Here is a 57,450-nt window from a genome sequence, read left to right on the forward strand (position 1 = left end):
TCAACGTGCCCACGTCCGAAATTGTTGATGACGAGCGACTGGCTCGACTCATCGGCCACCAAACCCCGCGAAAATCCGGCCATTTACCGTTGCGATTCACAGCTTTCGGTGCCGGAAAACAGTGACCGCCAAGAAACTGGTGAATCTGCTCCGCAGGGCATGCGCCTTCGACATGGAGATCACCGGACGATTGGTCCAATCGGTTCCGTGCTGCATTCTGTCAGCGGGAACCCATTGCCGGGTGCAGGTCGCGGAACCTGTTGACGGACCCGCGGTCTGCACCCGGAAGTCTTGCTGCCGTGCCGGCTAGTAGAGCTTGTTCGCCCCGCCGTCGGCCATGAGGGTTTGGCCCGTCATGTAGCGCGAGTCATCCGAGACCAGGAACGCCACGATGGGCGCGACGTCTTCCTCCGGATCCCCGAAGCGCCCCAGCGGGACCTTGGCCAGCGAGTCCTGGTACATCTGCGGGTATGCCTCGCTCCAGGCCTTGACCCCCTCGGTCAACGCCATGGGGGAGACGACGTTGACGCGGATCTTGTCCTTGGCCCACTCGTTGGCGGTCACGCGCGAAAGCCCGCGGATGGCTTCCTTGGCGGAGGCGTAGGCCGCCTGGGTCATCTGGCCGACCATCGCCGAACCCGAGCCGAAGTTCACGACCGAGCCGCCGTTGACCGCCAGCAGCGGGTAGGCCGCGGCCATGAACTGGCGGGTGGCGCGGAAGCCGGTGTTGAAGGAGAGCTCCCACTGCTCCTCGGTCAGGTCGTTGAACATGGCCTGGCGCGAGGCATGGGCGTTGTTCACCAGTGCGTCCAGCCCGCCGTAGGTTTCGCTCGCCACTTCCACCGCGGCTGCGGCCACGGCTTTGTCGCTGACATCGCCCAACAGGAATTGCACGTCACCGCCGAGATCCCCCTTGAGCGCGGCGCCGGCCTCGCCGTTGACGTCGACGGCGACGACCTTGGCGCCGCGGGCCACCAACACCCGGGAGATGGCGCCCCCGATGCCCGATGCTCCGCCGGTGACGATGGCTACCTTGTTGGCAAGCTGCATTCCCATTCCCCTTTTCGCGTTTACGTGGCTGGGCGGTCCACTGGGGCGGACCGCCGGTCTACAGGATCACGCCAGCTGGCGCGTTGAAGGACGCCGCGTCTTGGCGGATCCGACGAAATCGTGTCGCGACGACAGTATCCCATTGGGCGCCCTTGCCACAATGACTTCATTCGCCACCCGCCCCTGGGCTCTGTCGTCGACGCCCCGAGCGCCCCTGTCACAAAGGCTTCACAATGGAAGCCAAAAGTAACGCTCAAGCGGAAAGTGACCGGGAAATCGGGCAAAGTCGGCTCGGCGCGCTCTTAACAATGGCTCGGGCGACGTTGCCAAAGATGACAAAAAATCGTCATGTGAAGTGTTTTTGCCCCGCGTGACGCGGGACGCGGCCGGCGCCTTGCACCGTCCTTGAAGCGTGGAACATGATGAATGCATCAACCATCAAGAGCGGCTGAGAGATCTGGCTCGTTGACGCCGCAGCAACCATCACACGATGGATTCCCCCGTGCGGGGACTCCGTTGTTGAGGGTGCTAAGGCCAGAAGCGATGGAGCCGCTTCAAAACCTGCTCACCATCGCCGCAGTCATCCGTACGGATCGCTGGGGCTTTTGTGGCGTACCTTGGGGCCTCCCTCGTTTAGACGAGGAGTCACACATGAGCATTACACCGTCCGCGGCCCCGCCGTCACTGTCCTATGAGCTGTACCCGCCGGTGAACCGCGACGCGACCGAGGGCGTTTTCAACAGCATCGAGGCGCTTCAGGCCACGAACCCCGACTACGTGTCGGTCACCTACTCGGGAACCCACGCACGCCGCCGGGCCTCGCTGGAATTGATCGAACACCTCATCCAGAACACCAGGCTGCGCCCGCTGGCGCACCTGACCTGTGTGGGGGAGAGTCGCCAGTCCCTCGAGAACCTGATCCGCCACTTCATCTCGCTCGGTGTCCGCGGTGTCCTCGCGCTTCGCGGCGACCTGCCCACCGATCCGGATGGCTGGCGCGGGGAATTCCCCTTCGCCCGCTACCTGATCGAACTCATCCGCGAGGTCGAAACCGAGCACTCGGCGGCACTGGCCGGCGGGCGGCTGGGGGTAGGCGTGGCCGCCTACCCGATCCAGCACCCCGAATCCCCGTCGTTCGATCACGACGTGGAGGTGCTGCTGGCCAAGGAACGCTCGGGGGCAAACTACGCAATCACCCAGGTGTACTTCCGGCCCGAGGAATACACCAACCTGGTTGATGCGGCCCGCCGAGCAGGGGTGTCCATCCCGATCATTCCGGGGGTCATCCCGCTGAATTCGCTCAAGCGTCTCAACCGGCTGGCCTCCATGACAGGCGTCGAACCGGACCCGATCCTGGCGCACGCGCTGGAAACGGCGAGCACCGACGCGGAACGCCACTACATCGGAGTCACCGCCGCGGTCACCCTGGCGCGGCGCGCCTTCGACGACGGGGCCCCGGGCGTCCATCTCTACACCTTCAACGACCACCGCGGCTCACTCGATGTCATCGAAAGGCTCGAACTGCCCCGCACCCGGGCCCAGGTCGTCAATTCCTGGGCCGCCCGCGCCGCCGTCTAGGCGCCCGGGCACTTCAAAACCTTTACCCATCAAATCACTAACTCTTCCCCCCACGTTCAACACCCAAGGAGCTACCCCATGACCAAGTCGACCTTCCCCGCAGCCTCCATCCTCGGCTACCCGCGCATCGGCCCGAACCGCGAACTCAAGAAGGCCCTCGAAGCCCACTGGGCAAACCGCACCGACGAGGCCACCCTGCACGCCGCAGCCCTTGAGCTGCAGCAGGCGAACCTGGCCAAGCTGACCACCCTGGGCCTGGGCGCCACCGACGCCTCGCTGCCCGGCGACTTCGCCTACTACGACCAGGTCCTCGACGCGACGGTCGCGCTTTCCGCACTGCCGACCCGCTTCGCCGACCTGGCAGCAGCCGACGGCACCATCAACACCGCCGCCTCGTTCGTGCTGGCCCGCGGCGACGAGTCCCGCGCCCCGCTGGAAATGACCAAGTGGTTCGACACCAACTACCACTACCTGGTTCCTGAGATCGGCGAGAACACCCCGATCGCCGCCAACGCCAAGCCGCTGGTCGAGTCCTTCAAGGCCCACGCGGCCAACGGAAACACCATCCGCCCGACGCTGGTCGGCCCGATCACCTACCTGCTGCTGGCCAAGGCCGAGGACGGCGCCGCAGAGGGCTTCGACCCGCTGACCCGCATCGACGAGGTCGTCGCCGCCTACGCACAGATCCTGACCGAGCTTGCCGCCGCCGGCGCCCCGTGGGTCCAGCTCGACGAGCCGGCACTCGTCACCGACCGCGGCGCCGCGCTCGCCGTTCCCGGCGCGCTGGCCGAGTCCGTCTACGCCAAGATCGCAGCCGCCACCGAACGCCCGGCCCTCTTTGTCACCTTCGGCTACGGCACCGCCGGCGACGTGACCCGCCCGGGTGCGACCCAGGGCCTGCTGGCACGTGCCGGCGTCGAGGCAGTGCACGCTGACCTGGTCCGCGGCCTGGCCCCGAAGGCCGAGTTCCTCGGCGATCTCGCAGGCTCCACCCTGGTGGCCGGCATCGTGAACTCGCGCAACATCTGGCGCAACAATCTGACCGAATCGCTGGAGATCCTGAAGAACCTGCGCACCGAGGTCGAGCAGTCCAACGGCACCATCGCCGTGGGCACCGCGACCTCCCTGCAGCACGTCCCGCACGACGTCGCCCTGGAAAACAACCTGCCGGCGCACCTGCCGGAATGGCTGGCCTTCGCCAACCAGAAGGTCGCCGAGGTCATCACCCTGGCCAAGGGCCTGGCGCAGGGCGAATCGGCGATCGCCGCCGAGCTGTCCGCCGCCGAGACCGCCATCAACCACCGCGCGGCGTTCGCCGGAACCACCGTTGCCGCCGTCCGCGAGCGCCTCGCCGCGCTCACCGACGCCGACTTCTCCCGCTCGGCCTCCGACGTCCGCGAGGCAGCCCAGGACGCCGCACTGAACCTGCCGGTGCTGCCGACCACCACCATCGGCTCCTTCCCGCAGACCGGCGAGGTACGCACGGCCCGCGCCGCGCACCGCAACGGCAGCATCGACGACGCCGCCTACGAGGGCTTCCTCAAGGCCGAGATCGCCCGCGTCGTGGAGCTGCAGGAACGCCTGGGCCTGGACGTGCTGGTGCACGGCGAGCCCGAGCGCAACGACATGGTCCAGTACTTCGCCGAGAACTTCGACGGCTTCTCCGAGACCGCCAACGGCTGGGTGCAGTCCTACGGCTCGCGCGCCACCCGCCCGTCGATCCTCTGGGGCGACGTGTCCCGCCCGGCCGCCTTCACCGTCCCGTGGATCTCCTACGCCGCGTCGCTGACCAACAAGCCTTTCAAGGGCATGCTCACCGGCCCGGTCACCATCCTGGCCTGGAGCTTCATCCGCGACGACCAGCCGCTGGCGGTTTCCGCCAACCAGGTTGCCCTGGCGCTGCGCGACGAGATCGAGGACCTGCAGGACGCCGGCATCTCCATCATCCAGGTCGACGAGCCGGCGCTGCGCGAACTGCTGCCTCTGCGCAAGGCCGACCAGGCCGACTACCTGCAGTGGTCCGTCGACTCCTTCCGCCTGTCCACCGCCGGCGCCGTGGATGCCACCCAGATCCACACCCACCTGTGCTACTCGGAGTTCGGCGAGATCATCGACGCGATCGACGCGCTGGATGCCGACGTCACCTCGATCGAGGCCGCCCGCTCCCGCATGGAGGTCACCGCGGACCTGACCGAGTTCGGCTACAGCCGCGGCATCGGCCCGGGCGTCTACGACATCCACTCCCCGCGCGTGCCGTCCACCGAAGAGGTCGCCGAGCTCATCGAGATCGCCCTGGCCTCGCTGCCGGCCAAGCAGCTGTGGATCAACCCGGACTGCGGCCTGAAGACCCGCGGCTACGCGGAGACCGAGGCCTCGCTGGCCAACCTGGTGGAGGCCACCCTCGCGGCCCGCGCCACCATCGGCGCAAACGCCGGCGCAAACGCCTAACACGTTTTCGCCCCCCATGCCCGCCGCAGGGCCCGCACCCGAGTCCCTATCTTGACCGGGCCCCGCGGCGGCACAGGGGACTGACGTGCGGGGCTGCGCCGACCCGCAATCCGGTGCGACCCCGCACGTCCCTCCCCGAAATTTTCCCCAGCACCAGGCCCCGAAAGGCACGATCATGGCCACCAGCAACTGGCAGAACGCCACCACCGAAATCCACGCCGGATACAGCCCGGCGGGCCCGCACCGACCCATGACCGTGCCGATCTACAACTCCGCGGCGTTCGAGTTCACCGACTACGCCACCGCCGCCGAGCTCTTCTCGCTGAAGAAGGCCGGCTTCACCTACTCGCGCACCGGCAACCCCACGGTCTCCGTGCTGGAGGCACGCGCCGCGGCGCTGGAGGGCGGCATCGGCGCGCTGGCCACCGCCACGGGCCAGGCCGCCGTCGCCGTTTCCCTGCTGGCCCTGCTGCAGGGACCCAACCACCTGGTGGCCTCCAACAAGCTCTACGGCGGCACGGTCGACCTGCTCACCGACACCTTCGCCGACTTCGGGATCACCGTCACCTTCGTCGACCCGGAGGACCCCGCCAACTGGGCGGCGGCCATCACCGAGAAGACCCGCGGCTTCCTGCTCGAGTCCGTCTCCAACCCGCTGATCACCCTGGTGGACCTGCGCGCCATCACCGACGTCGCCCACGCGGCAGGCATCCCGGTGGTCGTCGACAACACCCTGGCCACCCCGGCCGCCTACCGCCCCATCGAGTTCGGCGCGGACATCGTGGTCCATTCGGCCACCAAGGCGCTGGCCGGCCACGGATCGGTGCTCGGGGGACTGATCGTCGACGCCGGCACCTTCGACTTCTCCGATGCGGCCCGCTGGCCGCAGATCGCCGCGCCCAAGGCCCGCTACTACGGGGACTCCCTGCTGGAACGCTACGGAGCCAACGCCTACCTGATGCTTGCCCGCTCCAAGTTCCTGCACGACCTGGGTCCCACGCTCACCGCGGCCTCCGCCTCTGCGATCCTCACGGGAATCGAGACCCTCACGCTGCGCGTGGCCAAGGCGCAGGCCAACGTGCTGGACCTGGTGGCGGCGCTCAACGAGCACCCGGCCGTGGCCAGGGTCCACCACCCGTCGCTCGCCAATCACCAGGACCACGTGCTGGCGCACCGGGACTTCCCGGCCGGGACCGGCTGCGTGTTCTCCTTCGACCTCCACGACGCCGCCGGCGTCCCGCAGGTCGTCGACTCGGTCGAACTCTTTGCCCTGGCCGCCAACATCGGCGACGCACGGTCGCTGATCGTGCACCCCGCCGCCATGACCCACTGTCGGCTCTCCGACGCGCAGCTTGCCGCAGCCGGGATCTCCGCCGGGACCCTGCGCGTCTCGGTGGGCCTGGAAGACTCGGCGGACCTGATCGCGGACCTGACCCGTGCGCTTGACGCGCTGACCCAAGAAACCACATCACCGACCCGCGAATCCGTCGGCGTCTAGGAAGGAACGACCATGAGCAACCACGAGGGCACGGCCCATTCCTCCGCCGCCCACTCCTTCAACACGCTGGCCATCCACGCAGGCCAGGCCCCTGACCCGCTGACCGGCGCGGTCATCCCGCCGATCTACCAGACCAGCACCTTTGTGCAGGACGGCATCAACGTCCTGCGAAACGGCCACGAGTACTCCCGAGGCTCCAACCCGACCCGCGGCGGGTTCGAAACCCAGCTCACCGCCCTGGAAGCGGGCCACGCGGGCTTCGCCTTCGCCTCCGGCATCGCCGCCGAGGACGCGCTGCTGCGCGCGGTGCTGGAACCCGGGGACCACATCGTCCTCGGCGCCGACGGCTACGGCGGCACCAACCGGCTGATCAACCGCCTGCACGGCAAGTGGGGAATCACCAACACCCCGGTGGACATCACCGACCTCGTCGCGGTGGCCGCCGCGGTGCAGCCCGGGAAGACCGCGCTGCTCTGGGTGGAAACCCCGTCGAACCCGCTGCTGGGCATCGCCGACGTTGCCGGCTGGGCGCGGATCGCGCGGGAGGCCGGTGCGTTGCTGGTCGTGGACAACACCTTTGCCACGCCGTTCCTGCAGCAGCCGCTCACGCTCGGCGCGGACGTCGTGGTTCATTCGACCACCAAGTACATCGGCGGCCACTCGGACGTGCTCGGCGGTGCCGTGATCGTGGCGGAGCGGATCTTCCGCGGCCAGTCGCTGGCCGAGGCCGTCGGGTTCCAGCAGTTCGCCGGGGGAGCCGTGGCCGGCCCGCAGGACTGTTTCCTGGCCGCCCGCGGGCTCAAGACCCTGGGGCTGCGCATGGAGCGCCACTGCTCGAATGCCGCACGCATCGCCGAATGGCTGACCACCCGCGAGGAGGTGGCCACGGTGCTGTACCCGGGGCTCGAATCCCACCCGGGGCACGAGCTGGCCAAGACCCAGTCCCGCGGCTTCGGCGGCATCGTCTCGCTGCAGTTCGCCGGCGGTGAGGCCGCGGCGCGCGCCTTCGCCGAATCGACCGAGCTGTTTGCGCTCTCGGTGTCCCTCGGCGGGGTCGAGTCGTTGGTTTGCTACTCCTCGGAAATGACGCACGCCTCGGTGATCGGAACCCCGCTGGCGGTGCCCAAGAACCTGGTGCGGCTCAGCGTCGGCGTCGAACAGGTGGAGGACCTGATTGCCGACCTCGAACTCGGCCTAGCCGCCGCGCGCCGCGCCTCCCTGGTGGCGGCCACGGCCTGACATGGGATTCCCGGCCCGAGGGCCGGGCCATCAAGTGTGCGTTGGCCGTGCATGGGGGTCTGAGGGGGCCGAAGGCCGGCCAACGCATTAACCGCCGAAGAACCGCCGGGCAGCTTCCCGGCGGTTCTTTGCGTTCCGGCGGCCCGGTGTGGACGATGGGGACATGGACTTCGAATTGCGCATCATTGCCGACTGCCCGAACGGCTCCCCGGCCGGCGAGCTGTATCTTCGCGCGCTGGAGGCCGAGGGGCTGGATGCGGGGGAGCTGCGCATCCGGGAACTGGCCAGCGAAGAGGAAGCCCTCGACCTGGAGTTCCACGGGTCGCCGACGTTCGTTGCGTCGGGCCGGGACCTGTTCGCTTCCGGGGCCGAGCCCGCACTCAGCTGCCGGGTCTACCCCACGCAGGAGGGGTTGGCCGGGTTGCCGTCGTTCGACGATCTGCGTGCGGCACTGCGCAATGCGGGAGAGGCCGAACCGGCGGCCAAGTAGCCCCGCGCGGGACATGGCAAAGGTGGCGCTTGCCGATGATCCCTCATCGGCAAGCGCCACCTTCGTAGGTGCAGGAGCCAGGGCCCGTCTTGGCCCTAGCTGGTGCGCGCCAGGTCGTTGGGGTAGCGGATCCCCAGCTGGTGGCGGATGCCATCGAAGATGGCCATGGTGTTGACCGAGTGTTCCCACGGCATGGTGGGGGACTCGTTCAGGCCCTGCTGGATGCATCGCGTGGCTTCGCGGAACTGGTACGTGTAGTTGTTGCCCACCGGCTCAAAGACCTCGGTGCGGCTGAGCCCCTTGGCCGGGTGGATGAACAGCTTGGTGGGGTTGTGCAGCGGTGCGTTGGTGCTGAGCCAGCCGTTGCTGCAGGCCACCCGCGCCTCGCGCGGGGGAGTGGCGGTCAGGGTGGTCATCAGCTGCGCGTGGCGCACGCCCGGGTAGGCGAGCGTGATGGCGTTCTGGATGTCCACGCCGTCCTCGTTGAGGTCTGCGCTTGCCTGCACCGACGTGGGGAACCCCATCGCGCCGATGGCCCAGGTGAGCGGGTAGATGGACATGTCCAGCAATGCCCCGCCACCGTCCGCCGGGTTGAAGAGGCGCCAGTTCGGATCGTACTCGGCCTTGAAGCCGAGGTCCGCCTGGACCCAGGAGACCTCGCCGAGCTCGCCGGATTCGAGAATTTCCAGGGCGCGCGCGAACACCGGGGTGAAGCGCGACCAGACGGCTTCCATCAGGAAAAGGTCGCGTTCCCGGGCCTCGGCGACCAATGCGCGGGCCTCGTGCGCGTTGATGGTTAGCGACTTTTCGCAGACGACGTGCTTGCCTGACTTCAGAGCCGCCATTGCGATCTCGAAGTGCTGGCCGTGCGGGGTCGCGATGTAGACGGCCTCGACCTCCGGCTCGTCGAACATCGCCTGGTAGGATCCGAATGCCCACTCGATGTCGTGTTCCTCGGCGAAGATGCGGGCACGTTCCTCGCTGCGCGAGGACACGGCGATGACGTTGGCGTCACCGAGCGACTGCAGGTCCGCAATCACGTGGGCGACGATCCTGCCGGTGGAAACCACGCCCCAGTTCAGGGTGCGGCCCGTGGCGTGCACCGGTGAGGGTGCTCCGGGGTGTGCAGTGGGTGGTGCCTGAATGTAACTGGCCATCGCTTTGTACTCCCCTGTGGGTATCTACCGTGCCGCGTTGGCGTCACGGTGCTTGGCTGCCAGCACCAAATAGTGGGCAGCGTTTTCCTTCAGGCCCTCGACTTCTTCATCGGTCAGTTCGCGCCTGACCTTGGCCGGTACCCCTGCAACCAGTGAACGCGGGGGAACGACGGTTCCCTCGAGCACCAGGGCGCCCGCCGCCACCAGGGAGTTCTCCCCGATGACCGACCCGTTCATGATGGTTGCGCTCATGCCGATCAAGCAGTCGTTTCCCACGGTGGCCCCGTGGACGACGGCCGAATGGCCCACCGAAACGCGGTCCCCGATGGTGCAGGGAACATCCGTGTCGGCATGCAGCACCACATTGTCCTGCAGGTTGGTTCCTTCGCCGACCTTGATCGCGGCAGAGTCGCCGCGTACCGAGACACCGTAGAAGGCACTGGCCTGCGCCCCCAAGGTGACGTCGCCGGACAGGGTCGCGGTCGGTGCCACGAAGCAGGTCTGGTCGACGGAGGGGGTCTTGGAGTCAATGGTGATGATGTGAGCCATGGCACCACTCTAGCGTGTGCCCTTCACTGACTGTGGCACCGAGACACGACGTGGTCCGATGCGTTTTTCCAGACCTGGTTTCCGGTCCGGGCACGTGCCTCGCTGAAGGGGGCCGCGGCCGTCCCGGGACGGTACTGCTGCAGGGAGCCCGGGCTCCGGGTGGCCATGGTCCGGGGCCACCGGATAGTCTTGGGGATCGACTCCGTGCCTTGGAGCGGCAGGAATTGAATCGGCGTCTGGGCGCCGAAGAACGGGAGCAGCTGGGACGATGTGGCCGCAGCACAAGGTCGAGGTTTACGAGCAGATGGTCGCCGCGTTGCGGTCCACACTGGGGGAGCGGGCCGCGAACATTCCGCCGCGGATCCTGGCCGAGCTGGAAGGCATCATCCAGGCTGCCGCGCACACCATCGACAACGGCGCAGAGATCGTGGCGATCGGGCTTCCGGAGCTCGAGCCCGAAGCGGCCGTCGAGCCCGCCCCCGTGACCGTCGAACCCGCCGCCGCGCCGACGCCAGTGAAACCCGCCATCGATCCGTTCCGACACGGCAGCAAGGCCGAGGCCAACAGGCTGCAGAAGGCCAAGGAACTGGCCCGCTGGCTCTGGGACAGGAACATCGGCGGCGAGCAGGTGCTGGGCTTCACCAACAAATGGCGCAACAAGATTGCCCGTGCTGCCGGGGTCAACCCGCCCTCGACCCTGGAGACCTGGACCGTCGCGGCCGAACTCATGGAGCGCATGGCGCAGCTTGCCGATTCGGGAACCCAGCCAGGGGCCAGCGAGCGGCACCACCTGGACGAACACGAGCAGTGGGCCACCGAACGCTAGCCACCGTTGCGCCCGGTGCCGGCGTATTGCCGCACCTGGCAGCGAACCAGTCCGCTGGTGGCATGATGGTCCCATGAGCGAAAACGAAGACCCCACGCTGCGTTCCGTCGAGCTGACCCGCACGGCAACGGCCCGTTACACGGTGCGCAATGCCGCGGGCGCAGAAATCGAGTTCGGCCAGGGCGAAGGGCTGCTGAGCCCGGTGGAGCTGCTGTTGGCGGCGATTGCCGGCTGTTCGTCGATCGACGTCGACACGGTGACCGCACGCAGCGCCGAGCCCACGGACTTCCGTGTATCGGCAACCGGCCACAAGGTGGTCGAGGACGGTGCCAGTCGCGTGGACGGGCTGCACATGTCCTTCAACGTGGCTTTCCCCGACACGGCGGAAGGCCAGAAGGCAGCCGGCATGGTCGAACGCCTGGTGGAACTTTCGCATGAGAAGTACTGCACGGTGTCACGGACGGTGGAGCTCGGCACACCCGTCTCGAATGAAGTCCACGTGGCGCTCGGTGGCACCGAGGGCTGACGGGAGCGCCGGACGAAATCCCGGCACCCTTATCGAGCGTCGGCCACAGACCGGTGTTCGTCGCAGGCTCGAGTCCCAATGCAGGCATGTCATTATCCTTTGAGACGACTGCACCGTCCAAAGTCGTCCGCACTGCGTTTGGTCCCGAAACGGGAAGACTTGCCGCGCACTGCCAGTTGTGTGTTCGAGTACCAAACACGGACGCCCGGACAAGGCAGCACCGCCAGAGGACTGCCGAGTGCCGACAACGATTCACACGGGACCCCCGACGTGGTTATCGCCCAGCCGTAACGGTCGGCTGGGTGGAACAGGGGCCACGCTTCTCAGTGGCCCCTGGATCAGCCTCCGCTCTCGTTCATAAAGCGGTCTCTAACGAGTCTGGGTGAGTGGGGGCTCCGCAGCCAGGAGATCAGGGCAACCGCCGGCTTCTGGGAATAAGCACAACCGCAAAGGCACAGAGAACTGGCCGGGAATCGCCAACGGCAACTCCCGGCCAGTTTCAGGTCCGCAGAAAAGCGGTACCACCTATGTGGAACACCCGCACCAACTCGGGCTATTCGCCAGCGTCTCAACAACTTTTCACATGAGTCGTCGGCCACCAAGCCAACGCTGTGATAAACCAAACTCCAGACACGACAGAGTGACAAACGGGAATATCCTGGCCGTGCCTCCGCAACCATCCCGTGGACCGTTGTTGTCCCGAGAAAAACGGTCGGCAGGGAGTCGATCTTCCGGGTTTGAGATGGGTCACTGACTTCAGTGCTGGGCGGGGGAAATCCCGGTTACCCCCTGCGCTTCGTAGATGGCGGTGGATACCTTGTCCCGGAGACGGACAAATTCGGGTGCGGATCTCAGCTCTGCGCCAAGCGGGGAACCGTTCTCATCACTGATGTTGATTGGCTCGTCGAGGATGATACGTCCTGGACGTGCACTCATCACAAGTACCCGCGTCCCGAGGAAAATTGCCTCCTCGACACTGTGCGTAATGAAGAAGACGGTCTTCTTTCTTTTCCGCCAGATTTCCAGCAGTTCAACCTGCATGCGCTCACGTGTCAGCGCGTCCAGGGCTCCGAACGGCTCATCCATGAGGATGATCTCGGGGTCGTTGGCGAGAACGCGCGCAATCTGGCAGCGTTGCTGCATGCCGCCGGAGAGCTCATAGGGCTTGCGGTCCATGAACTGCTCCAGCCCTACCATTTTCAGGTAGCGCTTCGCTTCGTCTTGGCGAACGGAGGCCGGAACTTTCCGGAGCTTTAACCCAAGTTCCACGTTCTTTCGGACGCTGAGCCAGGGATACAGGTTTGGCTGTTGGAAGACGACGCCGCGATCCTGCCCGGGCCCCAAGACTTTCTCCCCGCCGATGGTGACGGAGCCCTGGGTAGGGGTGAGAAACCCTGCAAGCATGTCCATGAGAGTGCTTTTGCCACAGCCGGACGGACCAACAATGCATACAAACTCGCCGGACTCGACAGTGATGGAGGTGTCCGAGACCGCGTGCACCGTATCCCCGCTGTCGGTTGTGTAGCGTTGGGAGATATTGTCGAGGACCACCCGGCGTCCGGCGGGTACAGAGCCCGCAATGGGCCTGTCATTCACCGCTGTCATTTGGTGCCTACCTTGGAAATCGACGCGCCGTAGAGCCCGTCGGTGTAGTCCTGTTCGTCGCCCACGGCCGAGATTTCTCCTTCGCCGTGGAGGAATCCAGCTGTTTTATGGAAGTCCGCTGCGAGCTTACCGCCGAAGTACTCGGCCCCGCTTTGCTCTTTAGCCGTCAAATATTTGTATCCGGTGAACTGCTTTTCGACCTCTTCGGGGGCGATCCCCAACTCGACTGCCACGGAGACCGCGGCTGCCTTCGGATCCTCGTTGATAAGTTCCACAGCGTAGTTCTGGCTCTTGGTCCACACGTCCATGAAGCCAGGATTCGCTGTGATGAAAGCATTGGTGGCTCCCGCTGCATCGAACGTCGGGAACCCGGCTTCGGCAGTCTCACCGCTGCCTGTTACGACGGATCCTTCCGCCTTGAGCTGAGTCAGCGTCGGATCCCAGACCCAGGCGGCATCAACCTCTCCGCTTTGCCACGCGCCGATCACCTTGTCGGGCGACAAATTGATGACTTTGACGTCCTTGGCGGCGTCCAGTCCCGCTTCCCTCAAAGCGTTGAGCAGACTGTAGTGGGCTGTGGAGCTAAAGGGAACAGCGATCGTCCGGCCTTTTAGATCCGCAATTGATTTGACGGAGGTGTCCTTGGCGATGAGGGACTCTGCGGCTCCAATGACATCATGGAGCCAAACCACTTTCATATCGATGTTCAACGGAGCAGAGAGTGCCTTCGTAGCGGGGCTGGAGCCGATCAGCCCCAAATCCGCGGAGTTGGAACCGAAAGCCTGCACCACGTCTCCGCCCGAGTCGTACTTGCTCCACGTAATTTTCGCATTGGGCATGCATGCTTCGAGCAGACCCTGGTCCTTGACGATCAGATCCCCGTTTGGAATGTGCTGGTAGGCAATGCGTGCTGTGGAAGTAATGGATTCATCGGGTGCAAACGGGCAGGTTGAGGTTTCGGTGGTGCGCTCCGACGCGCTGGCGCAGCCGGACAGAGTCATGGCCAGTAGGGCGACAACGGCGGCGGCGCTACGTGTTCCGGAAGGAAGCTTCGTCATGATGAGTCTTTCTCTTTGAGGTGCGGATGGTTCAAGTGCGGAATGGGGCGGTCAGGCCTTGCCGTGCCACGGAACGAGGACGCGCCCGAGGTTCTTGATGAGGGCGTCCAGCGCGATGGCAGAGATGCCAATGACGATGATGCACGCGATGGTCAGAGGTGTCTGCAGCTGGGTGCCGGAAATGTAGGCCAGACCGCCGATACCGGGGATGCCGTTGTTTAGCTCGGCTGCCACTACGGTGGTCCAGGCAAAGCCGACGGCGATACGGATGCCGCTGAAAATTTCCGACAGGCTGGAAGGGAGGATGACGTTTGTCATGACTTGCCACCGGGTCGCGCCGAGGGACTGGGCTGCGTGAATCCGGGCCTGCCGGATTCCGCTCACTCCGGAAATGGTGGCCATCGCAATCGGCGGGAACGCGGCGAGGAACAACAGCCAGATTTTCGAAACGTCTCCAATGCCGAACCAGACGATCAGCAGGCCAATGTAGCCCAGCGGTGGCAGCGAGCGAAGGAAGTTCAGGTACGGCTCAATGACCGTGTTGATGGGTTTTATCGTGCCCATGATGAAGCCCAGGGCCACGCCAAACACGATGGCCATGCCCACTCCGGCGCCGATCCGCTGCAGGCTGGCGAACAAGTGCTCCCACATGAAGTAGTTCTGCTCGCCGCAGACGAGGCGGTCGACTCCAGCGGCTACGGGACGGCACGAGTTCGCCTGGACGGCGGCATTCCAGACGGCCCCGGGTGAAGGCAGGAACAATGGTTTTACCAGGCCTGCAGCCGTTACGCCCCACCACAGCAGCAGGAAGGCTGCAAAGACCGCGAGGCGGATTGCCGTCTGTCGCCTCCGTGTGGTCCGTGCATGATTCTTCGGCTTCTTGCCGGAGGTGGAAATGCGCTGCTGATTATCGGATGCGGTGATAGTGGCGGTGGCCATGGGAACCCTTCCAAGTCTGACGTCTCGAGCGGCACAACAGAAGTGGAAGAGATCTCCACACCGCATCGAATGTGAACAAGCTCACGTTTCGGTGGTTTGGATAAACGTAGCCAGTGCTTCGAAGCGTTCCTAGACCCAGATTGCAGGCAAAAAAAGGGGTCCAGCCCGCTGGCCGCGTTTAGCACTGCAAGTGCTAGCTGCACAGGCGCCAGACCTGAAAGCGGTATGGGGCGAGAGCTCTCGTGGCTCCTTGGGTTCTGTTTTTGGCCGAGTGCGAGGCCTGCACCCGCCAGGCGGGCGGTGCGTTCCTGCGCGGGCAGGGGTTATATTCCTTGCAGATGAACGAGCGGCGCAAACTGCGCGATGCAAGGGTCTTGGCCGGCAAGAAACCCGGAGAATCCAGCGGGAAAATCGCTGCTGAGCAGGCCGAGATCGCACGGTTGCGCCGTCGGCTGGAGGTGAGCGGGAGCCGCTTGAAACTATCCGAGGCAGCCCTTGGTGTGATGGGAAGACTGCACGAGCTCTTGGAGTCTCTCTCCGAGAACACGAACGACGATCCGGCGCCCGGGAAGCGCTGATGGGCGCCTCCGGGCAGCTGGTTGGCTTGGACGTACAGACCCGGCGGGCCACTGCTTGCCCCGGCCCTCGCGCGCCGTGATCTACCGCAACGTACCCGCGCCTCCACGCTCGCATTCGACGCCTAAAAACGCTGGCGCCCTTGCAACGGCCATGGAGAGGGGGCCGCTCATTGGATAGCCCTATTCGGGAATACGGCAGACAGCATACAAACCCGAGTGCGGTACTAGGAGAAAGTCGGTATTAGGAGAACACTACGGTGCGGTGGCCGTCGAGCATCACGCGGCGCTCGGCGTGCCAGCCCACGGCGCGGGTGAGCGTGCGGCCCTCGACGTTGCGTCCCATGGCCACGAACTGGTTGGCGGTGCGCGCGTGGTCCACGCGGATGACCTCTTGCTCGATGATCGGCCCCTCGTCCAGATCCGCCGTCACGTAGTGGGCGGTGGCGCCGATGAGCTTCACGCCGCGGGCGTGTGCCTGGTGGTACGGCTTGGCGCCCTTGAAGGAGGGCAGGAACGAGTGGTGGATGTTGATGGCCTTGCCGTTCAGCGCGCGGCAGAGGTCGTCGGAGAGGATCTGCATGTAGCGGGCCAGCACCACCAGATCGATGTCGTGTTTGGCGACGAGTTCCAGCAGCTGCGCCTCGGCATCGGCCTTGGTGGCCGCGGTGACCGGGATGTGCACGAACTCGATGCCGTAGAAGTCGGCCATGGGCTTGAGATCCAGGTGGTTGGAGACGATCACCGGGACCTCGATCGGCAGCGTTCCGGCGCGCTGCGCGAAGAGCAGGTCGTTCAGGGCATGGCCCTCGGTGGAGCACATGATCAGGGTGCGCAGCGGTGCGCCCTCGGCGCTGATGTCCAGGTTCATGGAGAACGCGGCTTCAATCGGTTCCAGCGCCGCACGCAGGCTTGCGATGGGCTGTTCTGTGGCCACCGCGATGCGCATGAAGAAGTTGTGTGTTTCGGGGCTCTCGAACTGCTGTGACTCGGTGATGTTGCAACCGGCCTGCAGCAGGGCGCCTGACACTGCATGGACGATGCCCGGGCGGTCGGGGCAGGACAAGGACACGATGAATTCGTTGGTGCTCACCTCGAAGAGGTTACCCCCGCTGCCGGGCCCGATGCAGCATGTGAAGCCTGTGTTGCGGAATGCCGCGGGGCTGCGGGACTACCGCGCCGCCACCGGCCGGCGTTCGGCAAGGTTGGGTTCGGCCAGCAGGCGCGCGGCACCCACCGCGGCGGCGCGCCCGGCACGGGTCGCACCGATGGTCGAGGCGGAGGCCCCGTAGCCGACCAGGAACATGCCCGGCACCTTCACCACCGACACGGAGTCGTCGTCCATGAGGATGCCACCGCCCGGTTCCCGAATGCCGAGCGGGGCCAGGTGGTCAAGCGAGGCGCGGAATCCGGTGGCCCAGAGGACAATGTCGATCTCCTCTTCGCTGCCGTCGGCGAAGCGCACCGAGCGCTCGCCGAATCCCGCGATGCCACCGCGGGAAACCAGCACGCCGGATTCGATGCCCGCGGTGTAGAAGTCGGTCAGCGGCAGGCCGGTCACCGAGACCACGCTGCGCGGCGGCAACCCGGAGTGCGTGCGGTCGTTGACCTCGGCCTCCACCCCGATGCCCCAGGACTTGTCCTTCGGCGCCGTCCTCCATTGAGGTTCGCGGCGCGTTGACCACAGGGTGTCGATGCCCAGGTCCGCGAGTTGCAGCAGGAACTGGGCGGCGCTGGTTCCCCCGCCGACCACCAGCACTCGCCGGCCCAGAAACTCCTCGGGTGCGACGAAGTCCCGGGTGTGCAATTGCCGCCCGGTGAAATCGCGCTGGCCGGGATATGACGGCCAGTGGGGCTTGTTCCAGGTCCCCGTCGCGTTGATGAGCGTCCGGGCAGTGAGGGTCCGTCCGTCGGTAGCGGTGACGGTGAACCCGTCCTCGATCGACCCCGTGACCTTCCTGGCCTTGAACGGCCTGATGACGGGGACGTCGAAGTGGTCCTCGTAGCTTCCGTAGTAGCGGGCGACCACCGCGGAGGCGGGTTCCTTCGGGTCGGGTGTGTCCAACGCCATTCCGGGCAGGGGATGCAGGCCGTGGGCCCTGTCGAAGGTCAGGGTGTCCCAGCGGTGGCGCCAAGCGCCGCCGGGGCCGTCGTTGGAATCGAGCACCACGAAGTCCTCGAAGGGCTTCAATCCCTTGCGGAGCAGGTGGTGGGCAGCCGAGAGCCCGGCCTGCCCGGCCCCGATGACGATGGTGTCCAACACCGAGTTCGAATCCTGCACGTTCGCTGCACTCCCGACCATATCTGTTGAAGTTTCAACTGTCATGGGATGTAACAGTCTCCGCCACCGCGCTATTCCGACTAAGATTGGAACCGTCGCAACTGGCGTTAGGTGGGATGAACCACCGGGGAGCGGCACATGAGCTGACCACGGACCGCGCGCCTGGGCCCGGGGGTTGAATTATTCGCAAGTAGAAGTCTGCCCGAAAACCAACCCTCACCCCGATGGAGTTCATCATGAGCAACAACACCGTGACCAACCAGTCCCTTGCCGAACTTGACCCGGAAATCGCCGAGGTCTTGAAGCTTGAGCTGGGTCGCCAACGCGACACCCTGGAAATGATCGCCTCCGAGAACTTTGCGCCCCGCGCCGTGCTCGAGGCCCAGGGCTCCGTGCTCACCAACAAGTACGCCGAGGGCTACCCGGGACGCCGCTACTACGGCGGCTGCGAGCACGTCGACGTGGCCGAGAACCTGGCCATCGAGCGCGTCAAATCCCTCTTCGGCTCCAAGTTCGCCAACGTCCAGCCGCACTCCGGCGCCTCGGCCAACGCCGCCGCGCTTTCCGCGCTGATCCAGCCGGGCGACAAGATCCTCGGTCTGTCCCTGGCCCACGGCGGACACCTGACCCACGGCATGAAGCTGAACTTCTCCGGCAAGCTCTACAAGGTTGCCGCCTACGAGGTCGAGTCGGACACCTTCCGCGTGGACATGGACAAGCTGCGCGCCCAGGCCATCGCCGAGCAGCCGCAGGTCATCATCGCCGGCTGGTCCGCCTACCCGCGCCAGCTGGACTTCGCAGCCTTCCGCGCCATCGCCGACGAGGTCGGCGCCAAGCTCTGGGTCGACATGGCACACTTCGCAGGACTGGTCGCGGCCGGCCTGCACCCGAACCCGGTTCCGTACGCCGACGTCGTCACCTCCACGGTCCACAAGACCCTGGCCGGCCCGCGCTCGGGACTGATCCTGACCAACGACGCCGACCTGGCCAAGAAGATCAACTCCAACGTCTTCCCCGGCCACCAGGGCGGACCGCTGATGCACGCCATCGCCGGCAAGGCCGTCGCCTTCAAGATCGCAGCCGGCGAGGAATTCGCGCAGCGCCAGGCCCGAACCCTGGAAGGCGCCAAGCTGCTGGCCGAGCGCCTCACCGCAGAGGACGTCACCGCAGCGGGTGTCTCCGTGCTGACCGGCGGCACCGACGTGCACCTGGTGCTCGTGGACCTGCGCAACTCGGAGCTCGACGGCCAGCAGGCCGAGGACCTCCTGCACGAAATCGGCATCACGGTGAACCGCAACTCCGTGCCGTTCGACCCGCGCCCGCCGATGGTCACCTCCGGCCTGCGCATCGGCACCCCGGCCCTGGCCACCCGCGGCTTCGATGCCGCTGCCTTCACCGAGGTCGCCGACATCATCGGCATCGCCCTGCGCGACGGCCAGAACGCGGACAAGGCCGCCCTGGCGGCCCGCGTCGAGACCCTGACCGCGGCCTTCCCGCTGTACCCGGGCCTCGAAGAGTGGCACGCCTAACCCCAAGACAGATGCCCTCCACGGGGCATTGACCGCATCAAGGTGAATGGGATGCGGTGCACGGCCCGCGATCCGGGCCGGCGCCGCGTCCCATGAACACGCAACATTTTTTGAAACGGAGCATCTCCTTATGACCGCACAGATCCTCGACGGCAAGGCCACCGCCGCGGCCATCAAAGCCGAACTCACCGAACGCGTCGCGGTGCTGAAGACCAAGGGCATCACCCCCGGCCTCGGCACCATCCTCGTCGGCTCCGACCCCGGATCGACCTGGTACGTCGGCGGCAAGCACAAGGACTGCGCCGAGGTCGGCATCCAGTCGATCCGCGTCGACCTGCCGGAGGACACCACGCAGGAAGACCTGCTGGCCAAGGTCCGCGAACTGAACGAGAACCCGGAATGCACCGGCTACATCGTCCAGCTGCCGCTACCCAAGCACATCGACCAGGACGTCATCCTCGAGGCCATGGACCCGGCCAAGGACGCCGACGGCCTGCACCCGATGAACCTGGGCCGCCTGGTCGCCAACGTGAACCGCCCGATGACCTCCCCGCTGCCCTGCACCCCCAAGGGCTGCGTCGTGCTCCTGGAACGCCACGGCATCGACCTCAACGGCAAGCGCGTGCTCGTCGTGGGTCGCGGCGTGACCATCGGCCGCCCGATCGGCCTGCTGCTCACCCGCCGCGACATCAACGCCACCGTGGTCCTGGCTCACACCGGCACCAAGGACCTGGCCGCCGAGCTGGCCACCGCCGACGTGGTCATCGCCGCGGCCGGTTCCGCGCACATGATCAAGGCCAAGGACCTGAAGCCGGGCGCCATCGTGCTCGACGTTGGCGTCTCGCGCGTCAACGACGAAAACGGCAAGGCCGTTGTCACCGGCGACGTGGAGCCCGCGGCCTACGAGGTCGCCTCGTGGATCTCCCCGAACCCGGGCGGCGTGGGCCCGATGACCCGCGCCATGCTGCTGGCAAACGTGGTCGAGTCCGCCGAGCGCGCGGCCGGCCTGTAACACCCCGTTTCACGCCCGCGGGCGGTCACGCTTCCGGAAAACCTTGCCCAAGGATTCCCGGAGGCCGTGGCCGCCCGTTTGCGTTGCCTGGGCTTTTGCCGCCGTGTACTCCCGGGGGAGTAGGCGGGCCTACACCCGGTGCCCGACGATGGCACGGGGCGCTCGGGCGTATTCTCGAACCATGACCGCCCGCCGCCGCCCGCCATTTGCCGTGTTGAGTGTGTTTGTGGCATCGGTGCAGGTGGTCGGCACATTCTTTGCGGCACACCGTTTCGGGACCGCCCCGACGTGGCAGGCGGTCGCCCTGTTGCTGGCCGGCCCCGGTTTGCTGCTGTTGCGCCGCAGGGCTCCCGGCCCCATGGTGGCGGGCATCGGGGCAGTGACGGCGCTGTATGTGCTTGCCGGGTTCCCCTGGGGGCCGTTCCCGTTCTCCCTGGCGGTCGGCTTGGTCCTGGCTCTCGCCGCGGGGAAACGCTGGTGGGCCTGGGGGACCGGCGCCGGGATCGCGTTGCTGTTCTTCATGCTGGCGACCCGGCAGGAGTTCATGACCAGGGCGTGGTTCGTCATCATTTGGCTCATTGTCGTCCTGCTGGTCGGCGAGCTTGCGCGCATGGCCAAGGACCGCCGCATCGAGTTCCGCCGCGCCGCCGTGGAACGCGCCAAACACCACCGGGACGAGGAGCGGCTAGTCCTGGCCCGGGACATCCACGACGTGGTGGCCCATTCGCTGTCGATGATCAATGTCCAGGCCTCCGTCGCCCTGCACCTCTCACGAAAGGACGGCGACACGACGGCCCTCGTGGAAGCCATGGAAAACATCAAGGCAGGATCCAAGGAAGCCCTTGACGAGGTGCGCGAGGTGCTTGCGGTGCTGCGGCAGGATGCCCCGCGCGTCCCCAGCCAGCGCCTTGAACAGCTCGCCGAGCTGGTTCAGCGGGTGCGTGGCGCGAACCTTGAGATCGGCTTCCAGCCGCCGAGGCTTCCGCCGCCGGTCTGGGTCGACGGGCGCATCGAGAACACCATCTACCGGGTGGTCCAGGAGTCCCTGACGAACGCGGTGCGCCATGCCAAGGCCGGACGGGTGGGTGTGCTTGTCGACCTCACCGAGCAAGGAGCACGCGTCACCGTCCAGGACGACGGGATCGGCATCGGCGCCAGCGACGAGGGCAACGGACTCGGCGGCATGCGCGAGAGGGTCGCTTCCCGGGGCGGCACCCTGGAGATCACAACCGCCAGTGCCCCAACTGGATCCCCGGGGCGGCCTGGAACCAAGATCAACGTGTGGATTCCCGCGCCACCGCAGCAACCTGAACCCAAGGAACGGGGAAAACCATGATCGGCATTCTCATCGTCGATGACCAGTCCCTCATCAGAGCCGGATTTTCGGCGCTGCTGGACGCAGAGGAGGACATGCGCGTGCTGGGGCAGGCCTCGAACGGCGTCCAGGCCGTTGCCCAGGCCCGGGCCCTGAAACCCGACATCGTGCTCATGGACATCCGGATGCCGCAGGGCGACGGGATCACCGCGGCGGAGGCCATCGCGGCAGACGAGAGCCTCGGGCACACGCGCATCATCATGCTCACGACCTTTGAGCTCGACGACTACATCCTGGCATCCATCCGGGCCGGGGCCTCGGGCTTCCTGGTCAAGGACACCGAACCTGAGGAACTTATCGCGGCGGTGCGCATCGTCGCGGCGGGAGAATCGTTGCTGTCGCCCTCGGTGACGCGGAAGCTGCTGGCACAGGTTGCTGCCACCAAGCCGGCACTGGCGCCCGAACGGCCCGCGGCCCTGGAATCGCTGACCGAACGGGAACGCGAAGTGCTGATGCTCATCGGAACTGGCAAGAGCAACGCGGAGATCGCCGAACAGCTCTTCATCACCCCGCTGACGGCCAAGACCCACGTCTCGCGCATCATCGGGAAAATGGGCGTCCGCGACCGAACCGGGCTTGTGGTCATCGCCTATGAAAGCGGACTGATCACGCCCGGTGCCGTGCCCGCCCCGCAGGCACGCCGACGGAGCCTGGACTAATCCAGGCACCATCGGCGGCTGCACCAAATGGAGTACGTGCGGCAAGCCGAGGTGGCTCCACCGGGCCGATGCGGGGTGAAGCCCTCAAGGACGAAAGTGGATGCATGAGGCGAAGGGCCTCGAAATCCGCCATCCACGCTTTGAGGAGCGACCCATCATGACAACGACGATCCTTCCCGTCCTGGACGCAATGCCGACCCATCCATGGGGACCGGGATACGGACCTGGCTGGTTCATCCTGATCCCGATCTTCTGGATCCTGCTCATTGGCTTTTTCATCTTCTTCAGCCGCCGCATGTACTGGCGCCACCGGATCCAGGGCGATCCCATGAGTGCCGAAGGCGTACTTCGTGAGCGCTATGCCCGCGGTGAAATCGATGAAACCGAATACCGGCAGCGGCTGGAGGTGCTGCGTTCGGGCAAGAAATAGCAGGCTTGTTCAGGTGCGGGCGCCGGGTTGTTTTCCGTCTTCCCGCAACCCGGAAGCCACGCACGTCCGAAACCAATTTCCGGGCCTGAATATGCCATATGGCGTATATGTCGTGTCGGTGGCCGTTGGGAAAAATTGCCGGAAATCCGTGGTGAAAGCCTGTTTTGATGCGGAACTGCGCGGAACCCATGCCGAAAGCAGAATTCGGGAAAGTAGTCTCATTGTGCAACGATCAGGTGCTACACATGCGATGCCCGTATGCTCAGAGTTATAGGAACCGAGACTTTCAGTTCTTTCGACTGATTTGTCGCCCTCCTCGCTCCCGGGAGTGAACCTTGAGCAGTATGAGTTCCACACTTTCCCCTTCGGTTCCAGAGCAGCGCAGCACGCGTGGAAACGCCGGCTCCAACAACTACCGCCACCTGAAAATTCGTGTGCGCGATGCGGGTCTGTTGGGTCGTCGCAAGGGACATTACCTCGGAACGACCATCGTTTTGCTGGTCCTGCTTGGTGGCGCGGTTACGGGCTTCGTCCTTTTGGGGGATAGCTGGTTCCAGCTGTTGATCGCCGCAGCGGTCGGCATCTTGCTGACCCAGTTCGCGTTCCTGACCCACGAGGCCTCGCACCGCCAGATCCTGACTTCGGGTCCGGCCAATGACAGGATCGGCCGATTCCTGGCCAACGTCGTTGTCGGCATCAGCTACCAGTGGTGGATGAACAAGCACAGCAAGCACCATGCCATGCCAAACACCATCGGCAAGGACCCGGACATTGAATGGGACACGATCTCATTCCAGACCGAGGACGCGCAGAGGCAAAAGGGGATCCTCAAGTGGATCACCGAGCGCCAGGGCTACCTGTTCTTCCCGTTGTTGACGCTCGAAGGCGTCAACCTGCATTTCCGTTCGATGATGTACCTGTTCACGGGTGACAAGGTAAAGGGCCGCGGCAAGGAAATCACTTCGATCGCGATCCGACTCACCGTCTACGTGGCGATCCTCTTTATCTTCCTGGAGCCGGGCATTGCTGCCGCATTCCTGGGTGTTCAGCTGGCAGTCTTTGGCGTTTACATGGGCGCCTCCTTTGCCCCCAACCACAAGGGCATGCCGATGATTCCCAAGGAATCGCGCATCGACTTCTTCTCCCGCCAGGTGCTCACCAGCCGTAACGTCATGGCTCGCTCCGACTTCGGAAACCGGATCCTGTCGCATGTATTCGGCGGCCTGAATTACCAGGTCGAGCACCACCTCTTCCCCTCGATGCCCCGCGCCAACCTTGCTCCGGTTGCCAAGATCGTCCGCGACTACTGCCAGGAGCTCAAGGTGCCGTACACGGTCACCTCGGTCACCCAGTCCTACGCCCAGGTCATTACGTACCTGAACAAGGTCGGACTCTCCGCGCGTGATCCGTTTGACTGCCCGATGGTCAGCGAGTATCGCCCGCACTAAGCTTCGCGCCCGTTGAGGGCTACGCACTACCGAGGTGATCCCCGAATCACCTCACGTTGCCTCCGGCGCCATTTCCATGGCTCCGGAGGCAACGTGTTTAACCAGTGGTTCGCGGCGGCCAAGTGCCTTTTGGTGGAAACATTCGGCCTTGATGTGACGAGAGACACGTATGGCCCGGCTTATCCGAAGGATGGGGGTTCCCGGGTCTGCAAATGGTCACAAAAGGTCGCTTTGACTAGGCGAAATTCTCCGGGTCGAATCTTGTCAAAATACAATTCATCGTAAAGTTTTTGTATTTGGGTTACTAAAGGATGACCTAATGGGCTGAAATTTTACGCTTTTGCGCAGCTTGGATGGATATTTAGGTAAGACGTACCTAAGCTAATCGAGCGGGTTCACATCGATTGGCTTGTGACTGTCGCCCTTTTCTCCTCACCACAGAAGGTTTTGCCCCATGAAGATTCGCAAAAACATGCTGGCCGGCATCGCACTGGCGGCCACCGCCGTGATGGGCCTGACCGCGTGCTCCACCGGTGCTCCGACCCCAGCGGCTTCCGGAGCGGGCGAGATCACCGTTTACAACGCCCAGCACGAGAGCCTCGCCCAGGAATGGGTCGACGCGTTCACCAAGGAAACCGGAATCAAGGTCACCGTGCGCCACGGTTCCGACACCGAGATGTCCAACCAGATCATCCAGGAAGGCAAGGCTTCACCGGCCGACGTATTCCTGACCGAAAATTCTCCCGCAATGGCGCAGGTTGAGAATGCCGGACTGTTTGCCGATGTCGACAAGGCCACCATCGACCAGGTTCCTGCCGAATTCCGTCCGTCGACCAACAAGTGGACCGGCATTGCCGCACGCTCCACAGTGTTCGTCTACGACCCGGCCAAGATCAGCAAGGACCAGCTTCCCAAGTCCATGCTGGATCTGGCCAAGCCTGAGTGGAAGGGCAAGTGGGCAGCCTCGCCGACCGGCGCCGACTTCCAGGCCATCGTCGCGGCCCTGCTCGAGCTCAAGGGCGAGGAAGCCACCACCGCGTGGCTGGCGGGCATGAAGGAAAACTTCACCGCCTACAAGGGCAACTCCACCGCGATGAAGGCCGTCAACGCCGGCGAAATCGATGCGGCATTGATCTACCACTACTACTACTACGGTGACCAGGCCAAGACCGGCGAGAACTCCAAGAACGTTCAGCCGTTCTACTTCAAGAACCAGGACCCGGGAGCATTCGTTTCCGTCTCCGGCGGCGGCGTGCTTGCCTCCTCCAAGAACGCGGACGCTGCACAGAAGTTCCTGACGTTCGTCACCGGCAAGACCGGCCAGGAAATCCTGAAGAACGGCACCTCGTTTGAATACGCCGTCGGTTCGGGCGTCGCGTCCAACGACAAGCTCGTTCCGCTGAAGGACCTCCAGGCTCCGACCGTTGACCCGGCCAAGCTGAACTCGGCCAAGGTCACCGAGCTGATGACCAAGGCAGGACTGCTGTAACTCATATGAGTAAGACTCGAACGGCTCCCGACAACAAACGGGAACCGAGCATGGCGGGCGGGGGCAAAAGCCCCCGCCCGCCATTGGGCGTTTCCAGCCTTTCCCTGTTGGCGATCCTTATCGCCCTGTTTTCGCTCATCCCGCTGGGCTATGTCATCTACATGACGGCTTCCACCGGGTGGGACACTGTGGTGGAACTTGTCATCCGGCCGCGCGTGGGTGAACTCCTGCTCAACACCATCCTGCTGGTGTTGGTCACCGTGCCGTTGTGCCTGGTCCTGGGCGTGGGTGGCGCCTGGCTGGTGGAACGCACCAACCTGCGCGGCTACCGGTGGTGGGCGCTGGCGTTGGCCGCCCCGCTGGCCATTCCCGCGTTCGTGAACAGCTATGCCTGGGCCTCGACGATTCCGTCGCTCGCCGGGCTGGGGGCGGGCGCGCTCATCGCAACACTTTCCTACTTCCCGCTGGTCTACATCCCGGTGGCGGCGACGCTCGGGAGGCTTGATCCGGCCATCGAGCAGTCGGCCGCTTCGCTGGGCCTGGGGCCCTGGGCCGTGTTCTTCCGGGTGGTGCTGCCGCAGCTGCGCATTGCCATGGCCGGCGGTTCGCTGCTGGTTGCGCTGCACCTGCTTTCCGAATACGGGGCCTTTGCGATGATCCGTTTCGACACGTTCACCACAGCGATCATGGTCCAGTTCCAGTCCACGTTCAACGGCGCCGCCGGAAACATGCTCGCCAGCGTGCTGGTCCTGCTGTGCATGCTGCTTCTGCTGGCCGAGGCCAAGGTGCGCGGCAACGCCCGCTACGCAAGGGTCGGCTTCGGTGCCCAGGGGCTGGCTTTCAGGCTTCGCCTGGGACGCTACGAACTGCCGGCCCAGCTGGCGCTTCTGGGGCTCTTCGTGCTTTCGGTCGGCGTGCCGCTGTACTCGGTGGTCCGCTGGCTCGTCGCCGGGGGAGCCGAGATCTGGGATCCGGAGAGGTTCTTCCCGGCCCTGGCCCAGACCATGGGTTACGGCCTGGCCGGCGCGCTGCTGACCTGCGTGGTGGCCTTCCCGATGGCATTCCTCGCCGTGCGCCATCCCAGCTGGTTCAGCAAGCTCCTTGAGCTCTCGAACTACGTGACCAGCTCGATGCCCGGCATCGTGGTCGGCCTGGCCTTCGTCACCGTGAGCATCCGGATGGTGCCGGGCATCTACCAGAGCGCCTACGTCCTGCTGGCGGCCTACGTCCTGCTGTTCCTGCCCCGGGCCTTGGTGAACCTGCGTTCCGGCTTGGCGCAGGCGCCGCGCGAACTCGAGGAGGCGGCCCGCTCGCTGGGACGCTCACCCTCGGTGGCGTTCTTCCGGGTCACGCTGCGGCTCACGGCTCCGGCGGCCGCGGGCGGGGCCGCGCTGGTGTTTCTGGCGATCGTGAACGAGCTGACGGCGACCCTGCTGCTGGCACCGAACGGAACCCGCACCCTGGCCACGGCGTTCTGGGCTAAGAGCAGCGAAATCGACTACTCGGGCGCCGCCCCCTACGCGCTGCTGATGATCCTGATCTCGGCGCCGATGACCTACCTGCTGTTCCAGCAATCGAAGAAAGCTGCCGGACAATGACCGACGCATTGCCAAAAACACACAAGATCTCCGGGCTGATGCCGGCCGTGACCTTCCTGCGCACCACCAACCTCGTCAAGAGCTTCGGCAGCAAGCCGGTGCTCAAGGGGGTCAACCTTGCGATCGCCGAGGGCGGCACCACCGCGATCGTGGGGCCGTCGGGCTCCGGCAAGACCACGTTGCTGCGGCTCATCGCCGGATTCGAAAACCCCGACACCGGGTCCATCGAACTCAACGGTCAGACGGTGGCCGGTGGTGACGCCTGGGTTCCGGCCCACAAGCGCGAGATCGGCTACGTGGCCCAGGACGGGGCGCTCTTCCCGCACCTGAGCGTGGCGCAGAACATTGCCTTCGGCCTGGACCGCGAGTCGGGTGTCCGCGGCAGGGCCGCCACCGCCAAGCGCGTTGCCGAGCTGCTGGACATGGTCTCGCTCGAGGCATCCATGGGCGCCCGCCGCCCTCACGAAATCTCCGGTGGCCAGCAGCAGCGCGTGGCCCTGGCACGCGCACTGGCGCGCAAGCCGAAACTGATGCTGCTCGACGAGCCGTTCTCCGCGCTGGACGCGGGGTTGCGGGTTGCGACCCGCAAGGCCGTGGCCGACGTGCTGCACGAGGCCGCCGTCACCACCATCCTGGTGACCCACGACCAGGGCGAGGCGCTCTCCTTCGCCGACCAGGTCGCCGTCATGCGCGGCGGGACGCTGGCGCAGACGGGCAGCCCGTTCTCCGTGTACACCAGGCCCGCGGACCGAGACACCGCCGAATTCCTGGGCGATGCGGTGATCCTGGATGCCCAGCTGCAGGGGTCGCTGGCGACCTGTTCGCTGGGCTGGATCCCGGTCCGCCACGCAACCACCCAGGGGAAGGTGCGCCTGATGCTGCGCCCAGAGCAGATCCGCATCACAGCGGACGGACCCATCAGGGGCACCGTGGTGGACACGGTGTTCTTCGGGCCCGAGACCACGGTCCGCATCAGGCTTTCCCCCGTGGAAGGCCTTCCCGGCGGCGGAGAAACCATCACCATCCGGCACTGGAACGCGGCGATGGCGCGCCCCGGCATGGAGCTGAACCTGCGGGTCATCGGCGAGGGCGTTGCCTTCCCGACCGAGCAGGAATAGCGGGCAGCGGAGCCGCCGCCCGCGCAGGGACTGGCCGGGGTGCCGTCAAAGATGTCCATGCGCGCAGATCCCGACGCGCCCGGCGCGGCGCTCCTTGAAGAGGCACGGGATCCACGGCGGGAGACGCAAAACGGCGGGCCACCACCGAAGGTGTCCCGCCGTTTGACGCTGTACCGAGATCTATCGTTTGATCAGCGTCGATTCGACCCCGGCCGGAAGTTCGCGCTTGTCGAACACGGTGGCTCCGATTTCCTGTTCGGCCTGGTTTTCGATGGACAGGTCGATGCCCGAACGGTCCTTGAGCAGCGTTACGGCGGTCAGGGAGATCAGCGTCATGACCAGCAGGTAGACCGACACCGCGGTTGTGCCGCCGGTTGCCTGGACCAACGCGGTGGCGATCATCGGGGCGAACGCGCCGCCGATGATCGCACCGAGCGCGTAGGAAATGGATACGCCGGAGAAGCGGACGGACGCCGGGAACAACTCGGAGTACAGGGCGGCCTGCGGGCCATAGGCCAGGCCCAGGCCGACGGCGAAGAGCGCGAAGGCCAGGTACAGCATGGGCAGGGAAGCGGAATTGATGAGCCAGAACAGCGGGAAGACGCACAAGGCCTGGGCCGTGAAGCCGATCTGGTAGGTGCGCTTGCGCCCGATCTTGTCGGCCAGATAGCCCGAGAGCAGGGTCGTGAGGAACCACATGGTCGCTGCAAAGGAGACGGCAACCAGGACGTCGGTCCGCTCGAAGCCGATGGGCCCGTTGGGGTTGGTGGTGTACGCCTGCAGGAAACCGCCGGTGGTCATGTAGCCGGCGGCGTTGTTTCCGGCAAATACCAGGGCGGCGATGATGACCAACAGCCAGTGCTTGCGGAAGAGCTCGACGATCGGGACCTTGGTCTGCTTCTTCTTCGCGGCGATTTCCTCGAAGATCGGGGATTCGTCCACTGCGCGGCGCACGATGAAGCCGACAACAATCAACACGATGCTCAACAGGAACGGAACCCGCCAACCCCAGGCCAGGAACTGTTCGCCGGGGGAGATGACGCCTGTCATCAGGGCCATGACGCCCGAGGCCAGCAGCATGCCCAGCGGGACACCGAGCTGCGGGAACGCTCCCGCGCGACCGCGGCCGTCCTTGGGGGCGTGTTCGACCGCCATCAAGACCGCACCGCCCCATTCGCCGCCTGCGGAGATGCCCTGCAGGATGCGCAGGCTCAGCAGCAAGATCGGAGCCAAGGCCCCGGCGGTGGCGTAGGTCGGAAGCACGCCGATGAGGGTAGTGGCCGCGCCCATCAGGATCAGGGTGATCACCAGCATGGCGCGGCGGCCGAGCTTGTCTCCGTAGTGTCCGGCCAGGAATGCACCCAACGGGCGGAAGAGGAACGAAATACCCACCGAGGCGAACGACAGCAGCAGGCCAATCTGGGCGCCGGCCGGCTTGAAGAACAGCTCGGCGAAAATCAAGCCCGCGGCGGTGGCGTAGATGAAGAAGTCGTACCACTCGATGGTGGTGCCGATGATGGTGGCAAAGGCGACGCGGCGCGAATTGGCACGCTGGGCCGGCGTTTGGGTGCGTGTGGAACTCATGGTGTGGGTGCTCCTCGGTGAGCGGGCTGTTCAAGGCGGGAGAATGCGGCTCTGTGCGGTGTCGGAACCAGGGGATGTGATCCGCGACAATGCGCTGCATCACCTACCAGTGTTTCAGCCCACATTGATTGAGTAAACTTCAATTAGGTGTATAACTTGTTTGATTGGACTGAAGAATGGCTCGTTTCTCCCTGCGCCAGCTTGAACTGCTGGCCGAACTCCCGCGGCATTCGACCCTAGGCTCGGCGGCGGCGGAACTGAACATCTCGGAATCGGCGCTTTCCCAGGCGATCACGGCGGTCGAGAGGATCTCCGGGGAACAGCTCTGCGTGCGGCGCAAGTCCCACGGCGTGCATATGACCCCGGCTGGCCAATATTTCGCGGCCAAGGCCGCACGCATCGTGGCCGATGCCGAGGAGCTGGGGGATTCATTCCCCCGCTCGGATGGGTCCCTGCGCGGTCCGGTCTCAATCGGGTGCTTCGCGTCCATTGCCAGCCACGTGGTGCCCTCTACGCTGGAGGGCTTTCGCACCCTGCATCCGGGCATAGAGGTGAAGGTGCAGGTCGGCACCCACGACGATCTCCTCCCGGCTCTGGAAAATGGCGATCTGGATTTGGCCGTGGTCTACGACCTGCTGCTGCCCGCCGGATTCACCAAGCGCGTGATCTACGAGACGCGGCTCGAGGTGGTGCTGCACCCCGGGCATCCGCTGGCCGCCAAGGAATCGATCTCGTTGGCCGAGCTGGAGTCGGAGCCGTTGATCAACTACGAATCCACCCCGAGCACCGAAAATACCCGCAGGCTCTTTGCCGATGAGGGGCTTCATCCCAATGTCGCCTATTCGCTGCCGCAGGTGGTGCTGGTCAACGCCATGGTGGGCCGCGGGCTGGGCTATGGGTTGCTGTATGCGCGGCCAAATAACCCGCCACACACCCTGGACGGGCTGCCGGTGGCCATCAGGGAACTCGAACCGCCCAACAGCCCCAGTGCCGTGGTGGCCATCTGGCCGCGTTCTTCAAGGCTCGGGCCCAGGGCCGAGGCCCTGCTGGAACACTGCATCAAGGCCATGGACGGAGCCTGGGGCCGGAGCTAAGACATTGTGGGTCACGCCGGAACCGAAGCCACGGTCTTGGCCAGGGCCTTGATGCTGAATCCCGGTGAGGTGATTTCCTCCGGGGTCATGGCCAGACCGCGGCCCACGAGCTTGCGCGCGGCGATGTGGTCCGCCGGCGAGTTCACGGACTCCACTGCGGCAAGCACCCCGTTGCGCAGCAGCGCGATGGAGAACTTCCCGGACTCGGGATCCCCGAGCAGCACCGGTTCGTCGCCGGGCTCCGAAACGCCGGCGATCTGCAGCCTGATGGCACCCTGGGCGCTCCAGAACCACGGGGTCCGGGCGTACGCCGATTCGTCGCCCAGGATGCTGCGGGCCGCATGGCGGGCCTGGTCAGTGGCGTTCTGCACCGATTCGAGGCGCATCCGCGCACCCGAGTCCAGATGCGGGAAGGATGCGCAGTCGCCGACGGCCCACACCCCGGGGACCGAGGTCCGCAGCGCGGCATCGACCACGATCCCGTTCTCCGTTTCCAGTCCCGCGGCCTGCGCCAGTTCGGTGCGCGGGTTCACGCCCACGCCGTAGAGCACCAGGTCGGCCGGGTAGCGCGTGTCCGTCGTGGATTCCACCGACAGTCCGTGTGCGTCGCGGTGGATTGCCGCCACGCCTTCGTTCAGGCGCAGGTCGATCCCGTCCCGGAGGTGCCGTGTGGTGAACCAGTCGGAGGCCGTGGCCGAGAGCGCGCGACCCATGGGGCGCGGGGCGAATTCCAGCACCGTGACCTCCAGCCCGCGGGCCCGGGCCGCGGCTGCGAATTCCAGGCCGATGAAGCCGGCCCCGATCACCACGACCTTCCGCGCGGTGGACAGCGAATCCTGCAGGCGCTTGGCGTCGGTGAGCGTGCGCAGCGCGTGCACGCCCTCGAGGTCCGCGCCCGGGCAGGGCAACGCCCGGTTGGCGGCGCCGGTGGCAAGCACCAGATGGGTGTAGCCCAGTGACATGCCGCCGGATAGCGTCACGGAGCGCGCCTCGGTGTCGACCGAGACCGCGCTTGCTGCCAGCAGCGTGATGTCCTTGTCCGCGAAGAAGCCGGGCCCGCGTAGGGGCAATGGCTCGGCCGTTGATCCGGGCCCGAGGTAGTCCTTTGACAGCGGCGGGCGCTGGTAGGGGGAGTGGGCCTCGTCGTTGAGGATCGTGACGGCCCCGGTGAACCCCTCGGCGCGCAGCGAATCGGCGACCTGGATGCCGGCCTGCCCGGCCCCGATGATGAGGACGGACTCGTTGGAATTGTTCTCCATGGCCTTAGATCTGGTCCGAGGGGACATCGACCACGATGTGTCCGAGCTCGGCCGACATCTTGATCTGGCAGCCCAGGCGCGAGGCGTCGGTGCGCTCGGCGGTGGTGCAGTCGAGCATCTCGTCCTCGTCGTCGCTGACGTCGGGGAGCCGGCCGGCGAACTCGGGGCGGACGAACACATGGCAGGTGGCGCACATGGCCTGGCCGCCGCATTCGCCGACGATGCCCTCGATGCCGTTGGTGACGGCGGCGCGCATCAGTGACGTCCCCTCCTCGACGGTGACTTCGGTGGCTTCGCCGGTGGGCTGGGTAAAGGTGATGGTAGGCATGGGGATCCTTCGGGAAAAATCGGGAAAGCGAGGGGAGGAGGCTAAGCGTGGGCCGTTTAGCCCCAGAGCACCGGCATCTTGGTCATGCCGCGGAAGACCCAGCCGGCGTCGACGGACTCGGCCGACGGATCGAGGCGAAGGTTCGGGAGCTTCTCGAACACGGCCGGCATGGCGATCTGGGCGACCTGTGCCCGTGCGATCCAGGTTCCGGCGCAGAAGTGCACGCCGCCGCCGAAGCCGAGGTGCGGCTTCTTGGAGCGGAAGATGTTGAAGGTTTCCGGGTCCTCGAAGACCTCCGGGTCGCGGTTGGCGGCGCCGAGCACCACGCCCAGCCGGGCGCCCTGGGGCAGTCTGACCCCGCCCAGGACCAGATCGGTGGTGGTTTCACGCGGGTACATGCCGATCGGGGCGACCCAGCGCACCGATTCCTCGAACGCGACGGCGTGCAGCTTCGGGTCGGCCTTCACCGCGGCCAGCTGCTCCGTGTTGTTCAGCAGCGCCCACACGGTGGTGGCCAGCACGTCGCGCGGCTCGTTGAGCCCGCCGCCGATGGTCATCTTGAGGTTGGCGCGGATCGCCTCGAGCGGGATCGGCATCGACGCCAGACCCGATAGCAGCGACTCGTCCGGGTTCTTGGCCAGGTGGGGCAGCATCTCGTCGATGGCCGCGTCGACCTCGTCGGAGGATGCCTTGGCCTTGGCCCAGATCTCCGGGTCGTCGGCGTAGTTGCCGGTCCCGTCGATCAACGTCTGGCTCCAGCGCTGCATGTCCTGCTGGGTGGCGTTGTGGAAGCCCACGATCTGCCGGAGGTTTTCCCCGGTGTAGGGGGCGGCGTAGTCCCAGACGAAGTCGGCGCCGGGACCCTTGGCCAGGAGCTCGGCGAGGTACTTCTCGTTGTTGGCCTCGAAGATCGCGTTCCAGTGCTTCTTGATGGTTCCCGGGCGCAGCGTGGAGCCGTAGGAGTCGCGGTCGACCTGGTGCTCGGGGTTGTCCTTGCGCAGCATGGAGTGGCCCATGGAGCGCTTCATCAGCGAATTGTGCTCGTTAGCAGAGAACCGCGCCTCGTCCTGCTCGATCTCGTGGCAGGCGGCGTAGGAGGTGACCATGTAGCGGTTGACTGCCGGGACCCAATGCACGGGGGACTCCTCGCGCATCCGCCGGTAGATCGGGAACGGGTCGGCGAAGAGATCCGGGATGGTCACCCAGTCGGCGACCGGGGCCTCCATTCCTGCTGCGGCATCTACTGCCGTCACGACGGATTCATTTACGGCGTCGGCGGTTTCGGCGGGCGCGGTTGCCCCGGTGAACGGACAGGTGGCGGCTGGAACGGCTGAATGACTCATCTGGGTTCGATCTCCTGGAAAGTGACGGCTGCTTGACACCCAGTGTGACCCGCGGCATAACCATGGGTAAAGTGCGAATAACAGTGCAATATTCGCGGTTTTAGAGAGGTTATTGATGCCCAAGTACACGTTGCGGCAGCTTGAGTGTTTTGTGGCTGTCGCGGAACACGGCTCGATCGCCGCGGCGGCAGAGGCGTTGATGCTCTCGCCCTCTGCTGTCACCGGTGCGATCAACGAACTCGAGAGGGTCTTCAACTCGCAATTGACGATCCGGCGCAAGGCCCACGGGGTGAGCCTGACGCCGTCGGGGGACTACGTGATGGCCAAGGCCCGGGGGCTGCTGCATGCGGCCGACGACCTGCAGGAGATGGCTGCCGAAGCGGGAACGGTCCTGCGGGGCAAGGTGGCCATCGGCTGCTATTCGTCGTTGGCGCCGACGCTCCTGACCGAGCTCATGGCCGAGTACGCGCTCCGCTACCCCTCGGTGGAGCTGGACTTCTATGCCGGGACTCAGCAGGAAATCCACGAGATGCTGCTTTCCGGGGAGCTGGATCTGGCCATCGCCTATGAGCTGACCGTCCCGCCCGGGCTCACGCGCAGGCGGTTGCTCGATGCCGTGCCCGCGGTGGTCTTGCCGGCGGATCATGCGCTGGCAGAAAAAGCCAAGGTGGCGCTCGCCGAACTCGTGAATGAACCCATGATCCTGCTGGACGTCAATCCAAGCCGTGAAAACACGGAGATGATGTTCTCAGCGGCGGGACTGAGTCCCTGGATCCGCTTCCGGACAACCGACTTCGAAGTGACTCGTTCGATGGTGGCCCGCGGGATGGGTTACGCGATCCTGGTTCAGCGTCCGGTCGCAGACGTCTCCTACGAAGGTCGGCCCCTCGCGGTACGGCCTATCCATCCTGCGACGCGCAACGTACCCATCTCCATGGTTTGGAACGATCGTGTCCGCTTGTCGCGCAGCGCTGAGGCCATGTTGGAGCTTGCCCTTGAATTGCATCGTCCGGCCAACCGCAAGCGCGGTTAGCCGGACGACCAGCCGCATAGCTGTCAGTTATTTGAAGAGGCCGCTTTGCAGGATGTTGATGACGGCCGGGCCCAGAATGACGATGAACAGCACCGGGAAGATGCACGTCAGGAGCGGAAAGAGGACTTTTACGGGCAGTTTCATGGCCTTTTCTTCGGCCCGCTGACGGCGCTTGACACGCATTTGCGAGGCCTGAACCTTCAACACCCTGACGATGCCGATTCCGTAGCGGTCCGCTTGGATCACCGCGCGTACAAAAGATTTCAGCTCTGCCACAGTGGAACGATCGGCTAAGGCCGCATAGGCATCTGCCCTGGAACGGCCAAGTTGCATCTCTTGAAGCGTTCGGCTCATTTCCTGGGCCATGGGACCGGGACTGGTGGAAGCAACCCGTGCCATCGCTGCCTCGAAGCCCAGACCGGCCTCGACGGAAATCAGCAACTGGTCCAGAATATTTGGCAGTTCAAGCTGGATGGCCTCTTGGCGTTTGAGTCCCGTGTTGTACACCAGCAGATCCGGCAGGAAGAACCCGAGAACAAGCATCATCGTTGCCAAAATAAATAGCTGTGGGACCGAGTTCACCAGGAACAGAAGGAATCCAGCCCCACCCAAGAGCAATGCTGCTATCGGCTTGGAAACGATCACGCGATCCAGAGGCCAGTTGGCGGGGCGTCCTGCCATGGCCAACAAACGATCCAGCTTTGCAGCGTAGGTGCCGGATACAAGATGTCGTGCCAACGCAGTGAACTCGGATTGCCGCGGTGCTTCTTCGCCGGGGGCCAAGTGCGTTCTATTTAGGTTTTTCTTGATGAGCACCAGCTGGTTTCGGTCCACCGATACAAAGCTCCAGGTAAGGAACGTCAAAGGAAATACCACCAGTGCTATGGCTGCCCAACCGATCGTTTCAATCCCCATGTTGTCCACCTTCCTAGAACTTGATTTGGATCGTGCGGCTCATCCAGAACGACCCGGTGCACAGCATGATGGCGGCGAGTATGAGCAGGACAATACCGACAGGATGCGTGAAAAGTGTGCCAATATAGGTGGGATTGACCAATGCGAGCAACAGGGTCACGCCGATGGGCAAGGCAACCAAAATGTATGCGGAGATCTTCCCTTCAGCGGCCAGTGCACTGACTTGGCCCTTGATCTGCGCCCGTTCTCGAATAGTCTCCCCGACCTGGTCCATGACCTGGGCCAGATCACCGCCAACCTCGCGGTTGATCAGGATGGCTTCGGCAACCCAGAAAAAATCTTCCGAATCCATGCGTTGGGCGATTTCCATCATGGTCGATTCCGGGTCCCGTCCCACACGGGCCTCGTTCACGATCCGGCTGAGTTCCTCGGACATCGGTGCTTCGAATTCCTGTATCGCGGAGTCGAAGGCCCTCATGACGGAATGCCCTGCACGCAGGCTCCCGGACAATGTCATCAGCAGGTCGGGCAACTGTGTTTGAAAGGAGCTGCGTCGTTTGGATGTGCGCAAACGCAAAACGACCCAGCCGATGACCGGAACCAACAAAGCGAGCAGGACGGCTCCCAACGGGCCCGTGGCCACGAAACCGAGCGAACCTACCACTACGGCACCGGAAAACAACAGAACCAAGAATTCGGCAGGCGCCATCTTCAGACCGGCACCTTGAAGCGCCGCCCTATTAAAAAGTCGCCCGCCTTGGTTCCCGACACCACGCTCCACAGCGCCCACTGCTGCGCCGCTGAACTTTGTGAGCAGTGAACGTTCGGTGTCGATCATGTTGCCTTGCCGCCGGCGCTTCAACGATACGTCGGCGCTTGCCGGCCGGAACACGACCAACAGAACCAGCAATAGCGCGCCCAGAGCACTGGCGATCCCGCCAACGACCAGTAGTTGTTGCACCGCTACCGCCTCCCTCTGCCTGCGTCGGTTCCGCCGGTAGGCATGGACCCGAATATGCCCGCTGGAACAGCTATACCGACGTTGTGGAAATGTTCTATAAACCGGGGACGCACCCCGGTGGGGATAGGCTTCCCGAGGAACCTTCCGTTGGAATCGACTCCGGCGCTGTAGTCGAAGACAAATGCATCCTGGAGAGTGACGACATCTCCCTCCATGCCCTGGACCTCAGTGATGTGCGTAACCCGTCGGGTACCATCACGCAACCGTGTGAGCTGCACGATCAGGTCAACGGCCGAGCTCACCTGCTCGCGAATGGCGCGAAGCGGCAGCTCCATACCCGCCATGAGCACAAGCGTTTCCAATCGCGCTATGGCGTCCCGTGGCGAATTGGCGTGGACAGTGGAGACAGAACCGTCGTGGCCGGTATTCATCGCTTGGAGCATGTCCAGTGCCTCGCCGCCACGGACCTCGCCGACGACGATGCGGTCCGGGCGCATGCGCAGGGAGTTCCTGACGAGGTCGCGAATCGCCACAGCGCCCTTCCCCTCGATGTTCGCGGGACGGCTTTCCAGACGAACCACGTGGTCCTGCTGGAGTTGGAGCTCCACGGCATCCTCGATGGTGACAATGCGTTCGTTGTCGGGAATGAACCCGGAGAGCACATTGAGCAGCGTGGTCTTTCCGGTGCCGGTGCCGCCGGAAACAATGATGTTCAGCCGGGCCTTGACGCATGCATCGAGCAAGTGCGCCATATCCGTGCTGAGGGTTCCCAGATCAATGAGATTGCGGACCGTCAACGGGACCTGTCCGAACTTTCGAATGGTCAGGCTGGGCCCGTTGACCGCAAGTGGCGGAATGATCGCATTGACACGGCTACCGTCCTCCAACCGCGCATCAACGAGCGGCGAGGATTCGTCGATTCGACGTCCGACCCGGGAAACGATGCGCTCAATGACTCGCCGCAGTTGATCTTCGGAACTGAACCTGGCATCCACCAATTCTAGTTGACCTTTGCGTTCAACATAGATCTGCTGGAAGTGGTTCACCATGATTTCAGTGACTTCCGGGTCATCCAAAAGTCGCTGAAGTGGGCCCATACCCAGGACTTCGTCGCCGATGTCCCGAATTAGTCGACGGCGTTCTTCGGGGGAGAGCGGAACGTTTTCCGCGTCAATGACCTGGCTGAGTTCTTCGCGGGCCATCTTGCGGAGAGCCTCTTCAGTCATTGACGGATCCGTGATGCGCGATCCAAGGCGCTTGAACAGCTCTTCCCCCGCACGCGATTTCAGGGCCGCCAAACCGTCAACGTTGTTGCGTTGCTGGGTCTGCACAGTAGTAGAGCCACTCATCCGAGCTGACATGCTGTTCGGTTTGATGGTATCGGTTGATTCAGGTTCGACCACCGGGTCAATAAAAGATCCGGCTTCGTCCCACGCGGCTTCTGCCGTTGGAAGGTCATCGATAGTGAATGCATCCTCCGACGCAGGAAGTACGGGGCTTGCCGGCTGGTTGACTTCGTTTCGTACGGCATTGAGCCGGTCCGAGAGGTTCACTGGAGCACTTCCCTACGGTGCATGCTCTTACGCAGCGCGTCCTTCGAACCCGGATCGAATCGTCGCGCAAACTTGTCCAGATTGCGCCATGCAGGCCCCCTGGTTTTCTCGGACAGCAGCGGAACACCCTTGTTGGTGCTCAGCGATACCGAGCGAGAAACCGGGATGACGGCATCAACGGGCAATCCGATGGAGAGCTCGATGTCTTGAACGGTCAAGCCATTGCGTTTGTCGGCAAAGTTCAACACCACGTGACGTCCCTCGGGAACCAGCTGCAACTCATGCAGGACGGCAAGCCCGTTATTCATACCCCGAATGCTGGGTACATCCATGCCACAGACCCATACTGCGTCCGTAGCCATTTCAAGTGCAGCAAGTAGATGTTCACCGAGTCCAGGGGCCGTATCCAAAACGACGTACTGAAACTCGGCCGCCAGTTGGCTTACAAGGATGGCGACCTGCTCCGCGGTGATGAGGTCGGCATCCGCCGGGTTCTTGGGTCCGCATAGTGCATAGACTCCGGACGCTCCTACGCTGAGGTATGCCTTGAGGACCATGGAATCTTGCGCAGCTGCACCAAAGACCGCATCGGTGATCGTGTGTTCGGGCTCCAAGTTAAGGGCGCTGGCTACGTCCCCGAATTGCAGGTCGAGATCCAGGATCACCACTCCCATGGGCGCAAACCTGGACAATCCGACGGCTAGGTTTGTGGCGACCGTGGTTTTTCCCACTCCGCCTTTGGGCGACATGACGGCTATGACGCGTCCGCGTTGGCGATCTGACCTGCCCTCACCGGATTGACGGCGACGGCTGTCGGTGGTCAGGCAGTTTCGTTCTAGGAGAACGCGCAGTTGCCCTGGTTCGGAACCCGGATCGGCAATGTCACGGATGCCCGCGCGCATGGCGGCCATAACCAGTTCGGAGTCTGCCGGCGCAGTCAGCACCACCGAGATATCGGGGTGCAACAGGTCCATGGCCGTGGCCAGGTCCAAAGCGGTGCTTCTATTGACGTCGGGGCCAAGCAACAACACGTCTGTTGGTTCTCCAAGGCTTCGCGTGAGCAGCTCCTCCGGAGCGAGTTGGGCCGCGGCTGCTGGTATTCGCTGCAGATTGCCCGGCAGCGAGCCATGAATCGCCAGCTGGGCGACTTTTTCAAAGTCCGGAAGATCGGTAAGTACCAGAAAGCGGCTCATTTGAGTACCTCATTAATGGTGATCGGAGTCTTGTTGCCGGCAGGTGTGTCGTCGCCCTGCTTGGTCAGCCAAATGCTTCCGAATTCTTGGCTGTGAATGATGTTTGCTGCCTGCAGTGAATCGACACCAAATGTCACGTAGGCTGAACCCGACGGCAACGCCGCCACGTCCTTGCTGGTCGAAGTCTGTTCCTGGGCAGCCACCTGAATGGCCGTGACTAGTACTTTGTCGTAGAGAAGTTTCGTAACTTTTTCCTCTTCGGCATCCATATTGTTCTTGTCCTTGACCGTGTAATTGCCGAAAACGCCAACGGTGTCTCCGGCCCTCAGCATGGATCCCACGACGCGTGCCGGCTCGAGCAGGACTGTCACTTCTTGCATGCCTTTCGGAACGGCAATGGTTCCGGGGGTAAGCAGTGAGTCGGTGGTGACCAGTTTGGCAGACAATAGCTGTTCGCCAGAGACCATGTCCTGCGCCAACACCTTGCCATCCAGATCTTTGAGTGAAGCGACAGCTTCGCTGGCTACGGCCGCGGCCGGTAGCTGTTTGGTTGTCAAGGACTGCCCCAATTCCTTGACGGGTGTCCCGGCCGGTACGTTTTTTGTTGCGACAAGTACCTGAACCGGATTCAACGAAGCCTGCGCTCGCGCGTCGGCCGCACTGACATAGGTGTATAGAAGTACGGCACCGACAATTGCCAGCACAAGTGCGGCAATGCCCCCCAGCAGCCGTGTTTTCATGAAATGCCCCCAGACATTATTTTCGGATTGATTTGGCGATGGGCAAGCCATCGTGGCAGTGAAGTGTTTCTAGTCGACTAGCTGAATGATGCCTGCCCCGTAGTCCTTGCCACCGCCTCCGTATTCGGCATCTTCATCGTCAAATACGTACCTGATGAACTTGCCCACAAACCCCAGGTCAGAGTTCTTGTAGCCGCCATCCTTGATTACCTTGGCCGCTTCGGGAAGCTGGAAATCCAACAGATCGTCACCATTCTTGAAATGCCAACCACGGATATCTATGGCCGCGTAGGCGTGAATCTTGAACTGTCCGCCTGCCCCCGTTCCCTTCACATCGTCGAATACGGGCAAGAGTACGATTACCTGTTCTCCTGCTTTTAGGGCGGCTTTCCACTCGGCCAAGACAACCTCGCAACCAGCCTTGAAGTTGTTTCCGGTATCCGTTAATTCCCAACCACCAATAAAGGTATCCAGGGAACAACTTGCTGCCGGCTCCTGTGTCAACCACCCGAAACCGCCCGGAATCTCGTGTCCCGATGAGGTGCTGTGGCAAGCATCGGATGCTGTCGTGTCGCCGACGCCATGACTCATCAAGAATTGAAGCTGGCCATCGAATGTTGGCGAAGAGTCAATTTCGCACTGCGAAAAAGCCAAAGGAAACTTGGTACTGAGTTTGCCCGGTGGCCCCCAGACGGCGGTTGCTCTGGCGCCGACTTCGACGCTGGAAAATTTTGGGTCCAAGATCCTTGCAAACCAGGTGGAGACCGTATTAGCAGGTGACCCGGTTTCGGCGGCGGCGGTTTCGACTGTGACTTTGTTACCTGCTTTATCCAGTAGGACCGCAGGAACCAGAGAACTGGCATCGTTGGCATTCTTGTTGGCCAGCTGCGGTGCGATGCTGGAAACCCCAGTGCATTGGGGGTCCGCTTCATTCTTACCGCAAATCGACGCGAGGGCTAGTGCCCCAGCGTCAGCGCCATTTTGAAGTTGCGCCTTTTCCCAATAGAGCTTTCCAACGTCGATGGAAATGGCAGCAAAGCCAAGCAAAACCACCATCATGATGGCGACGATGATGCTAGACGCGCCTTGCTCACTGGAACGCAGGGGTGGCCTGGAATTTTTGATCACCCGCCACATCGCATAGCCCCTTTGCCTTGCAGGTTTGTGGTGCTGAGAAAATCAAACCATCCGGTGAGCGAAGAATACGACCGAGATACCGTAATGATTGCCGTGGTGCCGGCTGGGCAGCTTGTCGCTGGCAATGCGGTTGCCGTGACTGGCCCCAACGCGGGTGCCGCATTCTGTACCGTAGCGTTTAGACTGAAGCCCGTCTCGCCATGATGTAGTGCATACTCGCGGGCGCCCTCACGAGCGGCCTGGGTTAGAGATATCTGCTGGTTGAAGAGATATCCAAATTCAATTATTCCAAGCAATAATGTCAATAAGAGTGGCAATATAATGGCAAATTCGATCGCCGCTGAGCCTTGCTGGTTTTCTTTGCGCCTGCGCATGCTACTCCCCCAGTGAGAAACGATGCCAAAAGTGCTGCATTGGTGTTGGGTGGCTTCGATCAAAGCGAACCACCCAACACCAATGGCCAAATGCCGCTGCCGGCTACAGCACTAGATTCCCCTTATGGGGCCGGAGGGGCGAGGGTGATGCCGTCGAACAGCGTGTCGACCCTGCCACCCAGGGCAAAGACTGCCGCGATGATTACGACGGCGATGCCAGCCACCATGATGCCGTACTCAACGGCCGTTGCCCCCTGCTCTTCGCGGCGCAGCTTGCTGCCGACGGTCTGAAGTGCAAGGTAGATGTTTGCGAACAAAGTGTTCATTTTCTTACTCCATTTTCTGCGAATCAAGAAGGTGCAACAATTGTCGCCCCCCAGCGAAATTATCTTGATGAGAAATTATGAAGGAATGAAGTGGCCCCCAGGAACTTGACCCCATCCGATGCCTACTGCTACTTGGCAGCCCCCCTGCGGTTCCCCAACCGCCAGCATCTGATTTGGAGTCTAGGAGAGAAAAATGTGTGTGTAAAGAGCCGTTTTGATTTTATTTTCCGGCAATTATTTTGGATTGAAAAGACCTGATTATTGCTTGCTAGCAAGCATCGATGGCTGGGTGCTGTGGGTAGCAACGCAGCACGGACTCAGGGATTTCGGACCGTCAGGCTAGAACTTCGGCAGCCGGCCCTCGCGCTTCTTTGGTGTCGAATACCCGGTTTCGCGCAGGTACCTGTTAACGGAGAACCTGGCCTTCGATGACAGCACCTGTAGCAGCAGTGGTTAGTACTTCCAAGATCGCGTCAAGCAAAGCTGCCTACCGCACTCCCGCTCATGGGTGGCCGGCCTGCACCTTGCACTCCCAGGGCTGAACCAGTGGAAGAGTGCTGTCACTCCACGAATCTTGCCTCGAAGTAACGCCTTCATGTGAGCCGGAGAGAACAGAGAATATGTTCATCAAGATGGGGGATTTTTCAGAGGTTCTCTGCAAAGATGAAGCGAACGTCAAATCGCACGTGTGGGACCTTGGGGAAAGTGGTTCCGACATATGCCAAGCGTGAAGAAGGAGTCAATGGCATGGGGGATGCCACACCATTGCAGCGTAGCGTCGCGGTGTTTCTTGATATGGAAAACCTTGTCGGGACCTGTCCTGGCGGAAAGAGCCAACTGAAGCTGGGCGAACTTGTCATAGCGATTGAACACATCGTGAGACAAACTGGACCAGGCTCGAAAACTGCACTGGTGCGTGCCTATGCGCATTGGGGGCGGCCAAGCATGGCAGATTTCCAGCGAGAGATTCTTGAGCACGGCATTGAGCCGGTCCAAGTGTTCGCATTTGACAACAACATCAAGAACGCAGCAGACATCGAATTGTGCGTTGATGTCTTATCAGTTGCCCACGAAGCGCCATGGGTTGAAGTGTTTGTAATTGTCAGTGGTGATGGTGGGTTTATCCCGCTCATTCGGCGGCTTCATGCCCTCAACAAGTACGTAATCGTCGCATCCACAAATACCCCGAACTCTGGAATCGTCAACGCATTGCTCAAATCGGTCGCAGACGAATACCACCAGATTGCGGTTACCGACGTTTCAGTGGCGCCGCAGACACAACATGTGCCTGTATCCAAGGCAAGTTGCGATGTAGCGGCCAATGTCGCACCTGCCATCAAGACCAAGAAGACTCAGCCGGTTGTGCAGTCAAAGGCAGCTGCGGACGTTGCCGAATTGCGCGATTCAATCCGAGGGATTCTCAAGCAACATCCGGAGCTTGTCGTCGCCAACAAGGTGAATACCGCTGCACTGGGACCGAAGCTCAAAAATGAGCATCCAAAGCTGAACTACAAGAAATGCGGCTCCAAGACATTGGGCGCATTTCTGAAAAAGCACTTCGGCCTTGACGTTGTACAGACTAGCGCCGTTGCGAAATCTGCAGTTGTAACCCAACCAGCAATAACCAAGAAGACAGCGTTTCCCACACCGACAAATATTGATCCTATTAAGCCGCCGTCTCCTGAATTTCTTCTGGAAGCGGTTCGCAGGCAATTCACTGTGGGGGAGCTTGGCAAGGACGTCCAGGGAATGGGAGCCGATGGGTTGCAACTCAATCGGCTGGGGATGCAATTGAAAAGCTCCATCAGCGGGTTTACCGCAGCGAATGCGGGTTTTCCTAGGCTCCAGCAGGTCCTGGAATATGCGTTGGCGAACACGGACTACCGGGTCGTTCGCCATGACCCGACCCGAGTGGCGGTAGTGCATGCGAAACATGGACATACCCCGGAACCTGTTTTCGCCTGAATTGGTTTCGTGTCGGCGAAGACACCGTGTTCGAACTTACGCGACCCACGCGCCTTGACGAGGCACTGGCTTCGGTCCACTGCTGTCTTTGACCGCCGATGACATTCAACCCTTGCAGCCCAACATCCGGGGACAGATTCCGAGTGCGGCCGATACTGTCGAACCCGGCGATTTTGGAAACCTGCACCGGGTTTCCACCGTTGGTTCAATTTCAGACCTCGGCCGGTATCTAGGGCACCCTGTCGCGAAGCAATCCACGAATGGCCGGCCCTGGTCATGGATGCCGATGTCTGCGCGATGAAGATGCATCTCTTGTTTGCATGTTTATATCCTCGGGAAATCCCAAGTGCAAACACAGGGCTATCGGCCACGCCCGCTACCGGGTCTTGGAAAGGGATGGCGACGCTGGCAACTGGAGAGGCGTGGATCGGGCGACAGCAGCGACCATCCTCCTGTGTTTCCAGAGAATAGTTCCGTCCGGTGCAGGTCAGCCGGCAGGAAACACGCTTGCATTGCTCCCTGATGCGTCGTTATTCTTTCGATGCACCGCGGCACTAGTAGTGGTTTGCGAGCCGGGGCATACTGGGTGGGGGACGGGCTCAACCGAGTGCCCGCGCCGAACCGAAGGGGCGCATGAAAATGATTGGCTCTTGGCAGGCACTGGTCATGGACTGCGAAAATCCTGATGCGCTGGCCAGCTTTTACGAACAGCTGCTGGGCATGGTCCGGGTGACAAACGATGACGACTGGGTGAGTATCGGCGATGCGCCCGATCGCCCGGCGATTGCATTCCAGCGTGTAGAACCGTATGTGGCACCCGAATGGCCGGGCCACCTGCACCCGCAACAAGCCCACATCGACGTGAAGGTCAAGGATCTGGACCTGGCCGAAACGGAGGTCCTGGCGCTGGGTGCAACATCGATGGCGGCCGGTTCCAAGACCTACAGGGTCTATCTGGATCCGCAGCGCCACCCATTCTGCTTGGTCAGCTGGTAAGCGTTCCGGGACAGGACCGCCACTCTGTTGTCTGACGCCCACGTCCTAAACGTGGGCCACTTGCTTCGCCTGTAGCCTGGGAGCGCCGTCCAGCTTTCTGATGACCCGTGAATCACGGATCATCACTAGCACCTTGGACAAACGACTCTCGGTGACTTGCCGCCAGGATTCGCTCGGTTTCAGGGGTTGCCCAGCGGCAGGAGCATGTTCAGTGCAAAACGACCTGCCTTGACTCCCGCTTGGAAAGACCCACCCAGTTCCCTACTGCGCGCATGCAGGCCTCGCAAGCCGGTGCCCGTGGTCGGCTGCGCGGCGGGTTCTACCTCGCTGCCGGTGCGGTTACCTAGGGGATTGGCTGAAGTGAACTGCACCGACTGCCCGTGCATCGCCAAGAGCAACTCCAGTTCTCCTTGGGGTGCGTGTTTGGCGAAATTGGTCAGCGATTCGTTGACGGCCCGGTAAAGCGCGGCCTGCAGCACGGCGGGCAAGCCCGATCCTGCATCGGCGAGTTCGTTGAGGTACTTCACGCGCAGCCCGGTTCCGGTATATGTCGCGATGAGCGCCGGCACATCGGCCAGTGTCTCCGTTGGGGCCAGCGGCGTCCCGAGATGCAGCATCCGGATCATCGTGTTCAGCTCCTCGATACCCTTCACGCTCTGCACCCTGATCTCCGACATGGCACGGGCATTGAGCACCTTGTCATGGGGTGCGTTCAGCGCCGCGCCGCTTTGCAGGGCGATGGCCGCGAGCCGTGCCGAGAGTGCGTCGTGGACCTCGCGGGCCATCGTGGTGCGTTCTGCCGCCAGCGCCAGGTCGTGTTCGGCGGCCTGGACCTTGGCGCGCGCGGCCGCGGCCTCGGCAACAGCCGCGGCGGTTTGCGCTTCGCTTGCCACCAGCTCGCGGGACTTGCGGACGTTGCCCGCCCACTCCGCAGGCATCAGCAGGGTCATGCCCACCACCAAGCCGAGCGTCACGCTGATGGCGGCGGAACCCGTGACAAAGTACATGACCACCACCAGCAGGCCTGTCAGCACCAATGCGCCGTGTTCGGCAATTCGCGAGAGCCGGGGACCGGCCAGCAGCACCAGGGTGAAGACCGCCTCAAAGAGCAGGAAGAAACCTCCGATGCTCCCGACCAACAACAGCGCTATGCCGGATACCGCAATTATCGCCGCAAAGAGTGGAACGTGCCGCCGCCGCAGGAAAATTGCTAGGCACCCAATGGCCAACGGCACGGGCCACCACTGGGCGTAGTCACGCAACCCCCAGGTGTTGGAACCGGCCAAGGCCAGTGCATGCAACAGCCATGTGAGCCCGGCATAGCTCAGCGCCGGGGTCAGGTCCTCCAGCTGGATTCTTCCCCAAGACGTCGACCTGCCGGGCGAACGCAAGAAAGTAGTGGCTAACACCCCTTTATCGTGCTGCTTCTCCGCGCCAAAGCCAAGGGCGGCACACCGGCGTCCTCTAAAGGGCGTGACGTCGAATGCAACCGATGCCCGACGCGCAGTCCCGGATGATGCTGGGAACCACCGGGGCACTACTCGCGATCGGACTGCTGCCTGCATACCGCCGGGCCAGGATCGTCCCCGGACCAATGAGCCTCGGGCCTCACGCAATCGCACAACGCCTGTTTGAATCGGCTTCTGAGATGCATTCCCACTGAGTAGGCACCCACTTTCCCAAAAGCATGGCCTGCCCCAAGGCCACGTTGTACGCTGAACCCAGTGATCGTCAGGCATGGGGGCCGTGGCAGAACATCTGCGGCTGATCTGGGGGAAAAGTGCTGAACAAAAAGCTGTTGCTGTGGGCTATTGGCGTCATTGTTTTCATGGTGGGTGCGGCCGTTGCCTTCAACCTCGCCGCGCGCTCGCCGTCACCGGTATCGGCGGCCAGCGGTGTTGCCGCGGCGAGCCAAGGCCAAGCGGACGGCGAATCGACTCCTGCCGATGACGTTTCGCCTGACCCGGGAGCGTTGCCAGCGTCCTCGACTTCCGTCGATGGCTCCGCAGCAGCGCCAACCAAAACGGACAAGCCTTCGGCAGTGGGCCCCTCGGCCTCGGCCATTGAAAAGCCACGGCTCGAGGTGCCCGCCAGTCCGAAGGCAAGCGTGACCACCCTGCCCAAATCCGTCGAGCGTGCTCCAGTCATCTCGGGGAAGACACCCAAGGAAGGCACGGCCAAGGGCAAGCTCACTCCGGGATTCCCGAAGGGCGCCTTGCCGATCCCCGAGGGCGCGCACATCGTTGACTCGTCGGTCGGCACCCAGAAACGCAACGTCCAGGCGGCGGCGAATTTCCGGACCTCCATGAGCACGGAAAAGGTCTTGGCGTTCTACGAGTCCGCGGCCGCCAAACAGGGCTGGCTGGCCACACGCGGCACCGCCGCCGACGGAGCCGCGAAGATCACCATCGGCTTCGGCAAAGACACCGTCGTTGCTACGGTTCGCACCGCGGCAACCGGCGCAACGGTCGTGGCGGTCTTCGGCAGCTTCGTCGTTGGAGAATAACGTGGCGAAACGCAAGCAGTCCCTTGTCCTTGCAGTCTTGGTGCTGACTGCGGTTTTCGCGGCCGTTGCCTTGGCCGTGACCGCGTTTGCGGGGTTCGCGCAACGCAACCAGGAACCTGCCGCAGCGGCGCAGGAGATCCCCGCCGGGATAGTGCAAATTCCCTTGGTCGATGCGGTGGTCTTCAGGGACACCCGGGCCACCGGGGACTACGGCAAGGTGGCATGGGTGCCTTTGGACGGCCCGCGGGGGCAGCGGACGACCACGGGGCTGTCCTGCGACCGGGTCTACCGAACCGGAGGAATGCTTTCCTGCCTGAGCGTGACCCGCGGCATGGACACCAGCTACGGCTCCGCCGCCTACGGCATCGGTGGCCAGCGTCTTGCTGCCGGCACCCTCCCCGGGGAACCCAGCAGGACCCGCGTCTCGGCCACCGGCATGGTCGGCGTGACGGCATTCATCACGGGGGAATCCTACGAACAAGTCGGCTTCTCCACCCGGACCACCATCGCGACGCCCGGGGGCAAGGACTACGGAAACCTGCAGGACTTCACGATCAAGATCGGCGACCAGGTACTCACGGCAGAAGACCGAAACGTCTGGGGAGTCACCTTCGCAAAGGACGGCAACACGTTCTATGCGACGGCGGCCTCCGGAAAACAAACCTGGCTCATGCGTGGATCGCTGGCGGATCGGACGATGGTTGCCGTGGGCGAAAACGCAGAATGCCCGTCCATTTCACCCAACGGCAAGCTGATCGCCTACAAGAAACGCCGGGCCGATTCGCAGCCTGCGCACTGGGACATCGCCGTTCTGGACATTGCCAAGGGAACCGAGCAAATCTACCCGCTGGAGTCGGGCTTCGACGACCAGCTCGAGTGGTTGGATTCCTCGACCTTGCTCTTTGGCCAGCCGCGCACCGACAACCCGGGTGATGCCGACATCTTCTCCATGAAACTCGAAGCCGGCGCATCCCCGCAACTGTTCATCGAACACGCGTGGTCGCCGTCGGTCCAGCGCTGACCCGTTCCAGTCGCTATGCTGCGCCGCCATGGCCTCGAATCGCCTATGAAGCCGCGGACGACCACCGCTGGTGCAAATTCGACCTGTCCTGACGCGCTCGCCTACCTGCCGACGTTGAAGAGGCAGGAGGCTTGGATTGATGCCACGCGGCCCAAACGATCCACGGGGGATACAGCCGCCAGCGACTGATGCTACGGATTCATATGCGCTCGTGAATGGTTTGCATGCTGCGTCGCCCATGCCCCGTCTCGAAACATGGCCGTGTGCTCCGGGCTGTCCGTAAACCGAGGGCCAGCAGGACTGTGCCGCCCGCCCACCAGGATGAGCAATGCGTCAAGGCCGCCACGGACTCGGCAGAAGCGGGCACCGGGCTTGATGCAGCGCCGCTTTGGGGCAAAAATCTAGCGGCCGTTGCGACACCCCAAGCTTCGGGTGTCGCAACGGCCGCTAGAACTCATGAATCTTCAGTGGCGGTTCAACGCCGGTTGGCGTTGAACCGCGTGCGGAGACTTACGTTGTCGGCCGCCAGCTATTTCGTGTAGATCAGGTCCACGAAGTAGTTGGTGTTCAGCCGCGTCGAGGTGGGCATGGTGCCACCCGAACCGTACCTGTAGCGGCCATTGCTCGTGGAAGCGGTGACCACCCCGTCCGTAAACGAACTGAGGAAGTACAACGCTGTGGTGGAAACGTGCCCCTTGGGTGCCAGGTAGGAAACCGTGTAGGTCCCGGGCGCCAAATTCAAGGGAGTCGCGAAGTTTGCGCTTTGCCACCCGCTGGTCGTTTCGCCGGTGAATGTCACAGTCCCCACAGCTTTCCCGGAGGAGTTCCAGATGGTCCCCTTGTGGGTTCCCGTGTTGGTGCTTGCCTTGTAGAACCTCACACCCACGGCCTTGATCGGCACCGTGGTGCTGAACCGGAGTCCAACTTCAACAGATCTGCCGTCCAATGAATCCGCGAGCAGCGGAAGCGTGGAACCGAAGAGGTTCGTCGGTGTTGGAGTCGGGGTCGGTGTTGGAGTCGGGGTTGGTGTCGGTGTTGGAGTCGGGGTTGGAGTGGGCGTTGGTGTCGGGGTTGGAGTCGGCGTAGGTGTTGGCGTCGGCGTCGGCGAAACCGTGGTTACTTCGCCGAAGACCAAGTCCACGAAGTAGTTGGTGTTCCCCCAGGTATTCGAGGGGACCACGTTTCCTGCTCCGTAGACGTACAGGCCATTGCTGCCTACCGTGCTGAGCGGGCCGACAGTACGTGGATTGGCGAAATCACCCGAGGTGAAGCCGTAGCCACCATTTGGTGCCAGGTACGAAACGATGAAGGTCGTATTGGCATTGATGCGGACCGGGGCGGCCAAGGTAGCCGTCTGCCAACCGGTGGCGCTTTCATTGGTGAAGGTGACGGTGCCCAGCAACGTGCCGGTTTCACTCCAGAGCGATCCCGTATGCGTGCCGGTGTTGAGGCTTCCCTTGTAGAAGCGGATGGCCGAAACATCGATGTCCTTGGTGGTCTTCAAACGCAACCCAAGCTCAACCGAAGCATTGTCGGACGGGTCCAAGGAAGCGGGAACGCCGTTCCCGAGGAACGTTGAAGCGGCCCCGTCCAGTCGCAAAGTGCTGAACGTCCAGGACTGGTCGGCCAACGCCGCACCCTGTGCCGAACGAATGCCCTTCACCTCTACCGTGAGGGTCTTTCCCGCCGGCAGCGCAGCCGTCGGCGTAAACGTCAGCGTCTTTGCGTCGGATGAAGTGCTGACGGTGCCGGCAATGGTCGTTGCGCCATCCTTCACGGTGAAGGTGGTTCCGGACGCCAATGGCTGGCTGAACGATGCGCTGACAGTCGTTGACGCGCTCACATCCGCCGCGCCGGATGCCGGCGTACGGGAAGTGAGAGTGATGGCCGTGGCAGCACTTGGAGTGAATGAAATATCCACCAGGTAGCTGCTGCTGGTGTTGTTGTTCGGGAATCCCAGGGAATACGTATAGGAGCCCGAATTGAAGTAGGTGTTGATGGGCCCCACGCTCAGCCCATCGCCAAGTCCGCCTGGTGTTGTCGAGTAGGTACCGGGTGTCGTGTAGGCAACCGTGTACTCGGTGTTTGCGGCGATGGTCACGGGCGAACTGAACTTTGCGTACTGCCATCCCGAGGCGCTTTCACCGGCAAACGTGACAGATGCCAGAAGCGCGCCGGTCGAGGAGAAAAGTTTCCCGGTGTGTGACCCGTTGTTGCCGGCCGCCTTGTAGAACTTGACGCCATCGACCGTGCCGGCCGTCTTGACGGCAAAACGCATTCCCAAGGTCAGATCCGTTGCATCGTCAATCAGGTCGATGGTTGGCAATGTCGAATCCTGGTACAGGCTGCATGGACAAGCATCCGGCACCGCATCGGGTTTCACGGTGGTGAACGACCACGTTGATCCCGAGGCGACGGGGTTGCCGAGCGCATCGGTGGCGACGATCTTTGCCGTGTAACTTGTGTCGTTCATCAGCGACGTAGCCGGGGTGAACGTGGCCTTGCGGGTGCTGTCCACGTAGCTGGTAGTGCCGGCGACCGAGACGCCGGCCTGGGTCTTGAGCGTGATCTGGACGCTGGAGGCCGTCACCGGCTTGGACAGCGTTGCGGAAATCGCAGTGTTCAGGGGAACACTGGTTGCCGTGTTGAGTGGTGTCTGGCCGTAGGCGTTGAGCGCCGACGCGTCTTGGGATTCAAAGAGCGCGTCGACGTAGTAGTTACCCTGTTCAAAACTGCTGGTTGGCATGTTCCCGTTGGTGTCGTAGACGCCGGCCGGGTCGGAACCGAATCCGCCGGCGACATGCAGCGGGTCCGCGGCAATGCCCGAGTAGGCCCAGGCGTAGGCTTGCGCGGCGTAGTGTCCCTTGGCCGTCGAGTAGGAAACCACGTATTCGGTGCCCGAAGCCACCTCCACCGGCGTGCCGAACTTTGCCTCCTGCCAGCCGCTTGCCGTCTCGCCGGCGAACGTCACGGTTGCCAGTTTCTGGCCGTTCTTTGACCACAGGGACCCGGTATGGGTTCCTGTGTTTGCAGTGCTCTTGTAGAAACGAACGCCGGTAATGAATCCGTTGCTCGAGGGGGTGAACCTGAGCCCCAATTCCACGGAGGACCCGTCTCCCGAGTCCGCCGTGGCCGGCGTGTTTTCGCCGAAGACGCTGTAGGACCCGGCGACGTTCAACGGGACAACCGTCGCGGTGGACGGGTAGTTTGCGCTGTCATCGATGGCTCGCACCAGGAGCGATTGGGTACCCATGCCCTGTTGCACGTAGCTGAAGGTCCAGCTTGTGGTGCCTTGTGCCGGACGCCAGTGGGCGCCGGCATCGGTGGAGTATTCCACGCCAGCCACGACTCCGCCGCCTGCATCGACAGCGGTTCCGGTAACGGTGTACTTCTTGCCGTTCTTCGGTGCAGCCGGTGGCGGGGTCGAAATGTTGACGCTTGGGGCGGTGGTGTCGGCAGACTGGGTGGCCGGGACGAGCCCGTTCATGAGCGTTGCCGGCTGGGCTCCCATGTCCGCGAACAGGTTCACTTGGGCCTGCTGCATGATGGGGTCGGCCGGGGCGCCGTCGCCGTCGTGGGTTTGGTCTAGGCCCCAGGTCCACTGGATAGTTCCTGCGGAAAACACCAGGGCCCCGCTTGCCGCCTTGTACAAACTCAAGTGGTGGTTCGTGGTGCCGGGGCCAACGGTGCTGCCGAAATCCTGCAGGTACTGGGGGACCGCTCCCGTCGTGGTGGAGAGGAAGATTTGGCCTGCCGGCCGGAAGCCGTTGTCCAGCGCCTCGTCCGACTCGTAACCCACAGTGTGTGGGGCCAGTGCCCTAGTGGTGCCGTTGGCCAAGCCGGTCAGCGGGGTGTTGCGCCACAGCCGGCTCTTTCCCTCTTGGGAGCTGACGGTCACGGGCAAGTCGCCGTTGTTGACCATGTACAGCGTTCCCGTGAGCGAGTTTTCGGGGAGCCCTGCACCTGCGCTGACGGGCGCGAAACGTGGATCACGGGTAGTCCCGGTCCATTCGCTGCTGGGATCGATCTTGGCGTTGGCCCAGGTTTCCTTGTAGCTGACCATGGTGCGGTAGGCGGTTCCATCCGTGGTGGAAGCCTCGTAGCGGGTCCGCCAGTAGGCCTCGTTGCCGGAAAGGAACTGCAGGTTCACGCCTGCATCGCGGGCCCTTTCAAAGTTCTTCCATTGGTTTCCCGACCAGTACTCGTCGTGCCCGACAGACAACGCCACCTTGTGGTTGGTCATCAGGTTGCCTCGGCGGTCGGTATCGACTCCGCTGAAGTAGCTCACGTCGTAGCCGTTGCGCTCCATGAAGCGCACCAGGGGGTACTCGTTGCCGAAGTAGAAATCACGGGCCTCGATGCCGCCGCGGGTCTTGAAGGGGCGGTTGTAGCTGAGCTTGTATGCGCGGCCGTTGGCTGCACCCTGGTAAAAGTCCGATCCTCCATACGTGTTGTACGCATGCCACGTGGGATCCGAGGTCTGGAACAGGATGTCCGAATGGCTGGAATCGTCGCGGACGATGAACGTGATGTGGCTCGTATCGTCCCTGTCGGCCCGATACAGTTTGGCCACGTACACGCCGGAGACGGCGTCCGCAGGCACGTTCCAGCTTGCCGAGACGCCCCAGTTGCCGCAATCGACCAGTTCGGTGGCCACGTCATTGCGGCAGGCAGGTTGCGTCTGGGGGAGCGTCGCGCTCGGCGACACCGATGCCACCTTGCGGGCGCCCAGACCCTGGTACCAGCCCGTGCGGTAGATGTCGATGGTGTAGGCGCCGGCGTTGGTGTCGATCTTGAAATCGATCTTCTGGCCCACGTTGACGCTGATGTCCGTGGCGAACCCCTGGATGCTGGCGTCACCGGCACCCTGGATGTCCCATTCGGAGGGGTCGGTCCCGGGCTTGCTGTTTTCGCAGACAATCTTGTTGGCCCCGGGCGCGCAGGGATCGGCCGCAACCGAACTCGGGGCGGTGAGGGTCACCGCGACCATCGCCAGCGAACACACCAACGCCCACCATCGTCGGGAATGTGGGTGGGTGGCTGAACGAGCCCCAACCCCTTGCCTCGGGCGAGAATAATCGCTGCGTACATTGTTTGAAAAACCCGACGAGTGTTTCATGCGTTGTCCCCAAATTGATCATGGTGCGGCATCCCGCACCCCGGCCCCAACTACACGTAATCGGGTTCAATCTAGGGTCGAAGCAATTAAGCTAACAAGCGTAATTCATACTCGGATTAGATCCGGTCGCTACGGGTTTGAGAGAATGGAAGCATGGAACCCCTCGGTAGCAGCTCGGCCCCAGCGCAGGGCAAGAAAATCACCATCAACGCCTCCACCCTTTCCCTGGCCGTCATGGTCACCGTCTTTCTGGTGGCGGTTGTCTTTGCAGCGAACCAGAACGACGTCATCGGCTGGTTTGTCGTGGTGATCTCCCTCGGCTGGCTTCTGCTTTCCGCATTCCTGGTCTTCGGCCTCAAGCGCGGTGCCAGGAAGATGTCCGAGCAGCTCAAGGCGGCGACGGCCGCCGCGGCCTCTCGCGGAAACGGTTCCCAGCCGGCCCCAGTGGTCATCGACGAGGGCACCCGCAACCGCGACCTGAAGCTTGACCACTCCTTCAAGATCATCCAGGTCCAGACCAAGGTCGTGAACGACTACCGTGGCCAGGCCGGCGAGGAAGCCGCCGGCATGGTGGACCGTGCCCTTGAAACCATCGAGATCACCGCGGCCAATGCCCGCGACATGATGAAGCCCGCCAACAACGGCGAGCCGATGACCGGCGAGGTCATCGACTAACACCCGTTCCGGGGCGACACCCCGGCCGTGCCCCCGACAACCCCACACCAACTATCTGTAAGGTGGATTGCGTGATACCTACCGCAGAAGAGATCCTGACCAAGTCCGACGGCGCCTTGCGTGTTGCCTCGGTGAACGTCAACGGCATCCGCGCAGCATACAAGCGCAACATGGCCGACTGGATCGCAGCCCGTGACCTCGATGTGTTGTGCCTCCAGGAAGTCCGTGCACCGGACGCGATCCTGCGCGAACTCATCGGCGACGGCTGGCACATCCTGCATGCCGAGGCCCAGGACAAGGGACGCGCGGGCGTCGCGGTGCTTTCGCGCGCCGAGCCGATCGCCACGCGCAACCACATCGGCGACGAGTACTTCGAGACCACCGGCCGCTGGGTCGAGGCCGACTTCCAGCTCGCCGACGGCAAGGTCCTGACGATCGTCAGCGCCTACGTGCACTCCGGCGAGGTGGACACCCCCAAGCAGGTGGACAAGTTCCGCTTCCTGGACCGAATGATCGACCACCTTCCGGCGCTGAAGACCGAGAAGGACCATGTGCTGGTCGTCGGCGACCTGAACGTCGGCCACAAGACGCTGGACATCAAGAACTGGAAGGGCAACGTGAAGCGTTCGGGCTTCCTGCCCGAGGAACGTGCCTACTTCGACCGCTTCTTCGGCGAGGAGATCGGCTACAAGGACGTCGCACGCGAACTGGCCGGCGAGGTCGACGGCCCCTTCACCTGGTGGTCGTGGCGGGGGCAGGCCTTCGTCAACGACACCGGATGGCGCATCGATTACCACATGGCCACCCCGGAACTTGCCTCCCTCGCGACCAAATCAGTCGTTGACCGCGCATCCAGCTACGACGTGCGCTTCTCCGACCATGCACCGCTGGTCGTCGACTACCAGTTCTAAAGGACCCTTCAACTCATGAGCGAAACCTTCGCCGCCACCGCACGTCCCCGCGTGCTTTCGGGCATGCAGCCCTCGGCCGATTCCCTGCACCTTGGCAACTACCTCGGCGCCCTGGTCAACTGGGTCCAGGCCCAGGACGACTACGATTCCTTCTTCTTCATCCCGGACATGCACGCGATCACCGTGCCGCAGGATCCGGCAGACCTGCGCAACCGCACCCGGGTCACCGCCGCCCAGTACATCGCCGGAGGCATCGACCTGGACAAGTCGACGCTCTTCGTCCAGTCCCAGGTCCCCGAGCACGCGCAGCTTGCCTGGGTGCTGAACTGCATCACCGGGTTCGGCGAGGCCAGCCGGATGACCCAGTTCAAGGACAAGAGCTCCAAGGGCGGTGCCGAGGCATCCTCGGTGGGCCTGTTCACCTACCCGGTCCTGATGGCCGCCGACATCCTGCTGTACCAGCCGCAGGGCGTCCCGGTGGGCGACGACCAGCGCCAGCACGTGGAGCTTGCCCGCGACCTGGCCACCCGCTTCAACCACCGCTTCGGCGAGACGTTCGTGGTGCCGGAGGCCATGATCAAGAAGGAGGGTGCACGCATTTACGACCTGCAGAACCCGACCTCCAAGATGTCGAAGTCGGCCTCCAGCCCCAACGGCCTGATCAACGTGCTGGACGACGCCAAGACCGTCGCCAAGCGCATCAAGTCGGCGGTGACGGACGCGGACACCGTGATCGCGCACGACCGCGCCAACAAGCCCGGCGTCACCAACCTGCTGGAAATCCTCTCCAGCGTCACCGGGACCCCGATCCCGACGCTGGTCAGCGAGTTCGACGGCAAGATGTACGGCCACCTGAAGGTCGCCGTCGCCGATGCCGTGGTCGAGGCCCTGGCCCCGGTGCGGGCACGGACCCTCGAGCTGCTCGAGGACCCGGCGGAACTGGACTCGATCCTGGCCAAGGGCGCGCTCAAGGCCCGCGAGGTCGCCTCCAAGACGCTGGCCGACGTGTACGACCGCGTTGGCTTCATGCGGCCCGTGGGCGGGATCTCCTAGCATGGCCTGCGGAGCGGGGGAGGGGACGGACACAGGCGGCGTGGAATCCACGGCGCTGGGTGTCGTGATCGAAATTCCTTCCCCGCTTCGCGAATCCCTGCGTGCCTGGCGGCGCGCCTACGGGGGCGATGCCGCCTCCCTGGTGGAACCGCACATCACCCTGGTCTCGGGTTCAACGACGGACTGGGACGCCGCCGCCGCGCATGTGCGGGCAACCGCCGCCCTGGCCGCGCCCTTCCGGGTGTGCCTGCAGGGCACCGGTACCTTCCGGCCCGTGGCCCCCGTCGTGTTCCTGAACGTTCGCGAGGGGACCGAGGCCTGCACGGCCCTTCACGAATCCCTGCTCGCGGGCCCGCTTGGACACGACCTGTCCCATGCCTACCACCCGCATCTGACCATCGCGCACGAGGTCGACGACGCACTCATGGATGCGGCGCAGGCGGAACTCCGCGATGAATCGATGGGCTTCACCGTTTCCTCCATTGGCCTCTTCGGCATCGACGAAGCCGGGCAGTGGTCGCTGCGGGAGGAGCTGGAACTTGGCGGAGTGGGAAAGTAGCCGGGAAAAGATCCTGAGGATGATCACGGCGCCCGATGCCGATGATCCCCGGATGCAGGACCCCGTGCCCGATCCGTTGGAGGCCGATCCCGAGATCCCCGAAAAGGGCACCCGTGCCCCCGGCGTTGCCGCCCGGCGCTATGTCGGAGCCCCGCCGGTCCCGCCGCCCAGCCCGCTGGATCCGCGCGCGCTGGCGTCCTTCACCCGGCTCAAGACCCAGGAACTTTACGCCGCGCGCGCCAACGGAACGCTGTTCCAGAGCATTGCGGCATTCTTCAAGCTGCTCACGGCCTGGACCAACTCGCTCTACCCGATGCGCGTCTGGAAC

General features: G+C 63.5%; 51 protein-coding genes and 1 riboswitch (2 of these 52 only partly in view). Of the genes, 29 read left to right on the forward strand and 22 right to left on the reverse strand.

Annotated features, from left to right (window positions below; all coding sequences use genetic code 11):
- Positions 1-125, forward strand: partial view of a hypothetical protein gene (locus ACIQLF_RS13770; RefSeq protein ID WP_400299352.1) — the 3' portion only. It extends 91 nt beyond the left edge of the window; 125 of the gene's 216 nt are visible here — the last part of the coding sequence; the start codon falls outside the window, past its left edge; its stop codon occupies positions 123-125.
- A 181-nt stretch (positions 126-306) separates the two neighbouring features.
- Here the strand turns inward: ACIQLF_RS13770 and ACIQLF_RS13775 are convergent, their stop codons facing one another.
- The gene (locus tag ACIQLF_RS13775; RefSeq protein ID WP_400299354.1) at positions 307-1,050 is read right to left on the reverse strand and encodes an SDR family NAD(P)-dependent oxidoreductase; all 744 of its coding nucleotides are present in this window, start codon (positions 1,048-1,050) and stop codon (positions 307-309) included.
- Positions 1,051-1,482: 432 nt separating this feature from the next.
- Positions 1,483-1,600: riboswitch (SAM riboswitch) on the forward strand.
- Positions 1,601-1,701: 101 nt separating this feature from the next.
- On the opposite strand from ACIQLF_RS13775, the gene ACIQLF_RS13780 reads away from it, so the two are divergent.
- From ACIQLF_RS13780 to ACIQLF_RS13800, 5 genes are all read left to right on the forward strand, one after another.
- On the forward strand, positions 1,702-2,628 hold the full coding sequence (locus tag ACIQLF_RS13780) for a methylenetetrahydrofolate reductase (RefSeq protein WP_400299356.1): 927 nt from the start codon (positions 1,702-1,704) through the stop codon (positions 2,626-2,628).
- Between the two features lie 78 nt (positions 2,629-2,706).
- Positions 2,707-5,076 carry a 5-methyltetrahydropteroyltriglutamate--homocysteine S-methyltransferase gene (metE, locus tag ACIQLF_RS13785; protein WP_400299358.1) on the forward strand — a complete coding sequence of 790 codons (2,370 nt, stop codon included), beginning with the start codon at positions 2,707-2,709 and terminating at the stop codon, positions 5,074-5,076.
- Between the two features lie 175 nt (positions 5,077-5,251).
- Entirely contained in the window at positions 5,252-6,574 is a 1,323-nt protein-coding gene (locus ACIQLF_RS13790) for an O-acetylhomoserine aminocarboxypropyltransferase/cysteine synthase family protein (RefSeq protein WP_400299361.1), read from the forward strand.
- Positions 6,575-6,586: 12 nt separating this feature from the next.
- Positions 6,587-7,813: a cystathionine gamma-synthase gene (locus tag ACIQLF_RS13795; RefSeq protein WP_400299363.1), complete on the forward strand. Its 1,227-nt coding sequence runs from the start codon at positions 6,587-6,589 to the stop codon at positions 7,811-7,813.
- 163 nt (positions 7,814-7,976) lie between these two features.
- On the forward strand, positions 7,977-8,303 hold the full coding sequence (locus ACIQLF_RS13800; RefSeq protein ID WP_400299365.1) for a hypothetical protein: 327 nt from the start codon (positions 7,977-7,979) through the stop codon (positions 8,301-8,303).
- 95 nt (positions 8,304-8,398) lie between these two features.
- On the opposite strand, the gene ACIQLF_RS13805 is transcribed toward ACIQLF_RS13800, so the two are convergent.
- Both ACIQLF_RS13805 and ACIQLF_RS13810 read right to left on the reverse strand, forming a co-directional pair.
- Entirely contained in the window at positions 8,399-9,460 is a 1,062-nt protein-coding gene (locus tag ACIQLF_RS13805; RefSeq protein WP_400299367.1) for a Gfo/Idh/MocA family protein, read from the reverse strand.
- 24 nt (positions 9,461-9,484) lie between these two features.
- Complete coding sequence (locus tag ACIQLF_RS13810; RefSeq protein WP_400299370.1) at positions 9,485-10,009, reverse strand: gamma carbonic anhydrase family protein; 525 nt, start codon at positions 10,007-10,009, stop codon at positions 9,485-9,487.
- Between the two features lie 268 nt (positions 10,010-10,277).
- On the opposite strand from ACIQLF_RS13810, the gene ACIQLF_RS13815 reads away from it, so the two are divergent.
- Together ACIQLF_RS13815 and ACIQLF_RS13820 are read left to right on the forward strand one after the other, a co-directional pair.
- The gene (locus tag ACIQLF_RS13815; RefSeq protein ID WP_400299373.1) at positions 10,278-10,835 is read left to right on the forward strand and encodes a hypothetical protein; all 558 of its coding nucleotides are present in this window, start codon (positions 10,278-10,280) and stop codon (positions 10,833-10,835) included.
- Between the two features lie 73 nt (positions 10,836-10,908).
- The gene (locus tag ACIQLF_RS13820) at positions 10,909-11,361 is read left to right on the forward strand and encodes an OsmC family protein (RefSeq protein ID WP_400299375.1); all 453 of its coding nucleotides are present in this window, start codon (positions 10,909-10,911) and stop codon (positions 11,359-11,361) included.
- Between the two features lie 756 nt (positions 11,362-12,117).
- On the opposite strand, the gene ACIQLF_RS13825 is transcribed toward ACIQLF_RS13820, so the two are convergent.
- Genes ACIQLF_RS13825 through ACIQLF_RS13835 form a run of 3 tightly spaced genes read right to left on the reverse strand, consistent with a single transcriptional unit; the run spans position 12,118 to position 14,963 of the window.
- Positions 12,118-12,966 carry an ABC transporter ATP-binding protein gene (locus ACIQLF_RS13825; protein WP_400299378.1) on the reverse strand — a complete coding sequence of 283 codons (849 nt, stop codon included), beginning with the start codon at positions 12,964-12,966 and terminating at the stop codon, positions 12,118-12,120.
- Positions 12,963-14,024 (reverse strand): ABC transporter substrate-binding protein, encoded by a 1,062-nt coding sequence (locus ACIQLF_RS13830; RefSeq protein WP_400299380.1) that lies wholly within the window; start codon positions 14,022-14,024, stop codon positions 12,963-12,965. Before ACIQLF_RS13830 ends, ACIQLF_RS13825 begins: the two co-directional genes overlap by 4 nt.
- 51 nt (positions 14,025-14,075) lie before the next feature.
- The gene (locus ACIQLF_RS13835; protein WP_400299383.1) at positions 14,076-14,963 is read right to left on the reverse strand and encodes an ABC transporter permease; all 888 of its coding nucleotides are present in this window, start codon (positions 14,961-14,963) and stop codon (positions 14,076-14,078) included.
- 332 nt (positions 14,964-15,295) lie between these two features.
- Here ACIQLF_RS13835 and ACIQLF_RS13840 point away from each other — a divergent pair, with 332 nt between their 5' ends.
- The gene (locus ACIQLF_RS13840; protein ID WP_400299385.1) at positions 15,296-15,541 is read left to right on the forward strand and encodes a hypothetical protein; all 246 of its coding nucleotides are present in this window, start codon (positions 15,296-15,298) and stop codon (positions 15,539-15,541) included.
- Positions 15,542-15,782: 241 nt separating this feature from the next.
- On the opposite strand, the gene purU is transcribed toward ACIQLF_RS13840, so the two are convergent.
- A complete protein-coding gene (gene purU, locus ACIQLF_RS13845; protein ID WP_400299387.1) occupies positions 15,783-16,631 on the reverse strand; it encodes a formyltetrahydrofolate deformylase in 849 nt (282 codons plus the stop codon).
- A 78-nt stretch (positions 16,632-16,709) separates the two neighbouring features.
- Entirely contained in the window at positions 16,710-17,864 is a 1,155-nt protein-coding gene (locus ACIQLF_RS13850; RefSeq protein ID WP_400299390.1) for a flavin-containing monooxygenase, read from the reverse strand.
- A gap of 191 nt (positions 17,865-18,055) precedes the next feature.
- Between ACIQLF_RS13850 and glyA the strand changes: the two genes are divergently transcribed.
- The 9 genes from glyA to ACIQLF_RS13895 all read left to right on the forward strand — a co-directional run bounded on the left by glyA (position 18,056) and on the right by ACIQLF_RS13895 (position 28,477).
- Entirely contained in the window at positions 18,056-19,348 is a 1,293-nt protein-coding gene (glyA, locus tag ACIQLF_RS13855; protein WP_400299393.1) for a serine hydroxymethyltransferase, read from the forward strand.
- A gap of 130 nt (positions 19,349-19,478) precedes the next feature.
- Entirely contained in the window at positions 19,479-20,360 is an 882-nt protein-coding gene (locus tag ACIQLF_RS13860; protein ID WP_209995538.1) for a bifunctional methylenetetrahydrofolate dehydrogenase/methenyltetrahydrofolate cyclohydrolase, read from the forward strand.
- A gap of 181 nt (positions 20,361-20,541) precedes the next feature.
- Positions 20,542-21,696: a sensor histidine kinase gene (locus tag ACIQLF_RS13865; RefSeq protein ID WP_400299398.1), complete on the forward strand. Its 1,155-nt coding sequence runs from the start codon at positions 20,542-20,544 to the stop codon at positions 21,694-21,696.
- On the forward strand, positions 21,693-22,394 hold the full coding sequence (locus ACIQLF_RS13870) for a response regulator (protein ID WP_400299400.1): 702 nt from the start codon (positions 21,693-21,695) through the stop codon (positions 22,392-22,394). The genes ACIQLF_RS13865 and ACIQLF_RS13870 overlap by 4 nt, the downstream gene beginning before the upstream one ends.
- Before the next feature lie 157 nt (positions 22,395-22,551).
- On the forward strand, positions 22,552-22,824 hold the full coding sequence (locus ACIQLF_RS13875; RefSeq protein ID WP_400299402.1) for an SHOCT domain-containing protein: 273 nt from the start codon (positions 22,552-22,554) through the stop codon (positions 22,822-22,824).
- Positions 22,825-23,168: 344 nt separating this feature from the next.
- Entirely contained in the window at positions 23,169-24,272 is a 1,104-nt protein-coding gene (locus tag ACIQLF_RS13880) for a fatty acid desaturase family protein (protein ID WP_400299405.1), read from the forward strand.
- 454 nt (positions 24,273-24,726) lie between these two features.
- Positions 24,727-25,761, forward strand: a complete 1,035-nt coding sequence (locus ACIQLF_RS13885; protein ID WP_400299407.1) for an iron ABC transporter substrate-binding protein — start codon at positions 24,727-24,729, stop codon at positions 25,759-25,761.
- 50 nt (positions 25,762-25,811) lie between these two features.
- Complete coding sequence (locus ACIQLF_RS13890; RefSeq protein WP_400299825.1) at positions 25,812-27,359, forward strand: ABC transporter permease; 1,548 nt, start codon at positions 25,812-25,814, stop codon at positions 27,357-27,359.
- A 38-nt stretch (positions 27,360-27,397) separates the two neighbouring features.
- Positions 27,398-28,477: an ABC transporter ATP-binding protein gene (locus ACIQLF_RS13895; RefSeq protein WP_400299828.1), complete on the forward strand. Its 1,080-nt coding sequence runs from the start codon at positions 27,398-27,400 to the stop codon at positions 28,475-28,477.
- 180 nt (positions 28,478-28,657) lie between these two features.
- Here the strand turns inward: ACIQLF_RS13895 and ACIQLF_RS13900 are convergent, their stop codons facing one another.
- Positions 28,658-30,061, reverse strand: coding sequence for an MFS transporter (locus tag ACIQLF_RS13900; protein WP_400299410.1), 1,404 nt, complete (start codon positions 30,059-30,061; stop codon positions 28,658-28,660).
- 176 nt (positions 30,062-30,237) lie between these two features.
- On the opposite strand from ACIQLF_RS13900, the gene ACIQLF_RS13905 reads away from it, so the two are divergent.
- Positions 30,238-31,155: a LysR family transcriptional regulator gene (locus ACIQLF_RS13905; RefSeq protein WP_400299412.1), complete on the forward strand. Its 918-nt coding sequence runs from the start codon at positions 30,238-30,240 to the stop codon at positions 31,153-31,155.
- Between the two features lie 11 nt (positions 31,156-31,166).
- Here the strand turns inward: ACIQLF_RS13905 and ACIQLF_RS13910 are convergent, their stop codons facing one another.
- Genes ACIQLF_RS13910 through ACIQLF_RS13920 form a run of 3 tightly spaced genes read right to left on the reverse strand, consistent with a single transcriptional unit; the run spans position 31,167 to position 34,085 of the window.
- Positions 31,167-32,414: an NAD(P)/FAD-dependent oxidoreductase gene (locus tag ACIQLF_RS13910; protein ID WP_400299415.1), complete on the reverse strand. Its 1,248-nt coding sequence runs from the start codon at positions 32,412-32,414 to the stop codon at positions 31,167-31,169.
- Positions 32,415-32,418: 4 nt separating this feature from the next.
- A complete protein-coding gene (locus tag ACIQLF_RS13915) occupies positions 32,419-32,742 on the reverse strand; it encodes a 2Fe-2S iron-sulfur cluster-binding protein (RefSeq protein WP_400299417.1) in 324 nt (107 codons plus the stop codon).
- A 56-nt stretch (positions 32,743-32,798) separates the two neighbouring features.
- On the reverse strand, positions 32,799-34,085 hold the full coding sequence (locus ACIQLF_RS13920; RefSeq protein ID WP_400299419.1) for a cytochrome P450: 1,287 nt from the start codon (positions 34,083-34,085) through the stop codon (positions 32,799-32,801).
- 115 nt (positions 34,086-34,200) lie between these two features.
- Here ACIQLF_RS13920 and ACIQLF_RS13925 point away from each other — a divergent pair, with 115 nt between their 5' ends.
- Entirely contained in the window at positions 34,201-35,118 is a 918-nt protein-coding gene (locus ACIQLF_RS13925) for a LysR substrate-binding domain-containing protein (protein WP_400299421.1), read from the forward strand.
- Between the two features lie 27 nt (positions 35,119-35,145).
- Here the strand turns inward: ACIQLF_RS13925 and ACIQLF_RS13930 are convergent, their stop codons facing one another.
- The 8 genes from ACIQLF_RS13930 to ACIQLF_RS13965 form a co-directional block, all read right to left on the reverse strand.
- On the reverse strand, positions 35,146-36,033 hold the full coding sequence (locus ACIQLF_RS13930; protein ID WP_400299423.1) for a type II secretion system F family protein: 888 nt from the start codon (positions 36,031-36,033) through the stop codon (positions 35,146-35,148).
- 13 nt (positions 36,034-36,046) lie between these two features.
- Positions 36,047-36,994, reverse strand: coding sequence for a type II secretion system F family protein (locus ACIQLF_RS13935; protein WP_400299426.1), 948 nt, complete (start codon positions 36,992-36,994; stop codon positions 36,047-36,049).
- A gap of 2 nt (positions 36,995-36,996) precedes the next feature.
- Positions 36,997-38,343: a CpaF family protein gene (locus ACIQLF_RS13940; protein WP_400299831.1), complete on the reverse strand. Its 1,347-nt coding sequence runs from the start codon at positions 38,341-38,343 to the stop codon at positions 36,997-36,999.
- Positions 38,344-38,543: 200 nt separating this feature from the next.
- Positions 38,544-39,740, reverse strand: a complete 1,197-nt coding sequence (locus tag ACIQLF_RS13945) for a CpaE family protein (protein WP_400299428.1) — start codon at positions 39,738-39,740, stop codon at positions 38,544-38,546.
- The gene (gene cpaB, locus ACIQLF_RS13950) at positions 39,737-40,480 is read right to left on the reverse strand and encodes a Flp pilus assembly protein CpaB (protein WP_400299430.1); all 744 of its coding nucleotides are present in this window, start codon (positions 40,478-40,480) and stop codon (positions 39,737-39,739) included. The genes ACIQLF_RS13945 and cpaB overlap by 4 nt, the downstream gene beginning before the upstream one ends.
- A 69-nt stretch (positions 40,481-40,549) precedes the next feature.
- Complete coding sequence (locus ACIQLF_RS13955) at positions 40,550-41,617, reverse strand: pilus assembly protein TadG-related protein (RefSeq protein ID WP_400299432.1); 1,068 nt, start codon at positions 41,615-41,617, stop codon at positions 40,550-40,552.
- On the reverse strand, positions 41,605-42,054 hold the full coding sequence (locus ACIQLF_RS13960; RefSeq protein WP_400299434.1) for a TadE/TadG family type IV pilus assembly protein: 450 nt from the start codon (positions 42,052-42,054) through the stop codon (positions 41,605-41,607). The genes ACIQLF_RS13955 and ACIQLF_RS13960 overlap by 13 nt, the downstream gene beginning before the upstream one ends.
- 59 nt (positions 42,055-42,113) lie before the next feature.
- Complete coding sequence (locus ACIQLF_RS13965) at positions 42,114-42,317, reverse strand: Flp family type IVb pilin (RefSeq protein WP_400299437.1); 204 nt, start codon at positions 42,315-42,317, stop codon at positions 42,114-42,116.
- Between the two features lie 747 nt (positions 42,318-43,064).
- On the opposite strand from ACIQLF_RS13965, the gene ACIQLF_RS13970 reads away from it, so the two are divergent.
- Positions 43,065-44,282, forward strand: a complete 1,218-nt coding sequence (locus ACIQLF_RS13970) for an NYN domain-containing protein (protein WP_400299439.1) — start codon at positions 43,065-43,067, stop codon at positions 44,280-44,282.
- 633 nt (positions 44,283-44,915) lie between these two features.
- Positions 44,916-45,278, forward strand: coding sequence for a VOC family protein (locus ACIQLF_RS13975; RefSeq protein WP_400299441.1), 363 nt, complete (start codon positions 44,916-44,918; stop codon positions 45,276-45,278).
- 179 nt (positions 45,279-45,457) lie between these two features.
- Here ACIQLF_RS13975 and ACIQLF_RS13980 read toward each other — a convergent pair whose 3' ends face one another.
- Positions 45,458-46,687 carry a sensor histidine kinase gene (locus ACIQLF_RS13980; protein WP_400299444.1) on the reverse strand — a complete coding sequence of 410 codons (1,230 nt, stop codon included), beginning with the start codon at positions 46,685-46,687 and terminating at the stop codon, positions 45,458-45,460.
- A gap of 371 nt (positions 46,688-47,058) precedes the next feature.
- Here ACIQLF_RS13980 and ACIQLF_RS13985 point away from each other — a divergent pair, with 371 nt between their 5' ends.
- Both ACIQLF_RS13985 and ACIQLF_RS13990 read left to right on the forward strand, forming a co-directional pair.
- Positions 47,059-47,784, forward strand: a complete 726-nt coding sequence (locus ACIQLF_RS13985) for a hypothetical protein (RefSeq protein WP_400299447.1) — start codon at positions 47,059-47,061, stop codon at positions 47,782-47,784.
- A 1-nt stretch (position 47,785) separates the two neighbouring features.
- The gene (locus tag ACIQLF_RS13990; protein ID WP_400299450.1) at positions 47,786-48,805 is read left to right on the forward strand and encodes a hypothetical protein; all 1,020 of its coding nucleotides are present in this window, start codon (positions 47,786-47,788) and stop codon (positions 48,803-48,805) included.
- A gap of 529 nt (positions 48,806-49,334) precedes the next feature.
- Here the strand turns inward: ACIQLF_RS13990 and ACIQLF_RS13995 are convergent.
- Positions 49,335-53,810 carry a DUF4082 domain-containing protein gene (locus ACIQLF_RS13995; RefSeq protein WP_400299453.1) on the reverse strand — a complete coding sequence of 1,492 codons (4,476 nt, stop codon included), beginning with the start codon at positions 53,808-53,810 and terminating at the stop codon, positions 49,335-49,337.
- A 267-nt stretch (positions 53,811-54,077) separates the two neighbouring features.
- On the opposite strand from ACIQLF_RS13995, the gene ACIQLF_RS14000 reads away from it, so the two are divergent.
- The 5 genes from ACIQLF_RS14000 to ACIQLF_RS14020 all read left to right on the forward strand — a co-directional run.
- Complete coding sequence (locus tag ACIQLF_RS14000) at positions 54,078-54,599, forward strand: hypothetical protein (protein ID WP_400299456.1); 522 nt, start codon at positions 54,078-54,080, stop codon at positions 54,597-54,599.
- 71 nt (positions 54,600-54,670) lie between these two features.
- Entirely contained in the window at positions 54,671-55,510 is an 840-nt protein-coding gene (locus tag ACIQLF_RS14005; RefSeq protein ID WP_400299459.1) for an exodeoxyribonuclease III, read from the forward strand.
- A 15-nt stretch (positions 55,511-55,525) separates the two neighbouring features.
- Positions 55,526-56,563, forward strand: a complete 1,038-nt coding sequence (gene trpS / locus ACIQLF_RS14010; RefSeq protein ID WP_400299461.1) for a tryptophan--tRNA ligase — start codon at positions 55,526-55,528, stop codon at positions 56,561-56,563.
- 40 nt (positions 56,564-56,603) lie between these two features.
- Complete coding sequence (locus tag ACIQLF_RS14015; RefSeq protein ID WP_400299463.1) at positions 56,604-57,122, forward strand: 2'-5' RNA ligase family protein; 519 nt, start codon at positions 56,604-56,606, stop codon at positions 57,120-57,122.
- Between the two features lie 19 nt (positions 57,123-57,141).
- On the forward strand, positions 57,142-57,450 hold the start of the coding sequence (locus ACIQLF_RS14020) for a YihY/virulence factor BrkB family protein (protein ID WP_400299465.1). The gene runs 825 nt beyond the window's last position; only the first 309 of its 1,134 coding nucleotides appear in the window; it begins with the start codon at positions 57,142-57,144; its stop codon lies off the right edge, out of view.

This window comes from Paeniglutamicibacter sp. NPDC091659 (genome assembly GCF_044756805.1).
In the GTDB taxonomy this organism is placed as follows: domain Bacteria; phylum Actinomycetota; class Actinomycetes; order Actinomycetales; family Micrococcaceae; genus Paeniglutamicibacter.

Excerpts from the sequence above, each read along its gene's own strand:
- ACIQLF_RS13775 (WP_400299354.1), bottom strand. The coding sequence starts at position 1,050 with ATGCAGCTTGCCAACAAGGTAGCCATCGTCACCGGCGGAGCATCGGGC.
- ACIQLF_RS13780 (WP_400299356.1), top strand. The coding sequence starts at position 1,702 with ATGAGCATTACACCGTCCGCGGCCCCGCCGTCACTGTCCTATGAGCTG.
- metE (WP_400299358.1), top strand. The coding sequence starts at position 2,707 with ATGACCAAGTCGACCTTCCCCGCAGCCTCCATCCTCGGCTACCCGCGC.
- ACIQLF_RS13790 (WP_400299361.1), top strand. The coding sequence starts at position 5,252 with ATGGCCACCAGCAACTGGCAGAACGCCACCACCGAAATCCACGCCGGA.
- ACIQLF_RS13795 (WP_400299363.1), top strand. The coding sequence starts at position 6,587 with ATGAGCAACCACGAGGGCACGGCCCATTCCTCCGCCGCCCACTCCTTC.
- ACIQLF_RS13800 (WP_400299365.1), top strand. The coding sequence starts at position 7,977 with ATGGACTTCGAATTGCGCATCATTGCCGACTGCCCGAACGGCTCCCCG.
- ACIQLF_RS13805 (WP_400299367.1), bottom strand. The coding sequence starts at position 9,460 with ATGGCCAGTTACATTCAGGCACCACCCACTGCACACCCCGGAGCACCC.
- ACIQLF_RS13810 (WP_400299370.1), bottom strand. The coding sequence starts at position 10,009 with ATGGCTCACATCATCACCATTGACTCCAAGACCCCCTCCGTCGACCAG.
- ACIQLF_RS13815 (WP_400299373.1), top strand. The coding sequence starts at position 10,278 with ATGTGGCCGCAGCACAAGGTCGAGGTTTACGAGCAGATGGTCGCCGCG.
- ACIQLF_RS13820 (WP_400299375.1), top strand. The coding sequence starts at position 10,909 with ATGAGCGAAAACGAAGACCCCACGCTGCGTTCCGTCGAGCTGACCCGC.
- ACIQLF_RS13825 (WP_400299378.1), bottom strand. The coding sequence starts at position 12,966 with ATGACAGCGGTGAATGACAGGCCCATTGCGGGCTCTGTACCCGCCGGA.
- ACIQLF_RS13830 (WP_400299380.1), bottom strand. The coding sequence starts at position 14,024 with ATGACGAAGCTTCCTTCCGGAACACGTAGCGCCGCCGCCGTTGTCGCC.
- ACIQLF_RS13835 (WP_400299383.1), bottom strand. The coding sequence starts at position 14,963 with ATGGCCACCGCCACTATCACCGCATCCGATAATCAGCAGCGCATTTCC.
- ACIQLF_RS13850 (WP_400299390.1), bottom strand. The coding sequence starts at position 17,864 with ATGACAGTTGAAACTTCAACAGATATGGTCGGGAGTGCAGCGAACGTG.
- glyA (WP_400299393.1), top strand. The coding sequence starts at position 18,056 with ATGAGCAACAACACCGTGACCAACCAGTCCCTTGCCGAACTTGACCCG.
- ACIQLF_RS13860 (WP_209995538.1), top strand. The coding sequence starts at position 19,479 with ATGACCGCACAGATCCTCGACGGCAAGGCCACCGCCGCGGCCATCAAA.
- ACIQLF_RS13865 (WP_400299398.1), top strand. The coding sequence starts at position 20,542 with ATGACCGCCCGCCGCCGCCCGCCATTTGCCGTGTTGAGTGTGTTTGTG.
- ACIQLF_RS13870 (WP_400299400.1), top strand. The coding sequence starts at position 21,693 with ATGATCGGCATTCTCATCGTCGATGACCAGTCCCTCATCAGAGCCGGA.
- ACIQLF_RS13875 (WP_400299402.1), top strand. The coding sequence starts at position 22,552 with ATGACAACGACGATCCTTCCCGTCCTGGACGCAATGCCGACCCATCCA.
- ACIQLF_RS13880 (WP_400299405.1), top strand. The coding sequence starts at position 23,169 with ATGAGTTCCACACTTTCCCCTTCGGTTCCAGAGCAGCGCAGCACGCGT.
- ACIQLF_RS13885 (WP_400299407.1), top strand. The coding sequence starts at position 24,727 with ATGAAGATTCGCAAAAACATGCTGGCCGGCATCGCACTGGCGGCCACC.
- ACIQLF_RS13890 (WP_400299825.1), top strand. The coding sequence starts at position 25,812 with ATGGCGGGCGGGGGCAAAAGCCCCCGCCCGCCATTGGGCGTTTCCAGC.
- ACIQLF_RS13895 (WP_400299828.1), top strand. The coding sequence starts at position 27,398 with ATGCCGGCCGTGACCTTCCTGCGCACCACCAACCTCGTCAAGAGCTTC.
- ACIQLF_RS13900 (WP_400299410.1), bottom strand. The coding sequence starts at position 30,061 with ATGAGTTCCACACGCACCCAAACGCCGGCCCAGCGTGCCAATTCGCGC.
- ACIQLF_RS13905 (WP_400299412.1), top strand. The coding sequence starts at position 30,238 with ATGGCTCGTTTCTCCCTGCGCCAGCTTGAACTGCTGGCCGAACTCCCG.
- ACIQLF_RS13910 (WP_400299415.1), bottom strand. The coding sequence starts at position 32,414 with ATGGAGAACAATTCCAACGAGTCCGTCCTCATCATCGGGGCCGGGCAG.
- ACIQLF_RS13915 (WP_400299417.1), bottom strand. The coding sequence starts at position 32,742 with ATGCCTACCATCACCTTTACCCAGCCCACCGGCGAAGCCACCGAAGTC.
- ACIQLF_RS13920 (WP_400299419.1), bottom strand. The coding sequence starts at position 34,085 with ATGAGTCATTCAGCCGTTCCAGCCGCCACCTGTCCGTTCACCGGGGCA.
- ACIQLF_RS13925 (WP_400299421.1), top strand. The coding sequence starts at position 34,201 with ATGCCCAAGTACACGTTGCGGCAGCTTGAGTGTTTTGTGGCTGTCGCG.
- ACIQLF_RS13930 (WP_400299423.1), bottom strand. The coding sequence starts at position 36,033 with ATGGGGATTGAAACGATCGGTTGGGCAGCCATAGCACTGGTGGTATTT.
- ACIQLF_RS13940 (WP_400299831.1), bottom strand. The coding sequence starts at position 38,343 with ATGAGTGGCTCTACTACTGTGCAGACCCAGCAACGCAACAACGTTGAC.
- ACIQLF_RS13945 (WP_400299428.1), bottom strand. The coding sequence starts at position 39,740 with ATGAGCCGCTTTCTGGTACTTACCGATCTTCCGGACTTTGAAAAAGTC.
- cpaB (WP_400299430.1), bottom strand. The coding sequence starts at position 40,480 with ATGAAAACACGGCTGCTGGGGGGCATTGCCGCACTTGTGCTGGCAATT.
- ACIQLF_RS13955 (WP_400299432.1), bottom strand. The coding sequence starts at position 41,617 with ATGTGGCGGGTGATCAAAAATTCCAGGCCACCCCTGCGTTCCAGTGAG.
- ACIQLF_RS13965 (WP_400299437.1), bottom strand. The coding sequence starts at position 42,317 with ATGAACACTTTGTTCGCAAACATCTACCTTGCACTTCAGACCGTCGGC.
- ACIQLF_RS13970 (WP_400299439.1), top strand. The coding sequence starts at position 43,065 with ATGGGGGATGCCACACCATTGCAGCGTAGCGTCGCGGTGTTTCTTGAT.
- ACIQLF_RS13975 (WP_400299441.1), top strand. The coding sequence starts at position 44,916 with ATGAAAATGATTGGCTCTTGGCAGGCACTGGTCATGGACTGCGAAAAT.
- ACIQLF_RS14000 (WP_400299456.1), top strand. The coding sequence starts at position 54,078 with ATGGAACCCCTCGGTAGCAGCTCGGCCCCAGCGCAGGGCAAGAAAATC.
- trpS (WP_400299461.1), top strand. The coding sequence starts at position 55,526 with ATGAGCGAAACCTTCGCCGCCACCGCACGTCCCCGCGTGCTTTCGGGC.